Origin of the sequence: Alteromonas sp. KUL49 (assembly GCF_006538345.1) — a bacterium.
In the GTDB taxonomy this organism is placed as follows: Bacteria; Pseudomonadota; Gammaproteobacteria; order Enterobacterales; family Alteromonadaceae; genus Alteromonas.
In genome coordinates, this window is sequence record NZ_BJKL01000001.1 from 517,358 (window position 1) to 575,028 (window position 57,671).

A 57,671-nucleotide genomic window follows, 5' to 3' on the forward strand; every position below is an offset into this window, starting at 1 on the left:
ACGATTTTGTATTTGTTAGTATTGCACCAGAACAACTTACTGAGTCGCTTATTCTTGACGTCAAATGTATGTATCGCGAAGTTGAGGGTGTAACTTTGGTGATGACCGCGGATGCTTTACGTCGTCACAAAACTGAGGGGCTGGCTTGCGAGTCTGCCGCGCCATCGTATAAGTGTATCACTTGTAAGGTGCACTCAAGTCTTGAGGCTGTTGGGATGACAGCAGCGATTGCTAGCGTACTGGCTACCTCAGGTATTAGTGCCAATGTGGTAGCCGCTTACTACCACGACCATATTTTTGTACCCAGCGAGCGGGCAGAAGAAGCATGTCGTTTGCTAACATCTTTAGGGACGATGGAATTGCAGCTATAGGCCCCACGCCCTTGTGTAGTTATTGAGAAATCACATCAACCATTAAGCTGAACGATCCAGCCTGTTTATCTGAGAGAAGAAATCCAACACTGTTTACATCTTCATACTTTAAAGGCGGAGCGCCAACGACTGCTCTGCCCCTAAACACAGGTTCAAAGTCAGTAGGTGCGAAATCGATGGTTTGCCACGTGTTATTGGTCGTAAATTTCGCGCTGTACGCAATACCATTGGCCTTGTTTGTTTTAAGACGAAGTTGATAGGTTTTGCCATCGCCCTTAATACGAATTTGCAGTGGCCTTTTGTTGGTTAAACCCAGTATTTGACTGCATCTGGAAATACTTACAAAACCGCCGTTATTCTCTAATCGCATTGTACCGAAGAAATGCATCGCATTATTTTCTAGTATTGCGTCAGACTGCGAGACGCCACCCATTACTGTGTCGTTGGCAATTCGCCAACACTGAGTGTCATTTGCTAATGACAGCAAAAAATATTCTGATGATTTTGAAGGTGTGTGGGTTAGCACAAGAGCCAGCGCGAATAGTAACTTTTTCATGTTAGTTACTATGAAAAAAGAACAAAAATAGATCCTTCAGAGATAAAAAAAGCGGCCAACGGCCGCTTCTCTGCTATGCGTGAAGACTTACCAGATTTTTACCCGTTCTTCAGGCGCTAGGTATAGTGCGTCTTCGGTCGATACATTAAATGCATCGTAAAATTCAGGCACATTTCGCACCGAGCCATTGGCGCGGAATTTACCCGGAGAGTGGCTGTCAGTCTGAATTTGGCTGCGAAGTGCTTCATCGCGGTATTTACCTGCCCACACTTGGCCAAAACCAATAAATACTCGTTGATCACCCGTAAAACCATCCATGACTGGTGCTTCTTTGCCTTCTAGTGATAAGTGATATGCTTTAAGTGCAATACTGATACCGCCCAAATCACCAATGTTCTCACCCAGCGTGTACTCACCATTCACGTAGAGATCCGGCAGTGCTTCGAACTGATTGTACTGAGCAATAAGGTCGGCAGTACGGGCTTCAAATTCGGCACGATCTTCATCTTTCCACCAATTACGTAAAACGCCGTCACCGTCGAAAGTAGAGCCTGAATCATCAAAACCGTGACCAATTTCGTGGCCAATAACTGCGCCAATTCCACCGTAATTAACGGCGTCTTCTGCGTTCATATCGAAGAACGGAGGCTGCAAAATTGCCGCTGGGAATACAATTTCGTTCAAAGGTGGGTTGTAGTATGCGTTAACCGTTTGCGGTGTCATTGCCCACTCATGCGTCCACACAGGGCCACCTTGTTTCTTAAGTGACTCTTCGTAAAGCACATCAGCTGAACGTTTAAGGTTACCGAATAAATCAGATGCATCCACACTTAGCGCTGAATAATCACGCCATTGGTCTGGGTAACCAATTTTGACTTTAAATTTAGATAGCTTATCCAGCGCTTGAGCACGAGTTTCTTCTGTCATCCAATCGAGTTGCTCAATACTGTCTCGATACGCAAGAATGAGGTTATTCACCATCTCCATCATGCGAGCTTTGGCTTCCGGTGGGAAATGCTGCTTAACGTAGACTTTACCAATTAGCTCACCCACGTGTGCATTGGACAGGTTAACTGCACGGCGCCATTGAGGCTCTTGCTCCTCTACACCGCGAAGTACTTTACTGTAAAAGTTGAAGTTTGCTTGATCCAACTCCTCGGTAAGGCGAGAAGCCGTAGCATTTAATACGCCCCATTTAAGGAAGGTTTTCCAATCGTCTAGTGAAGTCGAAGCAATTACACCATCAATGTTACGCATAAAGTCGAGTTGTAGGATACCTAAGTTTGGTAACTCGCTCAGCTCGGCTTGTGCCAAGTATGCTGCCCAATCGAAGTTAGGCATTAACTCGGTAAGCTCCTCAATGGTTAGCTTGTTATAGTTTGCGGCAAAGTTACGCGTGAGTTCCTTAGGCATATGAAGCTCGGCAATTTGCGCTTCTAATGCATAAAGCATGGTCGCGCTTTCTGCAGGATTATCGAAGCCAGCAATGGTAAACATGGTTTCAATATGCTTCACGTATGCGTCACGAATGGTTTGCGACGCTTCATCGTCTTTGAAATAGTAATCGCGTTCTGGAAGACCCAGACCTCCTTGCCAAGTGTATAGTAAATACTCTTGGGGTGACTTTAAGTCAGGGTACTGAGTAAGAGAAAACGGAGAGCCAAACCCATAACGAGCAGAATATGCAAAGTAGGCAGCTAGTTCGCTGTAGCTAGAGATTGCATCAATGCGCTCTAGTTCCGGTGCCAAAGGTGTTACACCCAACGCATTGCGGGTTTCCATATCCATGTAGGCACGATAAAAATCACCTACTTTTTGCTCGTCACTTCCCGCAGCAAAATCACCCTCTGCAGAAGACTTAATAATGTCCATCACATGATCTTGAGCTTCATCGCGAAGCACAATAAACGAGCCATAGCTCGATTTGTCTGCGGGAATTTCAAAGTTATCGACCCAAGTACCATTCACGTACTGGAAGAAATCGTCTCCCGGCTTAACTGAAAGATCCATGTTGTCAGTCATGATACCTGACTTAAGCGCAACCTGTTCGGCGCTCGCTTCAGGTGCTGATTGAGTGCTAGACTCATTTGTTGTGCTTTGAGGGCTGCATGCTGTAAGCGCAAGCGCTACGCTTAGACCAAGTACACTTCGTAACATTGTTTGTCGTTCCTTTTCTAATTATGTAAGACAGAATCTCGTATCTTTTTTCTATCACGAGTCTAGTGGTAGAAAAAGTATTTATAGTGGAAATTCACAGGTTGTAACAACTTAAGCTCGAGCTTTAGATATAGTTGTCACAGCGAATTTAGTAAAACCCCTTTTTTGTAGCGAGGACCACATGCCAAATTACAGTGAAATTTCACCTTGTGACTACGCCGATGCACTACCGAGAGAGCAATTCATGGATTACGCTATCAAACCACTTTGGGACGGTATCCCACGGGTTAGTGGACCAGCATTCACTGTTAAATGTGAGCCAGGGGATCATTTAATGCTTCATGCTGCTATTTATCGCGCTAACCCAGGGGATATTATTGTGGTCGAAGCCGATGATAAATTTGCTGTAGCAGGCGGCAACGTTTGCGCAATTGCACAACAGCGAGGCATTAAAGCTTTTGTCGTTGATGGTGTAATTCGAGACTTAGCAGAAACCAGAGAAAATGCATTTCCAGTATTTGCTCGTGGTGTTGTACCCAAGCCTGGCGCAAAAAAGTGTATTGCACCTCTAAATCAACCTATTCGATGCGGCGGTGTGAAGGTCAATGCGGGTGATATTGTGGTTGCTGATGAGGAGGGCATTGCGGTCATTCCAAAAGCCGAGGCACGACAAGCCTATGAGGTTGCCAAAGCCAGAGCACAAAAAGATGCTTCAATGACGCTAGAACAGTGGCAAGCCAATCACTTCAACAATGTGGAAGGGATACTCGATAGACTCGGTTTTGAGGACTGAATTCTCGATCAATTAGGCGCTGATTGATAATTCAGCGCCTAGTTTCAACTTTAACTACTAATATAACCATGCGTAGCTGAATTTCATGAAGACTGTTTGTTCCGTACGAAGCAGTCCTGGGTTATTGTCGTCTGCAAATGCCGAGTCACCATACCCTATAAATAGACGAGAAAGTGGGTTTATCATGTATGAGTAAACCAACTGAGTTCCCAGGTTACGGTCGGTAGCATCAACGTCGATAAGATAGTTGCTGGTGTTTCTCTCAACATCAGAGTAAATCAGCGCAAGACGAATGAATTGTTTAGCGGAGAACTGATAACTCAAGCGCAGGTCTGTAAGGTTCGCGGTAAAAAGCTCTTCGTTGTCTACATCCATTCGAACATATTCGTGAGCCAGTGTAGCCTCAAGGTGGGTTCCCAAGTTTAAGGAAATGGCTGGCTCAACAACAATGCGGTCACCCAAGCGATTGTTAATGAGGTCGATTCGGTCACCAATATTAATGAAGTTTTCGAAGTAGATCGTTTTGTTTGGCTGAGCTTCGAAATAAAAAGATATCTGCTCTTCCACAAAGCGAGTTGTGTTTCCGTCGATAGCCAAAGAGGAGCGGTCTTGACGCAAACCTACCGTATCTCGTTTAACCCATTGTAAATTAAAGTAAGACTGATAGGCGGCACTAAGCTCAATTTGCGCCTGCACTTCTCGTTCAATAAGTTCACCGTCATCATTATGGGTAATATCCCAATCACCGCCAAACTCAAACCGATTCCACCATGAATTTTCATTCCACCAAACGTAACCGCCACCGATAACATCTTTATGTCGGTCAACTTGGCTTTCAAACCCAAGGTCGGCACGAAAATCAGCGTCTATACTCTCGCGTATTGCCGTAAAGTACCATTCACGCTCTTCGTGACGATAGTCTATGCGATACGTACCACCTGTGAATGCGTCATCTTGCTTGGTGCGTAACGCGATTTCATTGAAGTCATCAGCATTGCTACAGTCGTTATTACAAAAGTCGGTGAAAAGGGGTTCTGGATATTCGGTTTCAGAACCCAACACTTGTATACGCAATGTATCGCTGGGAGTGATTTGATAACGAGTATCTAAACCAGTAACTAGGTTGTGATAGTTGTCTGACTTACGGGCAGTAAGTACAGTACCAATAGATAAGTCGTCGGAAATGTCGTAGCGATACCTCGCTGCCATATTAGTACTTTCATCGTCAATGCGGGCAACGCTAGAGCGTAAGTTCCCAGGTACTAAAAACGTCGTACTTTCATCATTAGCGACCAACAATCCAAAAGTGTGGTTGTTGACTCGACCGGTAAGCTTGGTGCCTATGTCGGGGGCGCCGATGTTTCTGGTGTATACAAGATCATAGGGCGTACTAAAAAAGTCTGCATTTTCAAGGAAGAACGGACGTTGTTCGGGGAAAAATAACGCAAAGGGATTATTGACTGCCAATTGACCGCCATCGGCCTCCACTTGAGAGAAATCAGGGTTAATGGTGGCTTGGAGCATCATGTCTGAGGAAATCCCCCAATTAATATCAACACCTACCTCTTGGTTGTTCTGGTAGTCCCAATTTTCTGGAGTACTAGGGCTTCGCGTTCTAGCAACTGCGGCAACACCATAGGGTGTAATAGACAAGTTCTTACCTTGTTTTGCTGATGCAAAACCCTCAATGTCACCCATTTGGCAAAGCGTACATGCGTTGTTTCTGTCTACTGGCATATTGGAAATACGCAGATTGTTTTCTCTCGGGAAAAAACGAACAAATTCAGCACGCCATTGTTTCGGGCCATCGCTATCAACAAAGTTTAGAATGCGATAGGGAAGTACCATTTCCACTGTGTAGCCCGACTCGGTAATTTGCGCCGCTGAGTCCCAAATAGCATTCCAGCTCGTGCTTTCGCTGCGGGTCATTTCGTTCTCGATGGCGTCGATTTGAATACCGTTTGGGTTGACAAAAAACTGGTACGACAATCTGCTATCGCCAAAAGAGTCCAGCTTTAGACCCACAACATCATTGTCCCACACTCTGTCTCTGTCTCGGAACATGGCGCGGATGAGTTCTGGGTTGTTATCTTGTGCGTCAAAGGCAATGTAAATAGCTTCGCCGTTTTCGAAAATACGGGCTGTAGTTTTTACCGGTGGCGTAGTGTTCTCGAAGGGGCGAGTTACATAGCCCAAGGTGATTTCGTGAGCCTGTTGCCAAACGTCTTCATCGAGCACGCCATCTAGGGTAATCGATTCTTGTATGTTGGGGACGTGAATCTTTCCTGATTCTGGCGTGTGGCTATCCTCAGTTGATTGAGCAGCACTGGTAGACATAACACCCAATGAGAAAAGCGCGCTAATAAATAAACGTTTGATCACACTGACTTCCATGAAGATAAATTTGATTGATTTTTGAGCCGGCGCATTATGCAGCAATTCCCTACAGGTAAAAAGTATATTAGTCGCAGCCACTTGGGGACTTAACGAATAAATCTAGTGCTTACTCATATGCTTGTCATTTATTCGTGTAGAATATTGCCAAAATGCAGTTAAGCTCAGGCAACACGAGATATACATGTTTTCCTTTTTCGAAAAGCTCACCCAACCCTTTCCAGATAAAAAGCCAGCGCAACCACCCACGGGTATCGTTGCCTTCTGTAAGTATTACACAGAGGGCATGTGGGGAGTCATTCTGACTGTTTCGTTGCTTAGCGCAACGGTAGCCATTCTAGAAGTCGCGCTTTTCGGTTTTTTGGGTGAACTGGTGGATTTGTTCGCTCAATATAATCGAGAAGATTTTTTGAGTGAAAACAAGTGGACACTCATCGGCATGGGCCTAACGGTAGTCGTGTTTATTCCACTCTTTGTACTGCTGCGTTCGTTATTCTCCCGTCAGTCCCTCATGGGTAACTACCCAATGCGTATTCGTTGGCAGGCCCATCGCTATTTGCTAGGGCAAAGTCTAGCCTTCTTCCACAATGAATTCGCAGGTAGGGTCGCGACCAAGGTTATGCAAACCGCGCTATCTGTTCGAGAGACAGTCACTAAAGTACTAGACCTATTGGTATACGTGAGTGTGTACTTTATCTCTGTGGTTGTACTTGTCATGAGTACAGATTGGCGCTTGGCTATGCCATTAGTGATTTGGTTGTTTGTTTATTTAGGCATCCTGCGGGTGCTTGTGCCAAAGCTCAAAGAGGTATCGCAGAAGCAAGCCGATGCCAGATCATTGATGACGGGACGTATTGTCGATAGCTACACCAATATCACCACAGTAAAGCTATTCTCACATAGCAGACGGGAAGCCGATTATGCCAAAGAGAGCATGGACGGATTTTTAAAGACGGTTTACCCGCAAATGCGATTGGTGACTGTACTCGAATTTTGTGTAGAGATGGCGAATGCAATCTTAATATTTGCTGTGGGTGCTATGTCTATCTACCTATGGCTGCAAAACAGTATTTCTCCTGGCGATATCGCCATAGCAATTAGTCTTTGTTTGCGTTTAAACGGCATGTCTCATTGGATCATGTGGGAAGTGTCGGGGTTGTTCGAAAATCTGGGAACCGTGCAAGATGGTATGAACACACTAGCCAAGCCCATCTCGGTAAAAGATCGTCCTGAAGCGCCGTCCGTGAACGTATCTAAAGGTGCAATTTCCTTTGACAAGGTGGACTTTTCCTATGCAGGGGCGAACAATCTACCCATCAAGGTGTTTGATAAGCTGAATGTAAGTATCAAAGCGGGTGAAAAAGTCGGACTCGTGGGACGTTCAGGGGCGGGCAAATCAACCTTAGTTAATCTTTTAATGCGTTTTTACGACATTCAGCATGGAAGCATATCAATTGACGGGCGTAAGATTGATGAAGTTGCACAAGAAAGCCTAAGAGCGAATATCAGTATGGTTACGCAAGATACTGCGCTGATGCATCGCTCTGTGCGAGATAACATTCTTTACGGTAGAACGGACGCGTCAGAAGCAGATATGATTCGGGCGGCTAAACAAGCCGAAGCCCATGAATTCATTCAGTCATTGACAGATAGTAAGGGACGCACTGGGTACGATGCTCACGTGGGTGAGCGAGGGGTAAAACTTTCAGGTGGTCAGCGCCAACGCATAGCCATTGCTCGTGTGTTATTAAAAGATGCACCCGTACTGGTACTGGACGAAGCCACATCCGCTCTGGATTCTGAGGTAGAAGCTGCTATTCAAACTTGCCTTGATACTGTAATGCAAGGCAAAACCGTACTCGCCATTGCTCACAGGCTTTCAACAATTGCTCAGATGGATCGTTTGCTTGTGTTAGACAAAGGCCAAATCGTTGAAGAAGGTACGCATAGTGAACTCATTGCCTACAACGGGATTTATGCCAAGCTTTGGGCGCATCAAACCGGTGGGTTTATTGGGCTAGAGTAGCGGGACAGGCAGACGACGCGTGATAAATAAACCCCTTGTAACTTGTTAGTGGTTAAGTATAATACGCGTCCCTCCCTTGCGATACCGCACTTTCCAACGAAAAGCAGCAATATTCCCAAGGGTAGTGTAAATAAAATTTGTTGAAAAACGCCAAAGGGGTGTAGTTCGAATTGGTAGAACAGCGGTCTCCAAAACCGATGGTTGGGGGTTCGAGTCCCTCCACCCCTGCCAAATTACTAACTTACGTAGCAAGCGTGAGTTTTACTGACGTTGTAGTGCTAGGATCGTGACATGAGCGAAAAAACGGAAAATCAGTCCAACCCATTGGACATGTTGAAATGGGTAGTGGTTTTTGCATTGTTAGCAGGAATCGTTACTGCTAATTCAATGTACGGCAATGACGTATCAGTGCTTTACCGTGCTATTGCCGCGGTGGTTACTGTTGTAGTTGCGGGCTTTATTGCAGCCACTACTGAGAAAGGTGCTGCATTTTTAAGTTTTGCTAAAGAATCGCGTATCGAAGTACGTAAGGTTATTTGGCCAACACGTCAAGAAGCGAATCAAACAACGCTTATCGTATTAGCAGCTACACTAGTAATGGCACTGATCCTTTGGGGATTGGATGGCATTATTGTTCGCGTTGTTGGCTTTGTTATGAGTATAGGAGCATAAAAGCGTATGTCTGAAGAAAGCAAAAAAAGATGGTACGTGGTACAAGCCTACTCACAGTACGAGTCACGAGTAAAAAAGACCCTGCTTGAATACATCAAGATGCACAACATGGAAGAACATTTTGGTCAGGTACTAGTACCTACCGAAGAAGTCGTTGAAATGCGTGCGGGTCAAAAGCGTAAATCTGAGCGCAAGTTCTACCCAGGTTATGTTTTGGTAGAAATGGACATGAATGAAGACTCATGGCACTTAGTGAAGAGCGTTCCTCGTGTATTGGGCTTCATTGGCGGTACATCTGACCGTCCTATGCCAATTACGCAAAAAGAAGCTGATGCTATCTTGAATCGTCTTGAAGAGTCTGTAGACAAGCCTAAGCCGAAGACATTGTTCGAACCGGGCGAAGTGGTTCGCGTTATCGACGGTCCGTTTGCAGATTTCAACGGTGTGGTAGAAGAAGTCGATTACGAAAAGAGCCGCGTAAAAGTGTCGGTGCTTATCTTTGGTCGTTCTACACCAGTAGATCTAGAGTTCGGTCAAGTCGAGAAAGGCTAACAATCGATTCACCTTTTTTAAAAACCTGCTACGGCAGGTTTTTTTGTGCCTATTTATCTGTTCTATATCAATTTTTTAGATAGTAAAGAGAAGTATATTTAGCCGCAGAAAGCAGTGAACGTACTATAATGGACAATTAGGTAACGGGTAAGATAATCATTACTCGCTATACTGAGAGCTATTGCTGCGTGCAAAAGCAGTCATTATTGGAGTTGTTGTGCACAAATTGTTGTTTGCTGTCTTTGTGGTTTATTTGAATGTAGGTAGTGTATTTGCAGACCATGCAATACCCACACTTGCAGTTTCGAATGTTACCCAGGGGCCCGCACAAAAGCTGGGTCAAGATTTGAATAACGGTGCACAACTGTATTTTTCTCAGTCCACAACGAGTCATGTTAACTTTCAGTTTCAAAATGATGGTTATGAACCAGAGCAAGCTCTGTTAAATACCAAATATTTTGTGGAGCAGGGACATACACTGCTATTCAACTTTGTTGGCACACCAACTACTAAAGCTATTGCAAATCACATTCACCATTTACCGATTCTTCTCGTCACCCCTTTTACGGGAGCTGACTTTCTCAGAGAGCCAGAGGCACGACATGTGTTTAACCTACGTGCGAGCTATCAGCAAGAGGCTGAGGTTCACTCTCGTTACTTGATTAATCAGTTAGGGCTGCGAAAAATCGGAATAGTGTTACAAGCAGATGATTATGGGCTGAGTTTTACCAAATATTTTGAAAGGGAACTTGCGGCGAATAACTTAACGCCAGTTTTACTAACGCGGGTGAAGCGGAACAGTCAGTTCGTATCTACAGCCGTTGAGGCGTTAAAAACCGCGGATATTGAAGCTGTCGTATTTATCGGCACTTACGAGCCACTAATTGAGATAATCAATCAAACGTATTCAGACAACCCCGATCTTATATATACGAGCGTGTCCTTTGCTGCGAGTGATCACGTGTTACCGCATATTCCAGACTCAGCGAAAGTGGTTTTTTACTGAGGTAGTGCCCGATCCAAATTCTTGTGATTACGACGAGTGTCGATTGTTTAGAGCACTTGCGCAGAATAAGGAGTCAAAGCTCACGCGTGGACAGTTTGAAGGTTTTATTAATGCCTTGTGGCTAGATAGTGCTATTAGCGCATGTGATCAAGTGTCTCTAGGGTGTATCAGCGATAAATTAACCTACTCACCGATGACTTTGTTTGGCGAGTCTATGGTGTTTGACGAAAAATCGCGTCAGTTAGCCAACAGAGTATTTTACTCTAGTCAGAATTTAACGGCACCTTTGCTCCTGATACAGTAGAAAGCACACAATTAAAAAGATCGTTTTTTCACCATATTCAAACTTGCATAGCAATTAATCACCCTATATACTACGCGCCCTTTTATACGGAAACGGGAAGCCGTTCGAGCAGGTAAACTCATTACTTGCGAGGCGTTAGACCCAAAAGAGAGCATTAAAATGGCTAAAAAAGTAACTGGCTTAATTAAGCTACAGGTTGCAGCGGGTGCTGCAAACCCAAGTCCACCGGTTGGTCCTGCACTAGGTCAGCACGGTGTAAACATCATGGAATTCTGTAAGGCTTTCAACGCGAAAACTGATAGCCTTGAGAAAGGCGCTCCAGTACCAGTAGAAATCACTGTTTACGAAGATCGCTCTTTCACATTCGAAACCAAAACTCCTCCTGCATCTTACCTTCTTAAGAAAGCTGCTGGCATTAAGAGTGGTTCTGGCCGTCCTAACACTGAAAAAGTGGGTAAAGTTACTCGCGCTCAGTTGGAAGAGATTGCAAAAACTAAAGAGCCAGACCTTACTGCAGCTGACCTTGATGCAGCGGTACGCACTATCGCGGGTTCTGCTCGCTCAATGGGCTTGAACGTAGAGGACTAATCGAATGGCTAAACTAACTAAACGCGCTCGCGTAATCCGCGAAAAAGTTGATGCGACTAAAGAGTATGAAATCAACGAAGCAGTAGCACTCCTAAAAGAACTAGCAACTGCTAAGTTCGCTGAAAGTGTAGACGTTGCTGTAAACCTTGGTATCGACGCTAAGAAATCTGACCAAAACGTACGTGGTGCAACTGTACTACCAAACGGTACTGGTAAAGAAGTTCGCGTTGCTGTTTTCACTCAAGGTGCAAACGCTGAAGCTGCGAAAGAAGCAGGTGCTGACATCGTTGGTATGGAAGACCTAGCTGAGCAAGTTAAGAAAGGCGAAATGAACTTTGACGTAGTAGTTGCTAGCCCAGACGCGATGCGCGTTGTTGGTCAACTAGGTCAGATTCTTGGTCCACGTGGCCTTATGCCTAACCCTAAAACGGGTACTGTAACGCCAGACGTTGCTACTGCGGTTAAGAACGCAAAAGCTGGTCAGGTTCGCTACAGAAATGACAAGAACGGTATCATCCATGCAAGCATTGGTAAGATCGCGTTCGAAGCAAACCAAATTCAAGAAAACCTTCAAGCGCTACTTGACGCATTGAACAAGGCTAAGCCTTCTTCTGCTAAAGGTACTTATATCAAGAAGATCAGCCTAAGCACTACTATGGGTGCTGGTGTATCTCTAGATAAGGCTTCTGTAGGTCTTTAATTTACCCTGTCGGTATAACAACCGATTTCTCTGTAAAGGTTATGGGTTGGAGTTGTCGAAACAGCAGTGCTGATTGGCGACTCCCGTCCAAGACCGCAGGTGCGGTGTGGTGAAAGAGGTAAGAGAACTTTCACGTATAACACACTGCTTAATAGAACAACCTGCGCAGACGGTGGTTTGACTCAGACTCTCTGGGGTAACAAACACCGTAGAGCGGTACCTTCATACTGTTGGTATCAATCTGTGAACCCTGATGGCGTAAGCAGGTAACTGCCTACAAAGTCAGATACAAAGAGGTGAACTCAGTGGCACTAGGTTTAGCAGCAAAGAAAGAGATCGTAGCAGAAGTATCTGAAGTTGCGTCTCGCGCTCTATCCGTTGCCGTCGCTGAATACCGTGGGATGGAAGTTGCAGAACTGACTGACCTACGCGTTAAAGCTCGTGAACAAGGCGTATACCTTAAGGTTATCCGTAACACACTAGCTAAACGTGCATTGGCAGACAGCAAATTTGCAGACTTAGACAGCGCGCTAACTGGCCCGCTTATCTATGGCTTCTCGATCGATGCACCAGGCGGTGCAGCACGTCTTTTCAAAGACTTCGGAAAGCAAAACGATAAGTTGAACGTTACAGCATTGTCAATTGGTAGTGGTCTACTTGGTCCAGAGAAATTGGACGCAGTTGCTTCACTTCCTACTCGCGACGAAGCACTTGCAAAACTACTTGCAACCTTCAAAGCACCGGTGGGCAAATTCGTTCAAACAATCAACGAAGTACCTACCAAATTTGTGCGCGTATTGGCGGCGATCAAAGACGAGAAGTAATTCCCGTTTTTGGCATATTGATTTTTTTAACATTTTAAACCCAGGAGTTTAGAGAAAATGGCTCTAACTAAAGAAGATATCTTGAACGCGATTGCTGAAATGCCAGTTATGGAATTGGTTGAGCTAATCGAAGCAGCTGAAGAAAAATTCGGCGTTGAAGCGACTGCTGCTGTTGCAGTAGCTGCTGGTCCTGCTGCTGCTGGCGAAGCTGCAGAAGAAAAGACTGAATTCGACGTTGTTATGACTTCATTCGGTGGCAACAAAGTTGCAGTAATCAAAGCAGTTCGCGGCGCGACTGGCCTAGGTCTTAAAGAAGCTAAAGAAGTAGTTGAGTCTGCTCCTAAAGCTATCAAAGAAGGCGTAAGCAAAGAAGAAGCAGAAGAACTGAAGAAGCAGCTTGAAGAAGCTGGCGCTGAAGTTGAAATCAAGTAATCTGAACTAATCAGATTACCTGCCTTAAACGGCAAGGCTGGTGGTTTTTTAGACCACCAGCCTTTTTGCGCTGTATAGGTGTGTAGTTTTTAACCCTTTACTACACTCTCTCTAAGCGCTCTCCGGAGCACCAAAAAAGCATAAAACCAAGAAGTTAACTAATAATTGGTTAATTTTTGTTGTATGCTGGTGTAATTGCCCGGAAAAGGGTTGTGGAAGTTTGTTGTTTAAACTGGCAAATCGCCGGATTAGACAGCAGGTTGGGTCATAAATCAGCAGGCTGAGGAACCCATGGTTTACTCTTATAGCGAAAAGAAACGTATCCGTAAGGATTTTGGCAAACGCCCACAGGTATTGGAAATTCCATACCTTCTTTCAATTCAGCTTGATTCTTTCAAAAAGTTTATTGAGACCGATCCGGAAGCTCAATACGGTTTGGAAGCAGCATTTCGTTCCGTTTTTCCAATCAAAAGTTACTCAGGTAATTCAGAGCTTCAGTATGTAAGCTATCGCCTGGGTGAGCCGGTGTTTGACGTTAAAGAATGTCAAATTCGCGGTGTCACTTTCTCTGCTCCATTAAGAGTAAAACTACGGTTAGTGTTATTTGATAAAGACGCTGCCCCAGGTACCGTAAAAGACATTAAAGAACAAGAAGTGTACATGGGCGAAATCCCATTGATGACAGAGAACGGCACGTTCGTTATCAATGGTACCGAGCGTGTTATCGTATCTCAGTTGCACCGTTCACCTGGTGTGTTCTTTGATCATGACAAGGGTAAAACTCACTCTTCTGGTAAGGTACTTTATAACGCACGTGTTATTCCTTACCGTGGTTCATGGCTAGATTTTGAGTTCGATCCAAAAGATAACCTATTTGTACGTATTGACCGTCGCCGTAAATTACCTGCGACTATCATCTTACGTGCACTAGAAATGACTACCGAAGAAATCCTTGATACTTTCTTCGATAAAGTTAATGTGCGCATCGACAATGACCGTCTAATGATGGAAATGGTGCCAGATCGCCTACGTGGTGAAACGGCTCAGTTCGATATCTTAGATAACGAAGGTAACGTTGTTGTAGAAAGCGGTCGTCGTATTTCTGCACGTCATACTCGCTCTCTTGATAAAGCAGGAATGACAGAGCTAGAAGTTCCAGCTGACTATTTGATTGGTCGAGTATTTGGTGCGACCTACGTTAATGAAGACACTGGCGAAGTTATCGTAAGTGCAAACGACGAATTGACACTTGAAAACTTGGCGGCACTAAGCCAAGCAGGTATCAAAGAGTTTGCGACGCTATACATTAACGAATTAGATCACGGTTCATACATCTCTGACACTGTACGCATTGATTCATCAACTAACCGCCTTGAAGCGCTTGTTGAGATCTATCGTATGATGCGTCCTGGTGAGCCGCCAACAAAAGATGCAGCAGAAACTCTGTTCGACAACCTATTCTTCTCTGACGAGCGTTATGACTTGTCATCGGTAGGTCGTATGAAATTTAACCGTCGTCTTGGCCGTGAAGATCAGCTTGGTGCTGGTACACTAGACAAAGATGACATCATCGATGTAATGAAGCAGCTCATCCAAATCCGTGACGGTAAAGATGAAGTTGATGACATCGATCACTTGGGTAACCGTCGTATTCGCTCTGTGGGCGAAATGGCTGAAAACCAATTCCGCGTTGGTCTAGTACGTGTGGAACGTGCCGTTAAAGAGCGTCTTAGCCTTGGCGATCTAGACAACGTAATGCCTCAGGACCTTATTAACGCTAAGCCTATTTCGGCAGCTGTTAAAGAGTTCTTTGGTTCTTCTCAGCTGTCTCAGTTCATGGACCAAAACAACCCGCTTTCAGAAGTTACGCACAAGCGTCGTATTTCTGCATTAGGCCCGGGTGGTCTTACTCGTGAACGTGCAGGCTTTGAAGTTCGAGACGTACACCCGACTCACTACGGTCGTTTGTGTCCAATCGAAACTCCTGAAGGTCCAAACATCGGTTTGATCAACTCATTGGCTAGCTTCGCGCGCACCAATGATTTCGGTTTCCTTGAAACACCTTTCCGTCGTATCGTCGACGGTGTAGTGACTGACGAAATTGATTACCTATCGGCAATCGAAGAAGGTCAGTTTGCGATCGCACAGGCAAACGTAGCTCTTACTGAAACTAATGCATTGCTAGACGACCTTATTCCATGTCGTCACCGCGGTGAAACTACCTTGATGCCTAAAGAAGACATCAAGTACATGGACGTTTCACCACAGCAGATCGTTTCAATCGCTGCAAGCATCATCCCGTTCCTAGAACACGATGATGCAAACCGTGCATTGATGGGTGCGAACATGCAACGTCAGGCAGTACCAACGCTACGCGCTGATAAGCCGCTAGTAGGTACTGGTATGGAGAGAACCATCGCCGTTGACTCGGGTGTTACCGTAGTTGCTAAGCGTGGTGGTACCGTAGATTTCGTTGACGCTAGCCGCATCGTTATTAAGGTGAATGAAGATGAAATGCTTCCAGGTGAAGCAGGTATCGACATTTACAACCTGACTAAGTACACCCGTTCTAACCAAAACACGTGTATCAACCAACGTCCAACGTGTGATGTTGGCGATCCAATCGTTGCTGGTGACGTTCTTGCTGATGGCCCATCAACTGACTTGGGTGATCTAGCACTTGGTCAGAACATGCGTATCGCGTTCATGCCTTGGAATGGTTACAACTTTGAGGATTCAATCCTTATCTCTGAGCGTGTAGCTCAAGAAGACCGTTTCACTACTATCCACATTCAAGAACTAAGCTGTATCGCTCGTGATACTAAGCTTGGGCCAGAAGAAATTTCTTCTGATATCCCTAATGTGGGTGAATCTGCATTGAGCAAGCTTGATGAATCAGGCGTTGTTTACATTGGTGCAGAAGTTAAAGGTGGCGATATCTTAGTAGGTAAAGTGACACCTAAAGGTGAAACTCAGCTTACGCCTGAAGAAAAACTATTGAGAGCAATCTTTGGTGAGAAAGCGTCTGACGTTAAAGATACGTCTCTACGTGTACCTAACTCTGTTCACGGTACTGTAATCGACGTTCAAGTCTTTACTCGCGATGGTGTTGAGAAAGACAAGCGCGCGCTTGAAATCGAAGATATGCAACTTCGTCAGGTTAAGAAAGACCTTACTGACGAATTTGAAATCCTTGCAGATGGTATCTTTGCTCGTGCACAAAATGCTCTATTACGCGCAGGTGTTGACCAAGCTAAGCTTGATAGCCTGCCTCGTGAGAAATGGTTTGAAATTGCACTAAGCAGCGAAGATGCACAAATTGAGCTAGACCAGATTGCAGAGCAGCACGGTGAGATCAAAGACGACTTCGATAAGAAGTTCGAAGGTAAGCGTCGCAAGATCACACAAGGTGATGATCTAGCACCTGGCGTACTTAAGATTGTTAAGGTTTACCTAGCTGTTAAACGTCACATCCAACCGGGTGACAAAATGGCGGGACGTCACGGTAACAAAGGTGTTATCTCGACTATCCAGCCAGTAGAAGACATGCCATACGATGAAAACGGTACGCCGGTAGACATCGTTCTTAACCCACTAGGTGTACCGTCGCGTATGAACATCGGTCAGATCCTAGAAACGCACTTGGGTATGGCTGCACACGGTTTAGGTGTGAAGATTGATCGTATGCTTAAAGAGCACGAAGAAATGCAAAAACTTCGTAGCTTCTTGAAAGAAGTATACGAGCTAGGTGAAAACCACCAGGAAGTTGATATCGATAACTTCACTGATCACGAAGTGAAGCGCCTTGCAGAAAACCTGCGTAAAGGTGTACCGATTGCAACACCTGTATTCGACGGTGCTCGTGAATCTGAAATTAAAGAAATGCTTAAACTGGCTGATATTCCAGAAAGCGGTCAGATTACACTGTTCGACGGTCGTACCGGTCGCGCGTTTGAGCGTCCAGTTACGGTTGGTTACATGTACATGCTTAAACTTAACCACTTGGTTGATGACAAGATGCACGCCCGTTCTACCGGTTCGTACAGCTTGGTTACACAGCAGCCGCTGGGTGGTAAAGCACAATTCGGTGGTCAGCGCTTCGGTGAGATGGAAGTGTGGGCACTTGAAGCATACGGTGCAGCATATACCCTTCAGGAAATGCTTACTGTTAAGTCGGATGACGTTAACGGCCGTACTAAGATGTACAAGAACATCGTCGATGGCGACCACAGAATGGAGCCTGGCATGCCAGAATCCTTTAACGTATTACTTAAAGAAATTCGCTCGTTGGGTATCAACATCGAGCTTGAAGAAAAGTAACACGGCAATCGCCACGTATTGACTTGAGATGGCCCGGTGCTTGCGCCGGGTTCTAGAGACTGACTCCGCTGGGAGAGTAATGTGAAAGACTTATTAAAGTTTCTAAAGCAACAAAACAAGACTGAAGAATTCGACAATATTCGAATCGGTCTTGCTTCACCTGACATGATCCGTTCATGGTCTTATGGTGAAGTTAAAAAGCCTGAAACCATTAACTACCGTACGTTCAAACCAGAGCGTGACGGCTTGTTCTGTGCGCGTATCTTTGGACCAGTAAAAGACTACGAATGTCTTTGCGGTAAGTATAAGCGCCTGAAGCACCGTGGTGTTATTTGTGAAAAATGTGGTGTTGAAGTAACCCTAACTAAAGTACGTCGTGAGCGTATGGGTCACATCGAACTGGCGAGTCCAGTTGCCCACATTTGGTTCCTTAAATCACTGCCGTCTCGTATCGGTTTGATGCTAGACATGACGCTACGTGACATCGAGCGCGTATTGTACTTTGAATCTTACGTTGTAACTGAGCCGGGTATGACTACCCTTGAGCGCAGCCAACTTCTTACTGAAGAAGAATACCTAGATTCATTAGAAGAGCACGGTGACGAGTTCGAAGCAAAAATGGGTGCAGAGGCTGTATTCGATTTGCTTAAAGTACTAGACGTTGACGCTGATGTAGCGGCAATGCGTGAAGAGTTGCCTTCAATCAACTCTGAAACAAAGCGTAAGAAGATCACCAAGCGTCTTAAGTTGCTTGAGTCGTTCCAACAGTCTGGTAATAAGCCAGAGTGGATGATCATGACAGTTCTGCCGGTACTGCCACCAGATTTGCGTCCTCTAGTACCACTAGATGGCGGTCGTTTTGCAACGTCTGACCTCAACGATTTGTATCGTCGTGTAATCAACCGTAACAACCGTCTTAAGCGTCTTCTAGACCTTGCGGCTCCTGATATTATCGTACGCAACGAAAAGCGTATGCTTCAGGAAGCGGTAGATGCGTTACTTGATAACGGTCGTCGTGGTCGTGCGATCACTGGTTCTAACAAGCGTCCTCTGAAATCCCTTGCTGACATGATCAAAGGTAAGCAAGGTCGTTTCCGTCAAAACCTTCTTGGTAAGCGTGTTGACTACTCAGGCCGTTCTGTAATTACCGTTGGTCCTACATTGCGTTTGCACCAGTGCGGTCTTCCTAAGAAGATGGCTCTTGAGTTGTTCAAACCATTTATTTACGGCAAGCTTGAAGGTCGCGGCTTAGCGACAACAATCAAAGCTGCTAAGAAGCTTGTTGAGCGCGAAGCACCTGAGGTATGGGACGTACTAGACGACGTTATCCGCGAACACCCGGTAATGCTTAACCGTGCACCAACACTTCACCGTTTGGGTATCCAAGCGTTTGAACCAACACTTATCGAAGGTAAAGCAATTCAGCTTCACCCACTTGTGTGTGCGGCATACAACGCCGACTTCGATGGTGACCAAATGGCGGTTCATGTTCCGTTGACCATCGAAGCACAGCTAGAAGCTCGTGCACTAATGATGTCAACGAACAACATTCTTTCACCAGCGAACGGTGAACCAATTATCGTACCTTCACAGGACGTTGTATTGGGTCTTTACTACCTTACTCGTGACAAAGTTAACGGTGTAGGTGAAGGCATGATGTTTACCAGCCCGCACGAAGCTGAAAAAGCGTATCGTACAGGCGCTGCAGAACTACACTCACGTGTAAAAGTACGTATTACTGAATACGACGTTGCAGAAGACGGTACTAAAACTGAGAAAGTCACACTAACGGACACAACAGTCGGTCGTGCAATTTTCTCGTTGATCCTACCTAAGGGTCTACCGTTTGAAATCATCAACCAAGCAATGGGCAAGAAGCAAATCTCTAAATTGCTTAACGCTTGTTACCGTACACTTGGTTTGAAAGATACTGTTATCGCTGCTGACCAAATCATGTATACCGGTTTCCACTACGCGATGATCGCGGGTGCGTCTGTTGGTATCGATGACATGGTAATTCCTGCGGCTAAGAAAGACATTATCGAAGCAGCAGAAGCGGAAGTTATAGAGATTCAGGAACAGTTCCAAAATGGTCTTGTAACTGCCGGTGAGCGCTACAACAAAGTTATCGATATCTGGTCTAACGCAAACGAAAAAGTTGCGAAAGCTATGATGGACAACCTCAAGACTGACATCGTGATTAACCGCGATGGCGAAGAAGAAGAGCAGCAATCATTTAACTCTGTTTACATGATGGCCGACTCAGGTGCTCGTGGTAGTGCCGCACAGATTCGTCAGCTAGCAGGTATGCGTGGTCTGATGGCTAAGCCAGATGGCTCAATCATCGAAACGCCAATCACAGCGAACTTCCGTGAAGGTCTGAACGTACTACAGTACTTCATCTCAACTCACGGTGCTCGTAAAGGTCTAGCGGATACCGCACTTAAAACAGCCAACTCGGGTTATCTAACTCGTCGTCTTGTAGACGTTGCACAGGATCTGGTTATCACTAACGATGACTGTGGCACATTCGAAGGTGTTGTAATGACACCTCTAATCGAAGGTGGAGACGTTGTTGAGCCGCTACGTGAGCGTGTTCTAGGACGTGTAGTTGCTGAAGACGTACTTAAGCCAGGTACTGACGAAGTACTTGTTGAGCGTAACGTAATGCTAGATGAAGCATTAGTAGATATGCTTGAAGCTAACTCAGTTGACCAAGTTATGGTTCGCTCTGTTATCACTTGTGACAACGATTTCGGTGTTTGTGCTAAGTGTTACGGTCGTGACCTTGCACGTGGCCACATGGTGGGTAGCGGTGAATCGGTTGGTGTTATTGCAGCACAGTCAATCGGTGAACCAGGTACACAGCTTACCATGCGTACGTTCCACATCGGTGGTGCGGCTTCAAGAGCGTCAGCAGAAAATAGCGTACAAGTTAAAACTGCGGGTAGCTTGAAGCTACACAATGCTAAATTCGTACGTAACTCTGACGACAAAGTGGTTATTGTTTCTCGTTCAACTGAATTAACAGTTATCGATGAGCAAGGTCGTGAGAAAGAGCGTTATAAAGTACCTTACGGTGCAGTACTTAGCGTTGACGACGGTGCAACTATTGCAGCTGGCGACGTGGTTGCTAACTGGGATCCGCATAGTCACCCAATTATTACTGAGCGTGCAGCGAAAATTAGCTTTGCTGACATCGACGACTCTAACACTGAAATGCAACAAGACGAGCTTACTGGTCTAACGCGTATCGTTGTTAAAGATCTTGCTAAAGTTAATGCGAAAGAGCCTAAGCTAATTCTAGAGAGCGACGAGTTCGGTCTTCAGGAAATTCGCCTACCAAGCTTTACCACTATTGAAGCGGCTGAAGGTAAGGTAGCTAATGAAGGTGACGTACTAGCACGTATTCCTCAGGAAAGCTCGAAAACTCGTGATATTACCGGTGGTCTACCGCGCGTTGCGGACCTATTCGAAGCGCGTAAGCCTAAAGAGCCTGCAATTCTTGCAGAAATCTCAGGTACTATCGGCTTCGGTAAAGAGACCAAAGGTAAGAAGCGTCTAGTTATCACACCTGCAGAAGGTGATGCGTACGAAGAGATGATTCCTAAGTGGCGTCAGCTTAACGTGTTTGAAGGTGAGAAAGTGGAAAAAGGCGAAGTTATCGCCGATGGTCCAGAGTCACCACATGACATTCTTCGCCTACGTGGAATCTCAGCTGTTGCTAACTATATCGTGAACGAAGTTCAAGAAGTTTACCGCCTACAGGGTGTAAAAATTAACGATAAGCACATCGAAGTGGTTATTCGTCAGATGCTACGTAAGTGCATCATTACACATGCTGGTGATACCCAGTTCCTTGAAGGTGAGCAAGTTGAAGTGTCTAACGTTAAAGTGGCTAACCGTGAAATTGAAAAACACGGTAAGATCCCTGCCCAGTACGAAACACAGTTACTAGGTATCACTAAAGCGTCACTATCGACTGAGTCATTTATCTCTGCAGCGTCGTTCCAAGAAACAACGCGTGTACTTACCGAAGCGGCAGTACAAGGTAAAGAAGATGACTTACGTGGTCTGAAAGAAAACGTAATCGTTGGTCGATTGATTCCAGCGGGTACAGGTTTCGCTTACCACGAGCGTCGTGCACAGAAGCGTAAAGAAGAGATTGAAGAAATGTCTGTTTCAGCGGCTGAAGCTGAGCAAGCATTAACAGAAGCTCTTAACGCTGATATTGGTGAAGACACCGCAGAATAATAAGTTGGCGAGTGCGCATTCAGTGCACTCGCGCTTATTGGCAAGACAAGCTTACATTAAGCATAAATATTAACTGCTTAACCTTTGTACAGCTTGACATGCACAGCATTGATCATTACTATTCCGCGACCCAATTTTTGAGAGTATTAAATACTGTTGAAAATGGTGCGCGGATTTTTGTATCAATGCCACGTTATTCCTGACGAGCACAGGGATAACAAAACATGGCGATATTTGAAAATCCCATGAGAATGGACCCAATCACAGTGATTGGGTTTTTGTAGTTTTTAATCAGGAGCTAGTTAATGGCAACAGTTAACCAGTTAGTGCGTAAGCCGCGTAGAAAGCCCGTTGAAAAAAGCAACGTAGCTGCCCTACAAGCTTGCCCACAAAGACGTGGTGTATGTACTCGTGTATATACTACTACGCCTAAGAAACCAAACTCTGCACTACGTAAAGTATGTCGTGTGCGCCTTACTAACGGTTTTGAAGTTTCTTCATACATCGGTGGTGAAGGTCACAACCTACAAGAGCACAGTGTAGTTCTTATCCGTGGTGGTCGTGTTAAAGACCTTCCAGGTGTTCGTTATCACACAGTTCGCGGTACTCTTGACTGCGCTGGCGTAAACGATCGCAAACAAGCCCGTTCTAAGTACGGCGCGAAGAAGCCTAAGTCTTAACGGTTCTCCGTTAGTAAGGCCAAACTGAAGTTTAAGAGTTTTGGGTTATCCCTGAATTCATACGGAGAATAGAAGATGCCAAGAAGAAGAGTCGTAGGTCAACGTAAGATCCTACCAGAGCCAAAATTTGGTTCACAATTGCTTGCGAAATTCATGAATGTCGTAATGCTCGACGGCAAAAAGTCAGTCGCTGAAAAAATCGTTTACGGTGCGCTTGATATTGTTGCTGAAAAAACCGGCAAAGCACACCTGGATATGTTTGAAGAAGCTCTTGATAACATCCGTCCTACCGTTGAGGTTAAATCTCGCCGTGTAGGTGGTTCTACTTATCAGGTACCAGTAGAAGTACGTCCAGTACGTCGTAACGCTCTGGGTATGCGTTGGTTGGTGGAAGCTGCTCGTAAACGTGGTGAAAAGTCTATGGCACAGCGCCTGGCTGCAGAAATGATGGATGCAGCAGACAACAAAGGTTCTGCGGTTAAGAAACGTGAAGACGTTCACCGTATGGCCGAAGCAAACAAAGCGTTTGCTCACTACCGTTGGTAATCAACGTTATTTAACTGAGAGAGATGTATGCCTCGTAAGACCTCAATTGAGCGCTATCGTAATATCGGTATTGTTGCGCATGTTGACGCGGGTAAAACCACTACAACAGAGCGTGTTCTGTTTTATACAGGACTATCACACAAGATCGGTGAAGTGCACGATGGCGCGGCAACCATGGATTGGATGGAACAGGAACAAGAGCGTGGTATAACCATTACCTCTGCTGCTACCACCTGTTTCTGGTCTGGGATGCAACAACAGTTCGATCAACATCGTATCAATATTATTGATACTCCAGGACACGTAGACTTTACTATTGAAGTAGAGCGTTCTTTACGTGTGCTTGATGGCGCTGTGGTTGTATTTTGTGGGTCTTCTGGGGTTGAGCCTCAATCAGAAACAGTCTGGCGACAGGCTGATAAATATGAAGTGCCACGCCTTGTGTTCGTCAATAAGATGGACCGGGCTGGCGCTGATTTTGAGCGTGTTGTTGGTCAGATCCGCAAACGCTTAGGTGCTAACTGTGTTCCGATTCAATTGAACATAGGCGCTGAAGAAGAATTCCGTGGTGTCATCGATTTAATTAAGATGAAGGCCATTAACTGGAACCCTGAAGACCAAGGCATGACCTTTGAGTACGAAGAGATTCCAGCTGAGTATGTAGATAAAGCTGAGCAGTATCGTACCGAGATGATTGAAGCGGCTGCAGAAGCATCTGAAGAGCTCATGGATAAGTATTTAGAAGGCGAAGAGCTAACTGAAGCTGAAATCCGTGAAGGCTTGCGTACACGCACCCTAAATAACGAAATTGTACTTGCTACCTGTGGCAGTGCATTTAAAAACAAAGGGGTACAAGCGGTACTAGATTCTGTCATCGAGTATTTACCTTCGCCTACCGAAGTTAAGGCCATAAACGGTGTACTTGACGACAAAGATGAGACGGAAGCTGAGCGTCATGCCGACGACAACGAGCCGTTCTCTGCATTAGCATTTAAAATAGCTACAGACCCATTTGTGGGTACGCTGACGTTCTTCCGTTGTTACTCTGGTGTGGTTAACACAGGTGATACGGTTTACAACCCTGTTAAGGGCAAGCGTGAGCGATTTGGTCGTATCGTGCAAATGCACGCGAAAGACCGTGAAGAAATTAAAGAGGTTCGCGCTGGTGATATTGCAGCAGCGATTGGACTTAAAGATGTGACAACAGGCGATACTCTGTGTGATCCAAACAATGTGATCACCCTAGAGCGCATGGAATTTCCTGACCCGGTTATTTCAATTGCTGTTGAACCTAAGTCACAAGCAGATCAGGAAAAAATGGGCATTGCGCTGGGTAAACTAGCGGCAGAAGACCCATCCTTCCAAGTAAACACTGACGACGAAACAGGTCAAACAATCATTTCAGGTATGGGTGAGCTACACTTGGATATCATTGTTGACCGAATGAAACGCGAGTTCAAAGTAGAGTGTAACGTGGGTAAACCCCAGGTTGCTTATCGTGAGACCATTCGTAGTACGGTTGAAGTGGAAGGTAAATTTGTACGCCAGTCGGGCGGCCGTGGCCAGTTTGGTCATGTATGGCTGCGCCTTGAGCCTCAAGAGCCAGACGCTGGGTACGAATTTGTGAACGAAATCGTTGGTGGAGTAGTACCCAAAGAGTTTATTCCATCAGTCGATAAAGGAATTCAGGAGCAGATGCGTAGTGGTGTGGTTGCCGGCTACCCAGTACTTGACGTAAAAGTTACTTTGTACGATGGTTCATATCACGATGTTGACTCTTCTGAAATGGCGTTTAAGATCGCCGGTTCAATGGGTTTCAAAAAAGGCGCCGCAGAAGCAAATCCGGTGTTACTTGAACCCATGATGAAAGTTGAAGTGACTACTCCAGAAGACTGGATGGGTGATGTTGTTGGCGATCTAAACCGTCGTCGCGGCATGATCGAAGGCATGGAAGAAGGCGTTGCCGGAATTAAAATTATCCGTGCAAAAGTTCCCCTTTCAGAAATGTTTGGGTATGCGACCGACTTGCGTTCACAAACGCAAGGCCGTGCGTCATACTCTATGGAGTTCTTCAATTATTCTGAGGCGCCAAACAATGTGGCGCAGGCTATTATTGAGTCTAGAATTTAATCTTATTGAAGGTTCGGTCCGGTCTGTATTGGGTCGGACTTTTAACTTAGGAAACGAGAAAAATGGCAAAAGAAAAGTTTGAACGTACGAAACCCCACGTAAACGTGGGTACAATCGGCCACGTTGACCACGGTAAAACTACCCTAACTGCAGCAATCACTACTGTTCTTGCAAAGACTTACGGTGGTGACGCTCAAGCGTTCGATCAAATCGATAACGCTCCTGAAGAAAAAGCGCGTGGTATCACCATCTCTACTTCACACGTAGAATACGATACTCCAACTCGCCACTACGCACACGTAGACTGCCCAGGACACGCTGACTATGTTAAAAACATGATCACCGGTGCTGCACAGATGGACGGCGCGATCCTAGTAGTAGCAGCGACTGACGGCCCAATGCCTCAGACTCGTGAGCACATCCTACTTGGTCGTCAGGTTGGTGTACCTTACATCATCGTATTCATGAACAAGTGTGACATGGTTGACGATGAAGAGCTTCTAGAGCTAGTAGAAATGGAAGTTCGTGAACTTCTTTCTGAGTACGAATTCCCAGGTGACGACCTACCAGTTATCCAAGGTTCTGCACTTAAAGCCCTTGAAGGCGAAGCAGAATGGGAAGCGAAGATTGTTGAACTAGGTGAAGCTCTAGATTCATACATCCCAGAGCCAGAGCGTGCTATCGACAAGCCGTTCATCCTTCCAATCGAAGACGTATTCTCAATCTCAGGCCGTGGTACTGTTGTAACTGGTCGTGTTGAGCAAGGTATCATCACTGTAGGTGAAGAAGTAGAAATCGTAGGTATCAAAGAAACTACGAAGACTACTTGTACTGGTGTAGAGATGTTCCGTAAGCTTCTAGACGAAGGCCGTGCAGGTGAGAACGTTGGTGTTCTTCTACGTGGTACTAAGCGTGACGAAGTAGAGCGTGGTCAAGTACTAGCGAAGCCTGGTTCAATCAACCCGCACACTAAGTTCGAAGCAGAAGTATACGTACTATCTAAAGACGAAGGTGGCCGCCATACACCATTCTTCAAAGGCTACCGTCCACAGTTCTACTTCCGTACAACTGACGTAACTGGTGCAGTAGAGCTACCAGACGGCGTAGAAATGGTAATGCCTGGTGACAACCTTAAATTCAAAGTTGAGCTAATTGCTCCGATTGCGATGGACGAAGGTCTACGTTTCGCAATCCGTGAAGGTGGTCGTACAGTAGGTGCAGGTGTTGTAGCGAAGATTCTAGACTAATCTAGACTTTGCACACTAAGCATTGAAAAGAAAGGCGCTCATTGAGCGCCTTTTTTGTTGTTTTGAATAAATCTTCCTGTTCGTTTAACTTTTTTAAAAAATCCTATCAATTTTTCTAAACTTTCTTGCTACTTAATTGGTTTTTGATTAGCGTAACTCTAATCGTAAAAAAGTAAGTTGTCGTATGTGGGCACGTTTGAGTTTGGCAGTTCTACTATTGTCATCACCTTCTTTGGGTAGTGCTGCGTCTGCGTCGTCTGACGTTGATTTGTTTGAGCTCTCACTTGAGGAACTGCTCAACGTTGAAATCACGGTCGAAAGTGTTAAATCAAGGCGGTCTAGCGATACATTCTCTTCAATAGGTAAAGTCACACAGGGACAGTGGCGTACGTTCGATGCAGAGCGAGTTTTCGATACGCTAAAGTACGAACCCTCTATGGATTTATACATGTCAGTAGGGGGCTCTACAACGCTCAGTACGCGCGGATATACCGGTGATAGTTCAAGTTCTCGCGGCAAAGCTCTACTCTTTGATGGCATCCCCCTCAATGGCTTTGCTTTTGGTACCGCGCTGTACAGTAAAAGCTTTTTACCAACAGAATTATTGAGTGGGATAGAAGTCGTTCGTGGTCCCATATCAAGTATGCACGGTCCCGATGCTTTTCATGGGGCAATTTTAATGACTCCTAGTTTGTACGAAGAGCCCGGCCATAGTCTTGAGGCTTCTTCCGACAATTACGGGCAAAATGAAGTGGCCTTAAAATCAAGCGTTAACGTTGCGGAAGATATAAAGAGTATTTCACTGCTTCATACAACACACCTCGATGATAACTTCAGTCCATCAAATTTAACTACCCGGCTAAACTCTGAACAGAAAAGTTATACGCTATTCAACAAAATAGCGTGGCAGAGAAATTCACATCAACATGAGGCGGGATTGCTACTGAACAGAGCCAGTGCTGCAGGCTACTTTGATCTATTTTCGACTGACACGTCGAGTGGCGTTGATGGTGCAGAGACATCACTGCTTTATTACAAAGGTCAGTTCACTCTTACTGATTGGAATGTATCTGCTAAAACCTGGGTTCACGATAGTGTGTTTGATTTGCGTTTTCGCGATGAATCCTTTGTACAGTTTTGGAATGACCGACAATATGGCGCTCAGCTGATTGGAACCAACGACAGTCTCACTGACGCCTCGGTCAGTATAGGTACGGAATTTATCAAATCAAAGGTTGTTGAAGCGAGGAGTCATCTGGCGTCAGATCCCCCAAGATTCGCAAGTGGAGACGGGTTGAGTAAAAACGTGTTCGCGTTGTTTGGGCAATATACTCAATTGCTCACCGATAATTTAACGTTAGATGCCGGTCTGCGAGTGGATCGCTTCTCTAACAGCGGTGAGACTGAGGTGTCTCCAAAAATAGGTTTAATCTATCGTTCAAGCGATGTATCGAGCTGGAAACTGTCTGCAGCTCGAGGTTATCGCGCTCCCGCAGCTGGTGAATTGTCTTCCGGTAATTTTCTCGGTAACCCTGAACTAAAAGGTGAAACGCTAACTACTGTCGAAGCTACCTATCAATTTCAAAATGAGTTCGCCCAGATTAAAGTCACCCTATTTGATTCAATGTGGGAAGATGGGATTATCACCCAACTTACCGATGAAGCGACATCAATGGGCTTCGAAAGGCAGTTTGTCAATGCTGGTTCAAATTCGGCATATGGTTTAGAGCTGGAGCAACGATATTACTTTAGCGATCACGATATCTATGTTCAGTCGGGCTATAGCTACGTAAAATCAAAAAACGAAACCTCCAATACAGATTACACCGCGTTTCCCGAGCACAAGTTTTCTATTGGGATTGTTCATCAGCTAAACAGCTACCAATATGCATTACACTACTTGTTGAAAACTGATAGAACCGATACCTTGTTAAGCGAGGTAACATTGCCAAACTTTCATGACGTGCACTTCTCAATTCAGCGAGAATTTAAAAATTCTAGCGTTATTGCACGAGTGTCGAACTTACTCAATAGTACGCAAGTTGATCCCGCCATTTGGGGTGTTGATGGTGGTATTGAAGGGCGAGGTCGTAAATTTGAATTGAGTTTTCTGTATTCTTTCTAAGTGTCGAAGATATTGTCTAGATTGACTTTTTCTAATAACGGATGCTTGTCAACACCACACAACAATACAATGTCTACGTTAGGCAAAGGAGGAAGGCTATCGACAACTGTTACGTCGCCACTTACACTAATCTGCCCGATAGCACCAACTGCTAAACCAGCGGCAACAAGCGCGCGCTGAGCCGATGATGTGTCGCAACAGGCGAGCAGGTGATAGGGTACTTTTTTCTTACTTAAAGTTTCGATGGCCGCTGCGTGGTATTTACAATCTTTTTGGAATAGAGCTAAAGGAATGGACGGCCTATTGTGAATATCGTAGTCCGGGCTACTAATCCACACACCTTTATCGGCACATAACCAATAGCCTTCTTCACTGTTGGGGGAGCGAGTAACGATGGCGGCATCGATTTTTCCTTCATCTAGCCATTCTCTCAAGATAATACTTGGACGGCTAAACACTTGGATTGAACAAGTGGGTTCGACCGCATAAATGCGCTCTATAATCAAGGGAAGAAGGTTGTCATTGTAGTCTTCTGGGCAACCCAAACGCAGCGGTTGTTTGTCTTGATAGCGTTTTATCTTAGTTACAGTGTTACCGTGCAAAGTAACAATTTTTTCAGCTTCTACCCGCAGAGATGTACCTGCTTCGGTAAGAATAAGATTGCGTCCGTGTTTTTCAAATAGTTTGACGGATAGCTCTTCTTCCAGCTTTTTCATTTGTGCACTAAAAGCTGATTGAGTTCGGTTAATCTGTTTAGCCGCCCGAGTAAAACTCCCGGTTTCAGTGAAGGCGAGAAAGCTGCGAAGCGAGTCAATATCCATTGTTCATTCAATCCATCAGAAAAATTAATAGGTGGTATAAAAACTATACGTTAGTGGTTTCTACTGCAATCCCTTAACCTTGAAATACATTCAATGCACTGAGGGAACATAATGAAGCTATACATTGCAAACCAAAACTATTCTACATGGTCACTACGGGCGTGGATTATTTTTGAACGCTTTAATTTGAATGCGCAAGTGACCAAGCTATCTCTGTTTACTCCTGAGTTTTACCAAACGCTTTCAGCCATTAATCCTGCCGCGAAAGTCCCCGCACTTGTTGATGGAGAAATTAAGGTATGGGACTCATTGGCTATTCTTGAGTATATCAATGACAACTACTTAGAGGGTATAGCATGGCCTGCGGATAAAGCGCTAAAAGCGAAAGCGCGTGCAATTTCTTGTGAAATGCACTCCGGGTTCATGAATGTGCGTAATGAACTACCGATGAATTGTAGAGCGCGTAGGAAGGTCATAATGAGTGACGGTGCTAAAAAAGAGTGGAGTAGAATAGATGACATATGGTCAGAACAAATGGCGGCGTTTCCCGACGGGTGGCTGTTTGGTGAATGGTCTATCGCTGACGCTATGTTCGCGCCTGTAGTCATGAGAGCCAAAACCTACAATTTGCCACTGTCTGAATTAGCAACTCAATACATGGAGCGCGTCTTAGCGAGCCAAGAAATTTCGACATGGTTAGCGCAGGCGAGTGAAGAGGCGGATATTGTGCAAGAAGATGAGGCTGGGGAGCCCATTTAATCGGTGAAAACAAAAAACGGTGGTGTCGAAGCACGACAACCACCGTTGATACTGAATGACAGTTGAGAACTAGATTCTAAAACTCGTCAAAGCTGTAGGTGAAGCGAACACCAACAGTTCTTGGTCTTAGTACGTTTACTACAAAGCTTCTTACCGTTGCGCCTTCAACAGTTTGACTAATTCGCGGTGTAGACTGAACACCGGTTTCGGCAAACTTGTCAAACAGGTTGTTAACGTAACCAGTAACTGTCCAGTTGTCTGTCTCGTACATTACACGAGCATTGGCAACACCAAAGCTCGGTAAGGTGTAACCACCACCTAGTGCAGCAGTACGAGAGAGAATATCGCCCTGATATGCGTAATCCGCGCTGTAAGTTAGCTCAGCACCATCCGATAGCTCTTGGTAGTAGGTTGCAGAAATCGCAAACTGAGTTTCTGGTGAACCAGGAAGTCTGTCACCTTCGCTACCGTCTTCAAATGCAGTTGCAAAACCTGGAGGTGTGATAGTACGAACCAGTGATGGTACGTCTGCAGACAATTCACTTTTCGTTTTACTGAATGAACCTGTAATACGCAAATCATCTGTAGCCAACCAATCGAAGGTTCCTTCAAAACCACGAGATTCAGCACCGTTCGCATTGATGGTAATTGGTACAGATGCATTTACCGTCGCAGACGACAATTGGTTGTCTTCCCATTCGATGTAGTACACAGCTGTGTTGAATGTAAGCGTTCCATCTAACCAGCGGCTCTTAACACCTAACTCGTGGTTGCGGGTTGTATCTGGGCCGTACGCACGTTCATCAAACTGGGCAAAGTCATTCGGACCTGGACCATATTGTTGACCTGGTGCCAACAAACAGTTTCCTTGTGAACCATTCGGGTCGTACTCGTCACATTCACCACCGCCATTTACGCCACCAATACGGAAACCTTCACTTACCGTCAGGTAAACATTAAGGTCGCTATTGAACGCATATGAAGTATTAAATTTAAAGAGGTTACCGTCATCTTCCTGACCCAAGCTAGGATCAAATGGACGCGCTTGAATTTCATCTAGGCCTGCGGCAATAAAGCCTCGGTCAAATAGTGGGAAATCAACTTCAGACTGGCTTTCAATCTTGTACTCGTAGTAACGGGCACCAAGAGTGACTTGCCACTTATCAGTAATTTCATAACCAAATTCACCGTAAACTGCTTTTTCAGTGATGTCAGTTGATGAGGCAGAGAAATACTCTAGGTTATCTGGACGATCGAAACCGGCAAACTGTGCATAACCTGGCGTGTATTCCGCTGAGTAACCTACATCTTCGCTTCTATTGTAGAAGGCACCTACAATCCAGTTGAACGCTGAGTCAGTGGTTGATACAAGGCGAATCTCTTGGTTAAGCGTGTCGATACGCTCGTTTTCTTCAGTGAACGCGGTAAACGTAGGGAAGGTTTCGTAAGAGTACTCTAAGCTGATAAGTAGGTCAGTTTGGTCACGCTGACCAATCTCTTCGTACTCAGATATACCTGTTGCTGAGGTTAGCTCTGCAAAACCTAGGTCCGCGATGATTTCAAGCGCTAGTAGGCTCGTGCTTTCTTCATTAGGTTCTTCAACTCGCTGAGCATTTTCATATTTACCTGTAGGTAACGCGCCCATATGACTTGAAATAGTACGCCCTTCGTTATCTTCCTCTTGGAAGTAATAAGTTAGGGTTGCGTCTAGTACTTCGCTGGGTTGCCAACGTAGCGATAATTTACCTGTTAGTGATTCCTGACCGTTAATGTCTTCTTGCGGTGCAAGTTCATCACTGCCTCGGGGAGAGTCTGGCTCAGACACACCAATTTCACGCACGATAAACGGCTGGTCGATAAAACCAGGGTCTTCGAAACGGTCTAGAGCTACACGGACTGCAAAAGTGTCTGACAGTGGAAGGTTAAAGGTAACCCCTAGATCGGTGCCAAGGTTGTCACTTTCACTGGTTTGGAATAGGTCACCGCGGAGATCTATTTGTGTACCATCAAACTTAGGTTTAGTTGGGATATAACGAATAGCACCACTTAGCGTACCTGCACCATACAGTGTCCCTTGAGGTCCTAAAAGTACCTCTACACGCTCTAAGTCAGTGATACGAAGGTCAATAGCTAGAGGAATTTCACCTAGGTAGGTAGCTACCGTTCCACCTTGTGTGTTACCGCTTCCTTGGCCTAACGGGTCAGCGTTGATACCACGAACGATGATTGGGTTACCGTTACGACCACCTTGGTCGATGGCAACAATACCCGGAACAAACCTTAGTACTTCGGAAATATCGCCAATACCTTTTTCTTCCAACGCAGCACCGTCAAGGGCAGCGATGTTAATAGGTACGTCTTGGATAGAACCAGCACGACGGGTTGCTGTTACTTCAATCTTTTCTATTGCAGCAAGGCCTTGCTCTTCTTGAGCTATAACAGGCACTGTAACTGAACCACTCACAGCAGCTATTGCCACAGCACGAGCAATAAGGTTGTGTTTAAATTTTACGGTCTTCATGTGTCGTCTCTTTCAATTTTATTGAACGAATTAAATGTGTGTATGTGTTAATTGCGTTCAGCGCGGTTTTATTCTTGTGAAGTGCTGATGGACAAACCCATCTTAACAAACTGGACGATTTGCACGTTTTTAGTTTGCCCTTGTAATGGTTCCGCTGTCAAATCGGCGTGTGTAACCTTTTGTGTTGAAAATTACTAATGATTTGATAGCCTTTTTACGCCACGTCTCAACTAGCAGGTAGTATGTCTAATCTTGTAAGTACAATTATAGAGAGAAATTTTTCTCTTATGGCTCAGGGAAAGTATCCGGAGGTGCACGCTGCTGCGCTGTCGATGATTAAACAAAATGTCAACGACCCTGTGCCTTATCTACTGCTCGCTAAGCTTTGCTTTGACCACGAGAACTATAAAAAATCAGATGAACTATTTTCTAAAGCTATAACGTTGGGCCCAGAGAATGTTTATGTTTTGACGTTCTACGCTCAGTGTCTCACTTTCTTTGGTAAACATGTCTACGCTAAAAACCTCGCTGACAAAGCTGCTGGACTAGGCCCTAAAGAAGCCTATCTGTTGGATACCCTGGGAGTAATCTACAGCCGATTGGGCTTCCATGAAAAAGCGATACATTGGTTTGAGAAAGCTGTTGGATTAAATAGTGAGGTTGCAAACTACCACTATAATCTAGCGGCATCGCAGCAGTTTTTAGGGAATTTTGAAGCTGCACAGGTAAGTTACGAGGCGTCTTTACAGCGCTCGCCTGATGATTATCGCGCGTTATCTTCCTTAGTGAGCTTGAAGAAACAGCGAGAAGATGACAATCGATTGAGTGAGCTGTTACGAGTTTTCGATAAACTGCAAACAAATGAAGATGCGACTTTGTATCTAGGACACGCCTTAGCTAAAACCTATGAAGACATGGGAAATCACAAAGAAAGTTTTCATTGGTTGCAAAAGGCAAAGGCGGCTAAGAACGCAAAGCCTGCAAGTGTTGACTACAGAAAGATATTTGCTGCCGCTAAGTCGAAAATAATGAAGGTGGCAACAAATGCAGAGGTTAGTACTGCATCGCCGATCTTTGTTGTAGGTTTACCTAGAACCGGTACCACACTGGTAGATAGAATTATATCAAGTCACAGAGATGTAGCCTCTGGCGGAGAATTAAATACCTTTGCAGAGCTTGTTAAAAGAGCCACGTCATCAAAATCGCAGTATGTTTTAGACGAAACTACTCTGCTTCAAGCAAATGATTTGGATTTAGCTAAGGTGGGTCAAGATTATGTCACAGCAACTCAGGCGCTGTATCGAAACGCCAAACGCTGTACCGACAAAATGCCGCTAAACTTTTTCTATGTTGGGTTAATTCTTAAAGCCTTGCCAAATGCTCGCGTCATTGCTTTGCGCCGCGGTGCGATGGACAGCTGCCTGAGTAATTACCGGCAGTTACTTACCACGCAGCATGCCTATTATGATTACACCTATGGGCTCGAAAGTACCGCTGCTTTTTACACAATGTTTGATGATCTTATGAGCCATTGGCGTGAGACTTTACCCTCGGACAGGTTTCTAGAGATAAATTACGAAGATATTGTGTATCACCAAGAGGAAAAAACGCGAGAGATACTGTCTTTTTGTAACCTGGATTGGGACGAAGCCTGTATGCGTTTTCACGAGAATGATGCACCAGTCTCTACCGCGAGCTCGGTTCAAGTGCGACAGCCTCTGTACTCAGGTTCAATTGGACGCTGGAAAAAGTACGGAGATTTGTTGGATGGCCTAAAACAGGCGCTTGGTGAGTTGCATGAAACAGGTGAAGACCACTAAAAACAAAAAGCGCTTTTGAACCGGCCAACGGTGTCAAAAGCGCTTTCTAGATGCATGTCAATGCAATCGATTTTACGCTTCAGGCATACCTGAAGAATGATGGCTCACGATTAACCACTCACCGTCGATTAACTGATATGTGAAGCTGTAACGAGCTTTAACTTCTTGGCCTGTTGTACCGAAAGTGAAAGTGTAAACCCCAGAGTCAACGGCTAGTGTGTCAGCAATAGTGATTTGACGTAGGTTGATAACGCCTGATGGCTTGTTTGCTAAAAAGTGAACAAAATAATCTTTCTTCTCTTCAGCAGTCAAACGTGGTTGGTTCGAAACTGTAGGAAGCAAGATTGAGCGTTCCGCGTAGTTTGCAACTACATTGTCAGGCTCGCCAGTCTGTAGTGATTCATTCCATCTATCAAATAGTGCTGCAATATCAGTTTCAGTAGTCATCGTAATTAATCTTCTCTTAAATAAAAGTAACATGAATTGATACGTTAAACGCGTCTAACAGATCACTGCGTTTTGTACCGTTAAATATTTTATAACATGAGGAAAACAAAGCTTTATATACCAGTCTTCATGCTATTGCTGATAGTAAAAAGCTATCAGGTTTTGTGATGATCAGCTGAAATGTTTATCAAAAGAGTTAAATGAATGCTGTACTACTCGACGGGAAAGTCGAAATATGTGTCTGGGTAAGGTTGAGGCTGATAGCTAAAATGCCACCACTCCATATCGTAATCAGCAAAGCCATGATCAGCCATTACCCGCTTTAATAATTGCCGGTTGGAATATGCATGCTTAGACAATGGAGAATGTTCAGTATTAGACAAAGGGTCAAACAAATCATACGGGCCCCCCATATCGAGTTCTTGCCACTCACCGTGTTCATCAAGTGCTACTAGCGTTAAATCTATTGTGGCACCACGACTATGGCCCGATTGTTCAGCGATATAGCCTCCAACAAGCTGATGTTTATCTAGGTTGGGGTAATATTCGCTTTTTGTCCTAATGTCACTTGTGTCTTGTACCCAGCGCATGAAGTGTGAAACCGCCCGTTGAGGGCGATAACAATCAAACACTTTTAAATTCAAGCCCTGCGCCGCTAACGACGTATATACGTTAACTAATGCTTCTGCGGCATCTTTCTGTAAGAGACACTTGGCGGACCTGTAACCGGTAATTGGTGTTCCTACAAAGTTGTTGGCAGTCGCATAGCGAATGTCCATGACTATATTGGGCAGTATGAGATTAACGTCAATAAAGTCATCGGGTCTCTCGGCATTCGCTGAACTCAAAGACACAAATCCTACGAAAGGCAGAATGATTAGTAGGTTGAAGGCGAATTTCATCGCTATTTGTCCCTAAACGTCAGTAGGTTGGGTTAGTTAAGGGTGAACGAAATTGAAGCGAGTGACAATAGTGATATCCACTAGATTCGGGATAGGTGAATTTAAGTGTACTGCGAAAGAGTGAATGTCGCACTGGCAAGGTTTTTGATTGTTCTCAATACATTCGTTTGATAATTCAAAAATTTGACGCTGATTATGCTACCCACAAAAACACTGATATCAAAAATAGAGACACTTTCTAAAGATCTAACGCCAGAGCAATTGACCGGCTTTTTAGATATATTAGATGCCATGGCGGTAATGGTGGAGGAAGCAAGAGCGCTTCCCCCAGTAAATGACGACTGTTCCTCTGAACTCCCTTTGAGTAAAGCGATGCACTAAGGTGCGTTTAATCGTTCAAGAAGGGGAGCGTGTCTAACGCAACGTTCTTTCCTAGATTAAGTACGAATATCGACCCTAAGGCGACTTGCTGCTTTGCCCCAGCGAGTTGGATACCGAGTTGTGAGGCACCCGGTTGAAAATCTTGTTTTGCAGTGCCAGCTAATGCATAGGGCTGCCATTCAGTGGCGATACTGAATCGTCTGCTGAAACTTGGAGTATAGGGCGCACTACCTAATTGAAGCGCCACTTGATCAAAGCGTGCATTGCTCTGAGAGAGTGATTTAGCGAAAAAGAAAACGTAGATCATATCTCCTTTTTCGATATTACTGGCAATGGGTAAAAAACGCGCCTGCGTCATAAGGGTGACGACCTTTTTCGGCTATCGTAATTTCATAAGCTGAGCCTCCCAGCGCATCGCTGTTTGAATTTAACGAGCCTGAAGCTAATGCGCCATAGTGTCCTATGGATTCGGCATACGGCATCGTTAAAATTTGCCCTTCAACGGGAAGTACACTCGATAAGCGAGAATATACAACGTCTATTTCTTGGGGTTTACTCGGCGTTTGTTGTGCTAAAGCGCTTACATTACAACTTAAAAGAAACCCTATTACTAACCACTTTTTCATTTGCATACGTGTTTTCATCATTTTTGATAAAGATGATTACTTCTAGCATTGTGTTAATTTTGTGTAAATGCGGTCGAATTACATCGCCGAATTCCTGCTACAAAACACAAGAATTCGCCGATTTTGTTTCATCTCGAATGATGCTCTCTGAGGTTAACTTTATTGCTTTGTGAGGAGGCTTTATCAGAAGAGAAGGAAGTAGATTGATGATCCTCACCCCATCGTACCTAACGCGGGGTGAGGAAAAGCCACGTTATTCCGGCTGTCTAATGGCAGGTTGCAGAATTTTGTTGTGTAGCAAAATATTACGTTTCAGTTCGCTTGGTTGAGTAATACTGATGAGCCCTTCAGTACTTGACGTTGCTACTGGTTGTGTAGGTGTTGCGCTGATTGTTGCAGGGCAGGTGCCAGAGCTAATGTGCTCGAGTGCTGCAGCAAGCATTCCTTCACTTGGATCGCCTAATGCTGAGGTAAAGTCATCAGCAACGACACAGCCAGGTAGTTCATAGTCGAAATTTGGCGAGGCTGTTGGGATAAAGCCGTCAGAATAGGCTCCAAAACCTTTCTCATTAATGCCTTGGAACTGAATAGTGAAGTAGGTTTCACCACAGTTATCGGTTGGATAAAAACCATAGGGCTTTCCGCACGTGGTAGTACCAATTTGCACCACTTCAACATCGATGCCTCGTAATGCATTCATCACCGATTCACTCGCAGAACAGGTGCCTCCCGTGGTGATAACATATACCCGAGTGAGTTCAGGGCTAGGTAATCGAGTATTTAAAAATACTCCCGCATCGTAATCTATTTCTAAATCGTAAAATGGGGTAGGGCTTATTGTACGTCCCGTGACAGGGTTAGTAGTTGGGTGTTGGTCGTTGAACTCTAAGGTTTCGAAAATCATCCCGTTCGTCTGATTTGCACCAGCAACCATGTAAGATACTTGCGATGCCAATGCAAGTAGACCGCCGCCGTTATATCTCAAATCAATAACCAACTCAGATACATTCTCGTCAACAAAAAGGTTAAATGCATCGATAAGATCCGACTGGGCGGTACGAATGAATGTATTAAATTGGAAGTAGCCAACTCTGTCGCCACCAGACTCTATAACGGCAACATTTTGCACTGGTGACACTTCGATATCTGCGGAAGTGACGTCTACAGCAACTTCGGTGCCATCGAGTAGCTCAAACTCTAAACTTGCTGTTTGTCCATTTTCGCTAGGGAATAAACCATTGTTTATTACATCTACACCCGCTTGGGTGTTGTTGTTAACAAAGTCTATACCATCGACTGAAATAAGCTTTGCACCACGAGGGATGCCGGCAAGGGCAGCAGGAGAATTTGGCTCTGTATATCTCACTATCAGTTCTCTTGGCGGTGCTGAGCTGACAAATTCCCACTCAAAACCGTAACCAGAGGACACTCCAGTTTGTGCCAACGCATTGTACTCTTCAGTCGACTGTGAAAAGTGGAAGTTATCTTTTGATGAACCACTTGGAGTTAATGCGTTAGTTTTAAGCTGTGCGAAATAGGCGTCGACCGTGAAGTTGTTGGGATCATTGTCGTCGACTTCGTCGTACCAAAGATAGGTATTATTGGTCCATGAGCGAAGAAACAGTTTTTCCTCGAGTGCAGAACCTTGTTGGTCTGGGTAAGCTTCACCTGAGAACGGATCTATACCTGTTCGAGGTACTTCGCACTGAGCGAAAAACTCAGCTTCTGGTTCGAACTGCCCTGCTACCCAGGTAGGTTCCGTTGGCGCTGGGTCAGGTGTAGGTGTAGGTGTTGAGGTCGTTGAATTGCCACCGCCTCCCCCGCCACATGCACTGAGTGATAGCACGCACGCTACCATTGAAAGTTTGACTAATCCATTAATGCTCATCGTAAAATTCCTTTTAATAAACGTGAAAGACAACAATACATACTCAACTACCTATTCGTACTTGTTGATCTATATATGACCATACAAGTGTGAAAAGTTCACCCTCAATATTACGGATAAGACCATTGTTAATCGTATTTTCTTTCGATATTTTAGGGTATTACCTTTTTATTAAAAATTGTAAGGATTCACTTAACATGAGGTTTCCTAGTAAATTTTTGTACCTAATTTGTCTGTTAAGTATGAATTCATGGGGTAGCGACATTGACTGCGGCAACAACGAGCAAGCCAGAGCATTAGCTAGCTTGATTTTGACTGACGATAATCAGCAACGAAAAGAGCTCCGTTGTAATCGACTCTTAAGCCAAATCGCGGTTGAAAAAGCACAACTCATGGCGCAGAGTGAGCTTGTAATGCATAACCTCGGGGGGAGTCCCAATAATAGACTGAGAGAGGCAGGATATAAACTTCCCTCGTATTACGGCGCCTCATTTTCAAATCAAGTTGAGGCTATCGCCGGCGGTTACACTGATGCTGAATCGGTGTGGCGAGCCTTTAAACGTTCTAATGACCATCGGCAGCATTTGCTCGGAGAATTACCCTTTTACTTGGAGCAGGATGAACTAGGTGTCGCTTTCTTAAAAGATCGAGAAACTGCTTATGTCGAGTATTGGGTCGTGTACTTAACAAAAGGTTATAGCCCCGACCAAACCGTTGTATTTACTGCTGAGCAAATTCCAAATAAGAGTGAGTTGATTCTTCAACCTTATGATAATCATCAGGAACAGTAGCGATTAATCAATCACATTTGATACCTGCTAACTGAAACTATTTACGCTCATTCCAATGTGGAAACAATTGCTTGCAAATGTGTTGAACTAAAGTCTAACGCTGAGCTAAAAATCGAGTAGAATATCACCAATTGATATTTTGGAGCCGTTATGTTCGCATTGATGCAGTCTGTTAGAAGCCGTCTTCACAAACAACCATTTTGGATTGCCATCGTGATTGTTGTTGCAATAATCGCATGGGTGGCTTCTGGTTCTAATGCTACTGAAGCTAGTAGTCAAAACTCAACCACTGCGACACAGCAAGACTCTGTCGCTAAAGTTCGTATTGAAGCTATGCAGGCTTACCCAGTCAATCGTGACGTTTCTCTATACGGGCGCACTGAGCCTGACCGTATGACAACTCTGCGGGCGGAAGTTAAGGGCACTGTGGTAGAAGTGCTTGCTCTAGAAGGCCAATTCGTCAAAGCCGGGCAACCACTGGTAAAACTAGACGGCAACGATCTCTCTCAGAGGCTGCGTTCAGCGAGAGCGTTACTCGCACAAAGAGAGATTGAGTTAGAGGCCGCGACGTCTCTTGATCAACAAGGGTTTCAATCAAAAGCTAATTTAGCAGGCGCTAAAGCTAACGTTGAATCAGCAAAAGCAACCGTTGAAGGGTTGATACTTGCCATCGAAAACTTAGTAATTTCGGCGCCTTACGACGGCGTACTAAATGAGCGTTTTGTCGAGGTCGGCGATTTATTGAAAGATGGTGACCAAGTTGCCACTGTGGTTGATCTTGATCCGCTAGTCGTGGTTGCTGATGTTACCGAAAGCTACATTCACCAGTTGTCTATCGGTCAGATGGCCAGTGGCAGGATGGTCTCGGGTGATGTGCTTAAAGGTACAATTCGCTACATATCAAGTACTTCAAACGTCGGTACCAATACGTTCAAAATCGAAGTCAGTGTGCCAAACTCAGACTTATCTTACATGGCCGGTATGAGCACTGAGCTATCCATTCCTTTAGAGCAGACATGGGCTGTGAAAATTACGCCAGCAGTGATGGCGCTAGACGAACAAGGCAACCTAGGTGTTAAAACTGTTGTCGACTCACGAGTACGTTTTGTACCTATTGACGTAGTTAAAAGCGATAGCGAGGGAGTATGGCTTGGTGGTCTTGGAGAGCGAGCAGATATAATAACGCTAGGTCATGGTTACGTTAGAGACGGTGATATTGTTGAAGCCAGTTACGCCGATGGCAGCGAGTAAGGTGTTAATCAATGAGTAATATGATTGCTTCAGCATTAGCTCGCTCAAGAACCATTATGATGGTTTTTGTATTACTGCTCATCTCTGGAACGGTGACTTACGTTAACATTCCGAAAGAATCTAATCCCGACGTACCTATTCCAGTTATCTACGTTTCTATTATACATGACGGTATATCGCCGGAAGACGCTGAGCGCATGTTAGTAAAACCTATGGAGCGAGAGTTGCGCTCCATTGAAGGGATTAAGGAAATGCGTGCCACCGCAGCTGAAGGGCACGCTAACATAACCTTAGAGTTCATAGCAGGCTTTGATTCAAAAGCCGCACTTGCTGATGTCAGAGATAAAGTTACCGTTGCTCGCGCTAAGTTGCCGGAAGATACCGAAGAGCCGACCATTCATGAGGTTACGATGGCTGGTGAGCAAGCTGTAATTACTGTAGTGCTCTCAGGGCCAGTATCTGAGCGAGCCTTGCTAACCTTGAGTCGCGAGCTTAAGAACCGCTTAGAAGGTATGAAAGAAGTCCTTGAAGTGTCAGTGGGTGGCGACAGAGAGGACATGGTTGAGATCATTGTAGATCCCCTACTGATGGAGTCTTATGGCCTTGATCAGAACGACATTTTTAACTTGTTGTCTCGCAATAACAGGCTCGTACCCGCAGGAACTATGGATACTGGAAAAGGGAGCTTTGCGGTAAAAGTTCCTTCCGTATTTGAATCTGTGAAAGACGTGTACGAGCAGCCTATCAAGGTGGACGGTGATCGCGTTATTACCTTCCAAGATGTCGCTACCGTTCGACGTGCCTACAAGGACCCAAGTAGTTTTGCCCGCTTAAATGGTAATGCTTCTATTTCACTTGAGGTGAAGAAGCGCCCCGGTGAAAACATTATCGATACTGTTGCTCAGGTGAAAGCTTTAGTCGCAGCGGCACAAGAATCTGCCCTTTGGCCCGAATTAGTGCAAGTGACTTACACCGGCGATCAAAGTAAAGACATAGAAACCATGTTGGCCGATTTGCAAAACAATGTATCAAGTGCCGTGATATTAGTGGCCATTGTGATTGTTGCCATATTGGGTGTACGCACTGCTACTTTGGTCGGTATTTCCATTCCAGGATCGTTCCTTACTGGCATTCTTCTGCTCTCCATGTTTGGGTATACCATGAATATGGTGGTGCTATTTTCCTTAATCATGGCTGTGGGCATGCTGGTGGATGGCGCCATTGTGGTGACTGAATATGCCGATCGCTGCATGAGCGAGGGTATGGATAGAAAGCAAGCGTATGCTAAAGCGGCTCAACGTATGGCGTGGCCCATTATTGCTTCTACTGCGACCACGCTAGCGGCATTTGCCCCCTTAATGTTTTGGCCTGGCATGATGGGTGAGTTCATGAAGTACTTGCCCTTCACCTTGATAGCGGTATTGTCTGCCTCGTTGTTAATGGCCCTCATTTTTGTACCTACTCTTGGTTCGCTTATCGGTAAGCCTCGCTACGTGACACCTCAAGCACGCAAAGAAATGATGCAAGCTGAGGAAGGCGAAGTAACTTCGCTCTCGGGGTTTACTGGCAAATACGTTCGCACTCTCGCTGTCGCCATTAGACACCCATGGAAAGTACTCGCAGGGGCTATTGTGATTTCCGTATTGTCATATTCTGCATATATCGCCTCAGGTTTGGGTAGCGAATTCTTCCCTCATGTGGACAGCACGGGTGTGAATATAACAGTGCGTACTACAGGTGACCTATCGATCTACGAGAAAGACCAATACGTTCGTGAAGTGGAAAGCCGATTGATGGACATGGAAGAGGTTGAAACACTCTATGCTCGGACGGGCGGTGACAATCAAATTGGTTATATTCGACTTAACTTAGTGGATTGGCAATTGCGCAGACACTCCGATGATGTAATGGAGGAGGTACGCAACAGGCTATCGAATTTGCCGGGGTTAGATCTGGAAATAGCACCTGATGAAAACGGACCTCAACAAGGGAAAGACTTACAAGTAGAATTGTCATCCCGATATCCAGAACTACTCAGTGAGACCGCGCTAACTATTCGCGCGGCGCTTGAGCAAGATGGTCGATTTACCGCAATAGGTGACACGGCGAATAAGCCGGGTATTGAATGGCAACTTAAGGTAGATCGCAGCGATGCAGCACGTTTTGGTGCCGACGCTTCGTTAGTGGGTAATACTGTTCAGTTTGTCACAACTGGACTCAGAATTGGTGAATACCGACCAGATGATGTAGACGACGAACTGGATATTCGCGTGCGATATCCAGTAGACAACCGTTATATCGGTAAACTCGATGATTTGCGGGTAAAAACTCCAACGGGAATGGTGCCTATTTCAAACTTTGTTGAGCGTTCAGCCCAGCCTAAAACCGACGTTATTCGGCATATTGACAGCAAACGAGTTATTAGCGTTGAAGCGAACATGGTTCCGGGTGAACTACTCAGTCTTGCTCTGCCAGAGTTGATGGAAAAACTACCCACATTGGGTTTAGACCCGCGAGTAGACATTACTATTGCGGGTCAAAACGAACAGCAAGAAGAGTCGCAAGCATTCTTGCTCAATGCATTTCTAGTCGCGCTTTTCGTAATGGCAATCATCTTGGTCACTCAATTTAATAGCTTCTATCAAGCGTTCTTGATATTGAGTGCCGTACTGTTCTCTACCGTAGGTGTATTTCTACTGCTCGCTATTGTGCAAAAGCCCTTTGGCGTCGTTATGTCTGGTATTGGTGTGATTTCACTCGCGGGAATTGTGGTAAATAACAATATTGTGCTTATCGATACGTACAATATCCTGCGAAAAGAAGGCTTTCCTGCCATGGAGGCTATCTTGCGAACGGGAGCACAACGTTTGCGTCCGGTGTTAATGACAACGGTCACTACTATACTTGGGTTGATGCCCATGGTGCTCGGAGTCAATATCGACTTTATTGGTCGTAATGTTGAAATCGGTGGGCCTTCTACTCAATGGTGGACACAGTTGGCGATGGCAATTGCAGGTGGATTGACCTTTGCGACTCTGCTCACTCTTGTACTGACACCTTGTATGCTAGCGTTGAAAGTAAATCGAGACAGTAAAAAAGCCATCAAATTGAGTCGTGCTAAAGTAACGCTAGAAGCGGCTTAATTAAGTCGATATGCCATAAAAAAAAGCGGTATTGCATCATGCACACCGCTTTTTTAGTGAGTAATAAATGAGTCACCAAATATTGAGTGACTCAATTACACTTACGCTTTAGACGCTACCCACTCGTTTACTAGTCCTTCAAGCACGTTCAAAGGTACTGGGCCGCTCTTAAGTACAACATCGTGGAATTCAGGTAGGTTAAACTTGTCACCTAGCTTTGCTTTTGCAGCTTCCCGAAGCTCAAGAATTTTCAACATACCAATTTTATACGCCGTGGCCTGAGATGGCATTACGATATGACGTTCTACCATTTTAACTGCATCAGGCTGTGGGTTTGGCGTATTAGTCACGTAATAATCTATACCCTGTTCTCGAGTCCATTGCTTGGCGTGAATACCCGTGTCAACCACTAGGCGGCATGCTCTCCAGAGCTCCATCGCTAGACGGCCAAAGTCTGAATATGGGTCTTCATATAAGCCAATCTCTTTTGGAATTAGTTCAGAATACAATCCCCAACCCTCTGTGTAAGCGGTATATCGACCAAACTTACGGAACATTGGAATACCCTCTAACTCCATGGCGATGGCAATTTGCATGTGGTGGCCAGGAATACCCTCGTGATACGCGAGCGCTTCCATTTGGTAAGTTGGCATATCGCTCATACGGTACAGGTTCGCATAGTAGGTTCCCGGACGTGAACCGTCTGGCGCAGGCTGTTGATAAAAAGCCTTACCTGCCGACTTTTCACGGAAGGCTTCTACCTGTTTAACGATCATATCTGCTTTCGGCTTGACGATAAACAATTCGTCTAGGCGAGACTTCATGTTGTCGATGAGGGCAACTGCCTCACTGATATAGCGCGCTTTACCTTCGTCGGTTTCTTCATAGTAAAACTGCGGATCAACTCGCATAAATTCGAAGAATTCTTGCAGTGTGCCGTCAAACTCTACTTTCTTCATGATTTCACGCATTTCATCATGAATACGAGCCACTTCAGCAAGACCAACTTCGTGAATTTCGTCAGCCGTCATAGATGTTGTGGTTGTGTTGGCCAGTGCGGTGTTGAAGAACTCCTCACCATTAGGGAATTTCCATGCACCATCTCGTGTATCAGCACGCTCTTCAAGTGATTGAAGTGTGGCGATAAGTGACTCGTAAGCAGATTTAAAGCTACCCGCTAGCGCTGTGTTAGCTTCACTAATGAGACGATCTTTTTCAGCTTGCTCGATATCCAGTGCATTGACTTTGCGAGTAAAGTCGGCGAGTAACGTGCTCTCACCGTTATCGTCAAACGGGGCACCGGTGAGAAGGTTTTGGCTGTCAGAAATTACATAAGGATAGACAAATTTAGGCGCAATAATGCCCAATTCGGCCCGCTTCTCTAAGCCAAGGATAAGATCCGTAAATAGTTGCTCTACACCATTCAAACGACTGATGTAAGCTTCTGCATCAGACACATCTGTAATTTGATGTTGGTTGATCAGCAATGAAGGTACCATCGAATGAGTACCAAACATTTGGTTCACAGGATAGTTGTGATAGCGCCATTTGTGGTTAGCAATTTGGTTCTCGAGCTGTTGAACAAACAACTGGTGAGACATGGCGGTTTGTGCATCGAGTTTACTTACATCAATGGTTTTGATTCGGGCTAAGTTATCAAGCGTAAACTGATAGTTTTCTTCTGCGCGAGCTTCGGAAGTATCATCCCACTTATCGTAATCTTGCTTAATTGCCATGTACGTCTGATAAATAGGAGAGCGCATTACGCCTGCCATGAAAATCTCATCAAACATCTGGTTGGCTTTTTGAGATTCGGTAAGCTCTTGAACCTCTTGGGGGGCTGTGGTCTCCGCTGTCGTTTCGGTAACCATAGCAGTTCTCTCTGCACACGCAGACAGGCCAAAGCTGAGTGCAATGGCAATCAGTGAAGGTTTAAATTTCATTTATTATCCCTGGGCATTATTCTAATTTTCAATGACTAACGTGACATTCAAGTAATTGGTATTTTTCTGAGTGGGCTATGTCGAACTATAACGATTTGCCCGCCACGTAGGTCAATTCAATTGTAGCACTATGGACGATAATAGGGAGTGACTTAAGGCTAACTACTGAGACGTGCGACTATTTGCTGATTGCACGGAAATGACATATCGAGTTTGCCTTTAGCCTTTGAGGCTAATTTTCCGTAAACTACGCCACGAGCAAAACAGTATTTAGGAAATTCAATGAAAGAGGTTATTTCGCCGTATTCACCCTCATTTGTGGATGAGATGTGTCGATGGTTGTACTCTTTTGTGTTGGTTCTGTTGATTCCAATTGCTTTCTTTGCGTTGATTCGTCGTGGTGCACTTAGAAATCAGAATCACAACAAACGCCGTTTCGAGCGATTTGGCAGAGTCGCACACCCACAGAAATACAATGGGTATCTGTTCCACTGTGTTTCCGTTGGAGAAGTCGTGGCTGCTTCGTGTGTTATCAAACGTATTATGGAAAGCGAACCCGACACCCAAATAACCATAACTACAACAACGCCAACGGGATCTGCTCGGGTGCGATCTATTTTTGGCGACAAAGTACATCACTTCTATCTGCCATTTGATTTACCTATGGCTATGGCTGGAATGATTAAACGCATTAAGCCCAAAGCAGTGATGATCACTGAAGTCGAGTTGTGGCCAAACCTTATTCACACCTGTTGGAAAAAAGCGATACCTGTTGTAGTAGTAAATGCGAGGATGACCGACCGTTCAGCGAAGAGTTACAGAAAAATTAGTCGATTATTTAGGCCTATGCTGCACAAAGTCACTCACGTTTGTGCTCAGGGGGAGAGAGATTATAAAAACTATCTTTCATTGGGGATAGATGAGAAAAAACTGACGCTGACTAACAATATAAAGTTTGACCAGGTAGGCGCCACGGCCACAGCGAGATCATCATTTATGGGGCTTAACTACGGCGAGCAAAATGTGTTTGTTGCTGGCAGTACCCATGATATCGAGGAGGAAGCTGTTGTTTTAGCTGCTCAAGGGATTCGTGAAAAGGGTAGTCAACTTATTACTGTCATAGTGCCAAGACATCCTGAACGATTTGAAGCAGTGGCCAAGTTACTTAAAAAGATGGGTGAAGATTTCGTACGAACCAGTGAGAGCACATCGTTGACTGATGGAGCAAAAACCATCCTACTCGATGAAATGGGCAAGCTAAATCAGGCATATCAAGTTGCGAATTACGCATTTGTTGGTGGGTCATTAGCGGATAAAGGGGGGCACAATGCGTTGGAGCCTGCGGCGTGGTCGGCACCCATGTTAATGGGACCAAACACCTACAACAACCCTGTTATCTGTGACTTCTTAAGCGAGCGTGGTGCGCTCACGATTGTGTCCTCATGGCAAGAAATGCGAGATAGAATTTTATTGTGGATAGAGGCGCCAGAGAGTGCAATCCGAGCAGGGGGAGCAGGGCGACAGGTACTAGACGAAAATCAAGGCGCGGTTAATCTAACGCTGGAGCAAATAGCAAAAGTAGTGTGATTAGGAAGCATCGAACTAGTGCAACCTTGCACCAAAGTATGGCTTTTCATTTTTAGATCTAAGCAATAATTTCAGGTTATATCTATTAAGCTTTTGAATAATGGTGTTTTTTATTTTTGGCTTGGTGATTGCTATCTAACGACCGACGGCGTAACTCTGGTAAAAATCTAATAAACTAAGTTTCTCTCAAGTGAAACACCAGATTACAACGTTTTCCAGGGAGAGGCACCCTGCCCTATGGTGGGGTGTCGTTCTGCTTTCATTTGCTTCCCCCCTTGTTGAACACACGCTTAACGTGTATTTTGCACAGAATAATAATAATAACTACCTGGTGCTAAACGAAATGAATTTAGGCAAGCAATCCCTCGTTTTTGCTTTGGTTCTCTCTACCGCAGCTTGTTCATCGTTCAACTACAGCAGTGATACGTCACTAACTGTGAGGTCTACTCAACAACTTCCAGCCGTACTCTCTGAATCGTCAGGGCTGTTGTGCGAAGCTGATGGCATAGTGAGTCTCAATGACTCAGGAAATAACCCAGAGCTATTTTGGGTGAACTATGACGGAGCGGTCAGTAATACCGTATCTATACCTGTGACAAACAAAGACTGGGAAGCACTTGCAGCTGATAATCGCTATATGTACGTGGCAGATGTTGGCAACAATCACGGCAAGCGAGATTCAGTACAAATCTACAAAGTATTGAAGTCCGATCCACAGCAAGTGTCGACCATTGAGGTCAGTTATCGCGGCAATAATCCAACGCGCAATACTTCGTACGCACATGATTATGACGCCGAGGCTATGGTGGTTGCAAAAGACCGTCTTCTTCTTTTTTCAAAAAGTTGGAAGACTAAAGTTGCCCACGTATATGAAGTAAATACGCAGCAAAAGAGCCAGACGTTGGTGCCTATTAGCCATATTGAGGGCTTGCCAGGGGTTATTACTGGCGCTGATTTTGATAGCACTGAAGACCGCTTCGTCGTCGTTGGGTATCTTTCCGACCCCTTTGGTAACTTTGATACTTTTATGGCTCACGTCAGCAGTACTTTTGAGGTAATTGAAGTGTGGCCTCTAGAAGGTTTTAAGCAGGTAGAAGGGGTGTGCATTAGCCCATCAGGTAACTACTATTTCTCGCAAGAAGCTATCGATGAACAGCCCGCAACGTTGACCGAAGCCAACGTTACATTGGTGGGCGTTTAAAGTTTAAAGCGCTTCACTTCTGACGATAGTTCATTGGCCAATGAGTCAAGTTGCTCACTGACTGAAACTAGGTTTTTGGTGATGTGCAGTGTGTTCTCACTTGACGCGCTGATGTCGTTGATGTTTCTGCTGATATCCTCAACCACTATACTCTGCTCTTCTGTCGCCGTAGCAACTTGTGTGTTCATGTCGTTGATTACCGAAATTTCATCGAAAATCTTTTGTAATACAACATCAATATCATTCGTTGCTGATACCACAGTATCGGTTTGGGCACGACTCTCAGTCATTTGCGCAATAGCTTGCTGTGAGTCTAATTGAAACTTATCAATTTTAATCTGAATCTCATCTGTGGCAGAAGCGGCTCTTTGTGCCAAACTTCTTACTTCGTCTGCAACAACAGAAAACCCTCTTCCTTGATCACCAGCACGTGCTGCTTCAATGGCAGCGTTAAGCGCCAGTAGATTGGTTTGTTCAGATATGCCTCGTATTGTGTCCAAAATACTACCGATAGCGGCAGTGTGCTCTCCTAACGAATTAATGACATCAGAAACCTCGTTTATCTGTACAGACAGATTCTGAATAGCGCCCACGGCAGTTTCAGTAGCCCTTCGTCCTTCTGTGGTTCTATTGGTAGCTGCAGTTGCATTCTGTGCCGCCTGTGTGGCGGATTGAGCCACTTCGCTTATCGTACTTCCCATTTGAGTCAGTGCCGTTGCAGCTTGAATTGTCTCGTCGCGCTGATGTCTTGTGGTCTCTTCCGTCTGATGAGATTCTGCAGCAACGTGCTTTGCTGAATCTCTCACTGATTCGCTGGTTTTAGCCACAGACGAAATAGTCTCGTGCAAATGTGCTATGAATCGATTGAATCCCTCAACAAGTCTTGCACTTTCCTCTTGTTTGGGTAAATCGATGCGTGTTCTAAGATCTCCTTGTCCTCTTCCCAGTTGCTGAAACATCTCAGCTAGTGATGAAAGAGGCTTTGTCATTGATGCCGCGAGAAATCTTCCCAAAAAGGCAAAGCCAACAGCAATAAGCAACGTCCAGATAATCATTTGGACAGTACTTGAGTTGAGTGCTTCGTAGAGTTCTGCTTCGGGAACTTGAGCGACGACGTACCATCCTGCAGTGTCGACATAGGTACTAGCAAATAGTAATGCTTCACCCTCTGTGGCACTGGTAGTCATTGCAAAAGACTGTTGGTTGAGTAATGTACCTGCAGCTCTTGATCCCATGAGTGAGCTTAACGTAGCGTTGCCCACGACTGAACTATCTGGGTGCGCTATGATATTACCCTTGCCATCAACAAGAAAAACAAATCCAGAGGTTGCGATCTTTACTCTGTTGAGAATAGAGACCAATTCATCAACAGATTTTGCGACGCCAGACATGCCTCTGCCATTTAACTGCTGATAATTGGCGAACAATCTATAGCCCGAATCTGACTCCTTATAAAGGCTCAGGGAAATTGCTTCACCGCTGTCTTTATAAGCGAAGAACCAACCATCATAATTATCGTTCTGTAATGTGCGGAGAAAGCCTTCTTGATTCCAATAGTTGTGAGTTTGACGATCGACAAATGAGGCTACGGTCAAATCATTGAATGCGGTAAGTTCACCAAGATAATCAGTGAGTTGTTGCGAGTCGTTTGGGTTGGTGGTGGCGCTCGACCATGCGAGAATATCTGGGTTTGAAGCAATACTGTGAGCGACGGTAAGCATAACACTTGCTTCTTTATCTACACGATTACCGATTTGTTTGAGTGTAGCGGGGAGTTGTTGAGACTCCACATTTTCTTTAACTAGACTACGAGAGATCAATTGGCTCACTGAACCCACAGAAATCGAAGCAGCTAAAACTGCGATGATCAGAGATAGCGTAATTTGCTTCTTTATACTTAACGCGCTAAATGCCATGACGTATAACCATTTTCAAAATTAAACCGGATAAAACATTGAGCTATTTGTTGGTATAGCTCAAGAATTTACAAAAAGAAAATATATTGTTTACGTTATTGTAATATAACGCTTTTTTGATTTAGAGAGGTATACTGTACGGACATTGACCAGTAGGTCAAGAAAAAGCCACTTACTCTTTGTGAGTAAATGGCTTTGTAGTGATCTTACTACTCGCTATCAGTAGTAGATTCAGGGATCGGGAAGCCCCGATCACGCATTAACGCATCTACACCAGCATCACGGCCTCTGAATAAACGATAAGCTTCAGCAGGATCCATGGCGTTGCGAACTGCAAATAAGTGCTTCACTAACTTGTCGCTCATTTCTTCATCATAGAATCCACCTGGTGCTTCCATAAAGGCTTCAGCAGCGTCAGCGGTAAGTACTTCAGCCCACATGTAGCCGTAGTAGGCAGCGGCATAGCCTTCACCAGAGAATACATGACCAAAGTGAGGTGAGCGGTGACGCATAACGATCTCTTCTGGCATACCGAGCTTCGTTAATTCTTCTCGTTCGAACGTGTCTGGATCGATAACTGCTGGATCGGTGGTATGGTATTTTAGATCCATAATTGCCGATGCCATATATTCAGTGGTTTTAAAACCTTCGTTGAAGGTTGCCGCTGTTTTGATCTTAGCAACGAGATCGGCGGGGATCGGCTCTCCGGTTTTATAGTGAACCAAGTACTGGTTTATGACTTCATCTGTTGTCAACCATCGTTCTAGCAGTTGAGACTGAAATTCAGTGTAATCGCGCACACCAGAATGTGAGGTTGGATATTCAACGTCTGCAGCTAAGAAGTGAAGTGCGTGACCAAACTCATGGAAGTAGGTTTCAGCGTCATCCCAAGAAATAAGTGTAGGTTCACCGTCAGCACCCTTAACGAAGTTAGAGTTATTCGATGATAACACCGTTTGCTTACCGTCAAACGTTGTGTAGGAGCGATAGGTTGTTGCCCAAGCACCAGAGCGCTTGCCTTGACGTGCAAATGGGTCTAAGTACCAAAGGCCAATGTGTTCGCCTGAATCTTTGTCGGTGACTTCCCATACCTGCACATCTTCATGGAATACAGGGACTTTACCTTCCTCTACAGGAGAAAAACTAAAGTTGAACAGTCTTCCTGCTACATAGAACATTGCGTCGCGCAGCTTATCAAGCTGAAGATATTCTTTTACTTCGTTTGAATCTAAGTCGTATTTTGCCTGTCTTACTTTTTCGGCATAGAAACGATAGTCCCAAGGAGCAATAGTAATTTCAGCACCTTCTGCATCTGCGACTGCTTGCATATCGGCGACTTCTTCCTCAACACGAGCTATAGCGGCTGGCCACACTTTCATCATCAGATCCATGGCATTTTCTGGATTTTTAGCCATGCGATCTTCTAAACGCCATTGCGCATAGTTTTCGTAACCGAGTAGCTTAACTCGCTCATCACGAAGCGTAAGGATTTGTTTGATAATGTCGTTATTGTCACGAGCATCACCATTGTCACCACGGTTGTAATAGGTGCGCCATACTTTTTCGCGAAGTTCTCGGTTTGTCGAGTAAGTTAAGAAGGGATCCATTGAAGATCGCGTATTAGTAATAGCATATTTGTCGGGCTCGCCTCGGGTCTCAGCCGCTGCTTTAGCGCCGTTGACAAATGATTCTGGCAGTCCATCCAATTGGTCCGCAGTAATGTAAGTAACGTAACCTTCTTCATCCTCAAGAACGTTGCTTGAAAATTGATTATGTAAGGTCGCTAGCTCTTGGTTGATTGCCGCGTAACGCGCCTTAGCTTCACCTTCCAATGTAGCGCCATTGCGGGCAAAGCTGTTGTAGGTTAGCCATGTAATGCGTTGTTCTTCAGGTGTTAACGTAGCGAGTTCTTCTGATTCGTATACTGCTTTGACACGCTGGAACAATTTCTCATTCTGAGTGATTTCAGAGAAGAATGCTGATAGTGCTGGTGACATTTCTGCGCGAATTGCGCGGAATTCAGGGCTGGATTTGTTTGAGCTCCAAATCCCATAATACGTGAATACACGACCTAGTGCGTCTCCGGCACGCTCCATTTCAACGATCACGTTTTGAAAAGTTGGCGCATCGGGATTGTTGGCAATAGCTTCTATTTCTTCCATATTAAGAGCCATTGCTTGCTCTAGTGCTGGCTTGAGATCTTCAAGATCCATTTGATCAAAAGCGGGGACTCCGCCAAAAGGACCTGCGAACTCTTGTAGCAATACATTTTCAGTTTGCTCAGCAGGTACTGCAACTGGAGTTTCCTCTACAGCAGTTGTGGTTGATTCAGGTGTTGATTGACCTGTGCATCCGCCCAGTGCAACAGCAAGCGCTATTGCGGACAGAGAAGTGTTAATTTTTCCCATGGAATTTCCTGTTGTTTTAGTAACTTAACTATGAGGTCTATTTTTAATGTAATTGCTCACAGTTGAATATATTAGTGCATGCATTGCTCAAGTAAAATGCTTTTGACCTTGATATACATGCACCTAGTCACTAAACGACAATGGCGAAATGGGACGCTACCCAAAAACAACCGTTTTATTCTTATGAATTATCACGCGATCTTCTAGGTGAAAGCGAACACCATGAGCCAATGCGTTCACCTCACAGTCTTTACCTTTTCGCACCATATCACTTGCTGAGTCACTATGACTAATGCGCTTCACATTTTGCTCAATGATTGGTCCTTCATCGAGGTCTTTAGTCACGTAGTGACAGGTCGCACCGATGAGCTTTACACCGCGATCATAGGCTTGTTGATAGGGTTTTGCTCCCGCAAAACTGGGTAGAAAACTGTGGTGAATATTGATCGCTTTTCCTTGAAGCTTTTGGCAAAGATTATCTGGTAGAATTTGCATAAAACGGGCTAGTACTGTCAAATCGATTTTGTACGAATCCAGTAACGTAGCTATTTGATTAAATGCTACTTCTTTGCCCAATGATTTAAAGTCTACCCAGTGGAAAGGAACCTTATACCAATCAGCAAACTGCTTCATTTGGGGGTGATTTGCGATAATACATGGGATATCGCACTGGAGTTCGCCTGTGTGCCAACGATGGAGAATATCAACCAAACAATGAGATTCTAAACTGGCGAGTAAAGCGACGCGCTGTTTCACATTCGAGTCAGTAAGCTTCCAATTCATTTGGAACTCGTTTGCCACTGGGGTAAATTCTTCGAGAAAACTCGAGTAGTCAAGCTTAATTGAGTCTGCTCCAATTTCGTGACGCATAAAAAAGCGGCCGGTTTGCAGATCGGTATGATGGCTAGCTTCTACTATTGTCGCACCATGGTCAGCTAAAAATTGAGATACCCGCGCCACCAGCCCTATTTGATCCGGGCAATCTATTACTAATCGATATGTTTGTTGCATTTACTTTTGGTTAAAGAATGTTGATGACACTCTTTTTAACCATCGCGCACTAGGAAGTAAAGGTTTTGTCGTTAATACACTAGCTCTTTTTGCAATATCAAATAATGTGATAGCGATTTTTAGCCTTCATCGACCATACCGCGCTTAAGTTGTTCTCGAATTGAAAGTGACGAGGTGAGAGACCAAGACTGACGAATGGGGTAGTGAACACCTTGCTTGTCAGAGAAAGATTCAAAGAGATGAAATTTAGTTACCGAACAGGTGATATTTGGCTGGAATAAAGGCAGTGACACGGTGGGTGTAGCTTTTCTCACAAGTGTAACGTGTGGGCGATATTCTCGTTTTTCCACTGCTATTCCCACTTGAGATGCAGCACTAGAGCAAGCAGTAGCCAACGATATCAGTTCATGAGGCAATTCGGATGGTGCCGCAAAAATTATTTTTGGCTTGGCCCAAAATCCGGTGGAATCTAACGTTAAATCAAAACAGCGTTGTTGGATGTTACCAAGAGCGATACATAGCGCTTCATGCTGTTGAGGGCTGATGTTGCCAGTAAAACAAAGGGTAATGTGAAAATTCGCTGTAGGTACCGCATAAGGCATATATGAGGTGTTTTGATCTTTGCGCCTTTTATCTTGCTTAGTCCAGTTATTACGCAGTTTATGGGAGGCTACTTCGGGCAGTGCCTTTTGTCTCCATGCGTCAAGATTCAATTTTTCATGGGGCAATAAATCTATGCCAATAAAACTGCGCATGTGTCTCCCTCCAAACGTTGGCTTTACCTTAAAATAGAAGAAAGCATTGAGCAACACTCAATGGTCTCAATATTGTGGACATAGTTTTCAATAGATTAACGAGTTAGGTAACCGAGTGTGTATGTGGTTAATGACGTGCTTAAGAACAGTGTTATTGAAGACGAACCTGCTCAGTATGCAAACCTTTGTTCTATCCAATAAAAAAGCCAGTGCATATGCACTGGCTTTGGACTTGGTTTTGTATCGTAGTCTAACGGATGTTGTGCGTCGTTTAAGACTTCACTTTGCGGCTTACAGCGAAGCCGATAAGCAACAAACCGAATGCTGCCAGAGAAGTAGGCGCAGAAACAGTCACCGCTGGAGCGGTAGAGTAGGTGTATTCAACTGTAATTTCACCCCACGCAGCTGTTGTGAACGAGTTTGTAAACAAGCCTGTTCCACCGTCAACGTCGTTTGTAAATGCTGTGTTAGCAAGAGCAGTGAAAACGAAGTCTATAGTTCCAGCAGTAACGAATGAGGCAAGGCTAGTCGCTGTCAATGAACCATCAATTTGGCCAGTTGAAAGACCGTAAGAGAAGGTATCATCTGCAGTTGCAGGGATTAGGTCAAACGTACCAGTTGGCGCACTTTCGTCATTCAGAAACGAATTGATTGGGTCAGCAGCAACAAACGTGAAGGCGTTCGTGAATGCAGAGCTAACTTCGAATGGCAAAATCATCGTAACGTCGATCTCAGCACGACCGTTTGACACACTAATGTTTTGCGACGAGCCTGTACTATTCAGCTGAGCTGAAACGCTGATTGCAACGTTCGTTAGCGTACCAAGAGCAGAATCAAACCCTTGGATTTGTAGAGTTTCAGAGAATAAACCGCTCAAAGTTACGTCAGTTGAACTACCCTGAGTACCGAACGAATCTGTGAAACTAATTACGGCAGCCGAAGCATTGAATGTGGTCACAAGTAAGCTTGTAATTAGTAATTTTTTGAACAAGTTTTTCATAACTATTTCTCTAAAAGTTCCGTTGGAGGAATACGATAAAAATGATACATAAACTAATAGTTACTTAGCAATTACCGATCCAACTTTTTAAATTGTTGATTTAAAAAGAGTTTGATTATTTTCATGAAACGCGACAAACCATAGCGTAAAATATTCTGACAATAAAAACATGTCTAGCGCCGCTCTTTGTTGATAATGTGGTTTAAAATGACGCTAATAACCCATGAGTTTATGCATAAAATGAAATCACAATCGATAGTTTCACAATGAATACTAGCCTTTCCCATCTTCCTGCGTATTCTCTAGTTGATCCGATCGCAAGTGCGATCCCTTCGACTAATGTTGTGATCAGTGCACCGCCCGGGGTAGGTAAATCAACAGTGCTCCCTTTATCGTTATTGGATCTAGAGATCAAGGGAAAGATCTTGCTTCTTCAACCGCGTAAAGTGGTGGTTAGAAATCTTGCCAGTTACCTTGCAAATCTCCATGGAGATAAGATCGGAGAGACGATCGGTTACCGGATGAGGGGGGAATCAAAGTCGGGATCAACCACTCGTTTAGAAGTTGTCACAGAGGGTATTCTTGTCAATATGATCCAGCGGGATCCGGAGTTGTCTGGTATCGGAGCAATCATTTTTGACGAGTTTCACGAGCGCAGCCTCAACAATGATTTCAGTTTAGCTTTATCAATAGACGTACAGAACGCTTTTCGGCCTGATTTGAGGCTCGTGGTTATGTCGGCGACATTAGACGTAGACCCTTTGAGTTCGCTTTTGGCATCACACTGCGATTTACCAATAACACAATTGCATATAGAAGGTAGGGCTTTTCCAGTTGCCGTTTACTATCAGAAAGATACTCCTCCTCAAGAAACCATAAAGAGCGTAACTAAAGTCGTGGTTCAAGCACACGATAAACACGAAGGGGATGTGCTAGTATTTTTGCCCGGTCGGGGAGCCATCGAACGGGTTCAACGAGAGTTGAAATCAACGTCGATTAAAGCTGAAATTCATACGCTGTACGGTGCACTGTCAAAAGATAAGCAACAGCTGGCGATAGTACCGAGCGAGAATGGACTTCGAAAAATTATTCTTGCCACTAATATTGCTGAGACCAGTCTGACAATAGAGGGTATAAAAGTGGTAGTTGATAGCCTCCTCGAGAATAAAGCGTCATATTCTCATAGCAGTGGGTTTACCCAGCTTACCATGCAACGGATTTCACAAGCTTCCGCTATACAAAGAATGGGGCGAGCAGGTCGGTTGAGCGAAGGCCACTGCTATCGACTGTGCAGCCAGAGTACGTTTGAGCGTTTGGACAAATTCACTGCGCCAGAAATAGAAACGAGCGATCTGGCCTCATTTGTATTAAATACCTTAAGTTGGGGAACGACACCAAGCGAACTAGCATTGCTGTCTCAACCTAGTCAGGGATCGCTATCTTCGGCTTATACTGTACTTGAAAGCATAGGTGCGATTAATGATGAGGGACACATAACTCGTTGGGGGCGAGCAATCGCCAAGTTACCATGTCATCCAAAGCTCGCGAATATGATTCTTATCTGTGGACAGGGGGCCGATGGCCTTTCCGCTGAACAGGTAAGTTCAATGAAAGTCGCTGCTGCGTTTGTTGTTGCAATGGCTGAGGAAATAGTTTCTGACTCAGATCATCTTTTTGCTATGGATGCTCTGCTATCGTTGCCACAGCACTCGATTAAAAGATTGACTACACAGGCGAGAAGATATGCTCGGTATCTGGGTATATCTGCCGAGTCAATCGACCGCCATTCCCTTGATGATTATGCTCTTGCCGCATGTATTGCC

At 44.8% G+C, this 57,671-nt stretch carries 43 protein-coding genes and 1 tRNA gene (2 of these 44 running past the window's edge); 28 read left to right on the plus strand and 16 right to left on the minus strand.

Annotated features, from left to right (window positions below; all coding sequences use genetic code 11):
* A protein-coding gene (locus EYS00_RS02165) for an ACT domain-containing protein (protein WP_130634926.1) crosses the window boundary here: on the plus strand, positions 1-371 show its 3' portion. The gene continues 61 nt to the left of window position 1, outside the view; 371 of the gene's 432 nt are visible here — the last part of the coding sequence; its start codon lies off the left edge, out of view; its stop codon occupies positions 369-371.
* Between the two features lie 19 nt (positions 372-390).
* Here EYS00_RS02165 and EYS00_RS02170 read toward each other — a convergent pair whose 3' ends face one another.
* Together EYS00_RS02170 and EYS00_RS02175 are read right to left on the minus strand one after the other, a co-directional pair.
* Complete coding sequence (locus tag EYS00_RS02170) at positions 391-927, minus strand: CIA30 family protein (RefSeq protein ID WP_130634927.1); 537 nt, start codon at positions 925-927, stop codon at positions 391-393.
* Between the two features lie 87 nt (positions 928-1,014).
* Positions 1,015-3,084 (minus strand): M13 family metallopeptidase, encoded by a 2,070-nt coding sequence (locus EYS00_RS02175; RefSeq protein ID WP_130634928.1) that lies wholly within the window; start codon positions 3,082-3,084, stop codon positions 1,015-1,017.
* A gap of 181 nt (positions 3,085-3,265) precedes the next feature.
* Between EYS00_RS02175 and EYS00_RS02180 the strand changes: the two genes are divergently transcribed.
* The gene (locus EYS00_RS02180) at positions 3,266-3,877 is read left to right on the plus strand and encodes an RraA family protein (protein ID WP_130634929.1); all 612 of its coding nucleotides are present in this window, start codon (positions 3,266-3,268) and stop codon (positions 3,875-3,877) included.
* 57 nt (positions 3,878-3,934) lie between these two features.
* Here EYS00_RS02180 and EYS00_RS02185 read toward each other — a convergent pair whose 3' ends face one another.
* Complete coding sequence (locus tag EYS00_RS02185; protein WP_242618618.1) at positions 3,935-6,259, minus strand: carbohydrate binding family 9 domain-containing protein; 2,325 nt, start codon at positions 6,257-6,259, stop codon at positions 3,935-3,937.
* A 196-nt stretch (positions 6,260-6,455) separates the two neighbouring features.
* On the opposite strand from EYS00_RS02185, the gene EYS00_RS02190 reads away from it, so the two are divergent.
* The 17 genes from EYS00_RS02190 to EYS00_RS02270 all read left to right on the plus strand — a co-directional run bounded on the left by EYS00_RS02190 (position 6,456) and on the right by EYS00_RS02270 (position 28,677).
* On the plus strand, positions 6,456-8,297 hold the full coding sequence (locus EYS00_RS02190) for an ABC transporter ATP-binding protein (RefSeq protein ID WP_130634931.1): 1,842 nt from the start codon (positions 6,456-6,458) through the stop codon (positions 8,295-8,297).
* A 154-nt stretch (positions 8,298-8,451) separates the two neighbouring features.
* Positions 8,452-8,528 (plus strand) — tRNA-Trp (locus EYS00_RS02195).
* A gap of 60 nt (positions 8,529-8,588) precedes the next feature.
* Complete coding sequence (gene secE, locus EYS00_RS02200) at positions 8,589-8,969, plus strand: preprotein translocase subunit SecE (protein WP_130634932.1); 381 nt, start codon at positions 8,589-8,591, stop codon at positions 8,967-8,969.
* Positions 8,970-8,975: 6 nt separating this feature from the next.
* Positions 8,976-9,521: a transcription termination/antitermination protein NusG gene (nusG, locus tag EYS00_RS02205; RefSeq protein WP_130634933.1), complete on the plus strand. Its 546-nt coding sequence runs from the start codon at positions 8,976-8,978 to the stop codon at positions 9,519-9,521.
* A 217-nt stretch (positions 9,522-9,738) separates the two neighbouring features.
* A complete protein-coding gene (locus EYS00_RS02210; protein ID WP_165399285.1) occupies positions 9,739-10,527 on the plus strand; it encodes an ABC transporter substrate-binding protein in 789 nt (262 codons plus the stop codon).
* Positions 10,528-10,531: 4 nt separating this feature from the next.
* Positions 10,532-10,831: a hypothetical protein gene (locus EYS00_RS02215; protein ID WP_130634935.1), complete on the plus strand. Its 300-nt coding sequence runs from the start codon at positions 10,532-10,534 to the stop codon at positions 10,829-10,831.
* Between the two features lie 159 nt (positions 10,832-10,990).
* Positions 10,991-11,419, plus strand: a complete 429-nt coding sequence (gene rplK / locus EYS00_RS02220; protein ID WP_130634936.1) for a 50S ribosomal protein L11 — start codon at positions 10,991-10,993, stop codon at positions 11,417-11,419.
* 4 nt (positions 11,420-11,423) lie between these two features.
* A complete protein-coding gene (rplA, locus tag EYS00_RS02225; protein WP_130634937.1) occupies positions 11,424-12,119 on the plus strand; it encodes a 50S ribosomal protein L1 in 696 nt (231 codons plus the stop codon).
* 305 nt (positions 12,120-12,424) lie between these two features.
* Positions 12,425-12,943, plus strand: coding sequence for a 50S ribosomal protein L10 (rplJ, locus tag EYS00_RS02230; RefSeq protein WP_130634938.1), 519 nt, complete (start codon positions 12,425-12,427; stop codon positions 12,941-12,943).
* Positions 12,944-13,000: 57 nt separating this feature from the next.
* On the plus strand, positions 13,001-13,375 hold the full coding sequence (gene rplL / locus EYS00_RS02235) for a 50S ribosomal protein L7/L12 (protein ID WP_130634939.1): 375 nt from the start codon (positions 13,001-13,003) through the stop codon (positions 13,373-13,375).
* Positions 13,376-13,666: 291 nt separating this feature from the next.
* A complete protein-coding gene (gene rpoB, locus EYS00_RS02240) occupies positions 13,667-17,695 on the plus strand; it encodes a DNA-directed RNA polymerase subunit beta (protein WP_130634940.1) in 4,029 nt (1,342 codons plus the stop codon).
* A gap of 81 nt (positions 17,696-17,776) precedes the next feature.
* On the plus strand, positions 17,777-21,949 hold the full coding sequence (rpoC, locus tag EYS00_RS02245; RefSeq protein ID WP_130634941.1) for a DNA-directed RNA polymerase subunit beta': 4,173 nt from the start codon (positions 17,777-17,779) through the stop codon (positions 21,947-21,949).
* A gap of 305 nt (positions 21,950-22,254) precedes the next feature.
* Positions 22,255-22,629, plus strand: a complete 375-nt coding sequence (gene rpsL, locus EYS00_RS02250) for a 30S ribosomal protein S12 (RefSeq protein ID WP_014951037.1) — start codon at positions 22,255-22,257, stop codon at positions 22,627-22,629.
* A 75-nt stretch (positions 22,630-22,704) separates the two neighbouring features.
* A complete protein-coding gene (gene rpsG / locus EYS00_RS02255) occupies positions 22,705-23,175 on the plus strand; it encodes a 30S ribosomal protein S7 (protein ID WP_130634942.1) in 471 nt (156 codons plus the stop codon).
* 27 nt (positions 23,176-23,202) lie between these two features.
* Positions 23,203-25,305, plus strand: coding sequence for an elongation factor G (gene fusA, locus EYS00_RS02260; protein WP_130634943.1), 2,103 nt, complete (start codon positions 23,203-23,205; stop codon positions 25,303-25,305).
* A gap of 62 nt (positions 25,306-25,367) precedes the next feature.
* Positions 25,368-26,552 (plus strand): elongation factor Tu, encoded by a 1,185-nt coding sequence (gene tuf, locus EYS00_RS02265; protein WP_130634944.1) that lies wholly within the window; start codon positions 25,368-25,370, stop codon positions 26,550-26,552.
* Positions 26,553-26,736: 184 nt separating this feature from the next.
* Entirely contained in the window at positions 26,737-28,677 is a 1,941-nt protein-coding gene (locus EYS00_RS02270) for a TonB-dependent siderophore receptor (protein ID WP_130634945.1), read from the plus strand.
* On the opposite strand, the gene EYS00_RS02275 is transcribed toward EYS00_RS02270, so the two are convergent.
* The gene (locus EYS00_RS02275; RefSeq protein ID WP_130634946.1) at positions 28,674-29,498 is read right to left on the minus strand and encodes a LysR family transcriptional regulator; all 825 of its coding nucleotides are present in this window, start codon (positions 29,496-29,498) and stop codon (positions 28,674-28,676) included. The two genes, EYS00_RS02270 and EYS00_RS02275, sit on opposite strands and share 4 nt — an antisense overlap.
* Before the next feature lie 111 nt (positions 29,499-29,609).
* Between EYS00_RS02275 and EYS00_RS02280 the strand changes: the two genes are divergently transcribed.
* Positions 29,610-30,257, plus strand: coding sequence for a glutathione S-transferase family protein (locus EYS00_RS02280; RefSeq protein ID WP_130634947.1), 648 nt, complete (start codon positions 29,610-29,612; stop codon positions 30,255-30,257).
* Positions 30,258-30,333: 76 nt separating this feature from the next.
* Here the strand turns inward: EYS00_RS02280 and EYS00_RS02285 are convergent, their stop codons facing one another.
* Positions 30,334-32,778, minus strand: coding sequence for a TonB-dependent receptor (locus EYS00_RS02285; protein WP_130634948.1), 2,445 nt, complete (start codon positions 32,776-32,778; stop codon positions 30,334-30,336).
* 242 nt (positions 32,779-33,020) lie between these two features.
* Between EYS00_RS02285 and EYS00_RS02290 the strand changes: the two genes are divergently transcribed.
* Positions 33,021-34,598, plus strand: coding sequence for a sulfotransferase (locus EYS00_RS02290; protein ID WP_130634949.1), 1,578 nt, complete (start codon positions 33,021-33,023; stop codon positions 34,596-34,598).
* A 72-nt stretch (positions 34,599-34,670) separates the two neighbouring features.
* On the opposite strand, the gene EYS00_RS02295 is transcribed toward EYS00_RS02290, so the two are convergent.
* Together EYS00_RS02295 and EYS00_RS02300 are read right to left on the minus strand one after the other, a co-directional pair.
* The gene (locus tag EYS00_RS02295; RefSeq protein WP_207301674.1) at positions 34,671-35,045 is read right to left on the minus strand and encodes an SgcJ/EcaC family oxidoreductase; all 375 of its coding nucleotides are present in this window, start codon (positions 35,043-35,045) and stop codon (positions 34,671-34,673) included.
* 212 nt (positions 35,046-35,257) lie between these two features.
* Positions 35,258-35,947 carry a M15 family metallopeptidase gene (locus EYS00_RS02300; protein WP_130634951.1) on the minus strand — a complete coding sequence of 230 codons (690 nt, stop codon included), beginning with the start codon at positions 35,945-35,947 and terminating at the stop codon, positions 35,258-35,260.
* Positions 35,948-36,142: 195 nt separating this feature from the next.
* Here EYS00_RS02300 and EYS00_RS02305 point away from each other — a divergent pair, with 195 nt between their 5' ends.
* Positions 36,143-36,328 (plus strand): hypothetical protein, encoded by a 186-nt coding sequence (locus tag EYS00_RS02305; protein WP_242618619.1) that lies wholly within the window; start codon positions 36,143-36,145, stop codon positions 36,326-36,328.
* A gap of 7 nt (positions 36,329-36,335) precedes the next feature.
* On the opposite strand, the gene EYS00_RS02310 is transcribed toward EYS00_RS02305, so the two are convergent.
* From EYS00_RS02310 to EYS00_RS02320, 3 genes are all read right to left on the minus strand, one after another.
* Positions 36,336-36,686 carry a hypothetical protein gene (locus tag EYS00_RS02310; protein WP_130634952.1) on the minus strand — a complete coding sequence of 117 codons (351 nt, stop codon included), beginning with the start codon at positions 36,684-36,686 and terminating at the stop codon, positions 36,336-36,338.
* On the minus strand, positions 36,652-36,954 hold the full coding sequence (locus EYS00_RS02315) for a hypothetical protein (protein WP_130634953.1): 303 nt from the start codon (positions 36,952-36,954) through the stop codon (positions 36,652-36,654). Before EYS00_RS02315 ends, EYS00_RS02310 begins: the two co-directional genes overlap by 35 nt.
* 253 nt (positions 36,955-37,207) lie before the next feature.
* Positions 37,208-38,842: a S41 family peptidase gene (locus EYS00_RS02320; protein WP_130634954.1), complete on the minus strand. Its 1,635-nt coding sequence runs from the start codon at positions 38,840-38,842 to the stop codon at positions 37,208-37,210.
* 242 nt (positions 38,843-39,084) lie between these two features.
* On the opposite strand from EYS00_RS02320, the gene EYS00_RS02325 reads away from it, so the two are divergent.
* From EYS00_RS02325 to EYS00_RS02335, 3 genes are all read left to right on the plus strand, one after another.
* A complete protein-coding gene (locus tag EYS00_RS02325) occupies positions 39,085-39,633 on the plus strand; it encodes a CAP domain-containing protein (RefSeq protein WP_130634955.1) in 549 nt (182 codons plus the stop codon).
* A gap of 150 nt (positions 39,634-39,783) precedes the next feature.
* Entirely contained in the window at positions 39,784-40,884 is a 1,101-nt protein-coding gene (locus EYS00_RS02330; protein ID WP_130634956.1) for an efflux RND transporter periplasmic adaptor subunit, read from the plus strand.
* A gap of 11 nt (positions 40,885-40,895) precedes the next feature.
* Complete coding sequence (locus tag EYS00_RS02335; RefSeq protein ID WP_130634957.1) at positions 40,896-44,027, plus strand: efflux RND transporter permease subunit; 3,132 nt, start codon at positions 40,896-40,898, stop codon at positions 44,025-44,027.
* 101 nt (positions 44,028-44,128) lie between these two features.
* Here EYS00_RS02335 and EYS00_RS02340 read toward each other — a convergent pair whose 3' ends face one another.
* Entirely contained in the window at positions 44,129-45,970 is a 1,842-nt protein-coding gene (locus EYS00_RS02340; protein ID WP_130634958.1) for a DUF885 family protein, read from the minus strand.
* Positions 45,971-46,252: 282 nt separating this feature from the next.
* Here EYS00_RS02340 and EYS00_RS02345 point away from each other — a divergent pair, with 282 nt between their 5' ends.
* Together EYS00_RS02345 and EYS00_RS02350 are read left to right on the plus strand one after the other, a co-directional pair.
* A complete protein-coding gene (locus EYS00_RS02345; protein ID WP_130634959.1) occupies positions 46,253-47,557 on the plus strand; it encodes a 3-deoxy-D-manno-octulosonic acid transferase in 1,305 nt (434 codons plus the stop codon).
* A gap of 343 nt (positions 47,558-47,900) precedes the next feature.
* Entirely contained in the window at positions 47,901-48,758 is an 858-nt protein-coding gene (locus tag EYS00_RS02350; protein ID WP_130634960.1) for a hypothetical protein, read from the plus strand.
* Here the strand turns inward: EYS00_RS02350 and EYS00_RS02355 are convergent.
* The 5 genes from EYS00_RS02355 to EYS00_RS02375 form a co-directional block, all read right to left on the minus strand.
* Positions 48,755-50,674, minus strand: coding sequence for a methyl-accepting chemotaxis protein (locus EYS00_RS02355; RefSeq protein ID WP_130634961.1), 1,920 nt, complete (start codon positions 50,672-50,674; stop codon positions 48,755-48,757). The two genes, EYS00_RS02350 and EYS00_RS02355, sit on opposite strands and share 4 nt — an antisense overlap.
* A gap of 209 nt (positions 50,675-50,883) precedes the next feature.
* Positions 50,884-53,082: a M3 family metallopeptidase gene (locus EYS00_RS02360; protein WP_130634962.1), complete on the minus strand. Its 2,199-nt coding sequence runs from the start codon at positions 53,080-53,082 to the stop codon at positions 50,884-50,886.
* Positions 53,083-53,238: 156 nt separating this feature from the next.
* The gene (purU, locus tag EYS00_RS02365; protein WP_130634963.1) at positions 53,239-54,093 is read right to left on the minus strand and encodes a formyltetrahydrofolate deformylase; all 855 of its coding nucleotides are present in this window, start codon (positions 54,091-54,093) and stop codon (positions 53,239-53,241) included.
* A 119-nt stretch (positions 54,094-54,212) separates the two neighbouring features.
* Positions 54,213-54,848 carry an RNA 2',3'-cyclic phosphodiesterase gene (gene thpR / locus EYS00_RS02370; protein WP_130634964.1) on the minus strand — a complete coding sequence of 212 codons (636 nt, stop codon included), beginning with the start codon at positions 54,846-54,848 and terminating at the stop codon, positions 54,213-54,215.
* Positions 54,849-55,119: 271 nt separating this feature from the next.
* Positions 55,120-55,848, minus strand: a complete 729-nt coding sequence (locus tag EYS00_RS02375; RefSeq protein ID WP_130634965.1) for a choice-of-anchor E domain-containing protein — start codon at positions 55,846-55,848, stop codon at positions 55,120-55,122.
* A gap of 266 nt (positions 55,849-56,114) precedes the next feature.
* Between EYS00_RS02375 and hrpB the strand changes: the two genes are divergently transcribed.
* On the plus strand, positions 56,115-57,671 hold the 5' portion of the coding sequence (gene hrpB, locus EYS00_RS02380; protein WP_130634966.1) for an ATP-dependent helicase HrpB. It continues 960 nt past the right edge of the window; 1,557 of the gene's 2,517 nt are visible here — the first part of the coding sequence; the start codon lies at positions 56,115-56,117; the stop codon falls past the right edge of the window.

Bases quoted from the DNA above. Each gene is read 5' to 3' on its own strand.
- EYS00_RS02270 (WP_130634945.1), top strand. From the start codon at position 26,737: ATGTGGGCACGTTTGAGTTTGGCAGTTCTACTATTGTCATCACCTTCT.
- rplA (WP_130634937.1), top strand. From the start codon at position 11,424: ATGGCTAAACTAACTAAACGCGCTCGCGTAATCCGCGAAAAAGTTGAT.
- EYS00_RS02315 (WP_130634953.1), bottom strand. From the start codon at position 36,954: ATGAAAAAGTGGTTAGTAATAGGGTTTCTTTTAAGTTGTAATGTAAGC.
- EYS00_RS02310 (WP_130634952.1), bottom strand. From the start codon at position 36,686: ATGACGCAGGCGCGTTTTTTACCCATTGCCAGTAATATCGAAAAAGGA.
- EYS00_RS02275 (WP_130634946.1), bottom strand. From the start codon at position 29,498: ATGGATATTGACTCGCTTCGCAGCTTTCTCGCCTTCACTGAAACCGGG.
- EYS00_RS02295 (WP_207301674.1), bottom strand. From the start codon at position 35,045: ATGACTACTGAAACTGATATTGCAGCACTATTTGATAGATGGAATGAA.
- EYS00_RS02190 (WP_130634931.1), top strand. From the start codon at position 6,456: ATGTTTTCCTTTTTCGAAAAGCTCACCCAACCCTTTCCAGATAAAAAG.
- thpR (WP_130634964.1), bottom strand. From the start codon at position 54,848: ATGCGCAGTTTTATTGGCATAGATTTATTGCCCCATGAAAAATTGAAT.
- EYS00_RS02355 (WP_130634961.1), bottom strand. From the start codon at position 50,674: ATGGCATTTAGCGCGTTAAGTATAAAGAAGCAAATTACGCTATCTCTG.
- EYS00_RS02335 (WP_130634957.1), top strand. From the start codon at position 40,896: ATGAGTAATATGATTGCTTCAGCATTAGCTCGCTCAAGAACCATTATG.
- EYS00_RS02320 (WP_130634954.1), bottom strand. From the start codon at position 38,842: ATGAGCATTAATGGATTAGTCAAACTTTCAATGGTAGCGTGCGTGCTA.
- rpsL (WP_014951037.1), top strand. From the start codon at position 22,255: ATGGCAACAGTTAACCAGTTAGTGCGTAAGCCGCGTAGAAAGCCCGTT.
- EYS00_RS02175 (WP_130634928.1), bottom strand. From the start codon at position 3,084: ATGTTACGAAGTGTACTTGGTCTAAGCGTAGCGCTTGCGCTTACAGCA.
- EYS00_RS02300 (WP_130634951.1), bottom strand. From the start codon at position 35,947: ATGAAATTCGCCTTCAACCTACTAATCATTCTGCCTTTCGTAGGATTT.
- rplL (WP_130634939.1), top strand. From the start codon at position 13,001: ATGGCTCTAACTAAAGAAGATATCTTGAACGCGATTGCTGAAATGCCA.
- EYS00_RS02375 (WP_130634965.1), bottom strand. From the start codon at position 55,848: ATGAAAAACTTGTTCAAAAAATTACTAATTACAAGCTTACTTGTGACC.
- rpoB (WP_130634940.1), top strand. From the start codon at position 13,667: ATGGTTTACTCTTATAGCGAAAAGAAACGTATCCGTAAGGATTTTGGC.
- EYS00_RS02360 (WP_130634962.1), bottom strand. From the start codon at position 53,082: ATGGGAAAAATTAACACTTCTCTGTCCGCAATAGCGCTTGCTGTTGCA.
- EYS00_RS02180 (WP_130634929.1), top strand. From the start codon at position 3,266: ATGCCAAATTACAGTGAAATTTCACCTTGTGACTACGCCGATGCACTA.
- fusA (WP_130634943.1), top strand. From the start codon at position 23,203: ATGCCTCGTAAGACCTCAATTGAGCGCTATCGTAATATCGGTATTGTT.
- EYS00_RS02280 (WP_130634947.1), top strand. From the start codon at position 29,610: ATGAAGCTATACATTGCAAACCAAAACTATTCTACATGGTCACTACGG.
- EYS00_RS02170 (WP_130634927.1), bottom strand. From the start codon at position 927: ATGAAAAAGTTACTATTCGCGCTGGCTCTTGTGCTAACCCACACACCT.
- EYS00_RS02345 (WP_130634959.1), top strand. From the start codon at position 46,253: ATGAAAGAGGTTATTTCGCCGTATTCACCCTCATTTGTGGATGAGATG.
- EYS00_RS02290 (WP_130634949.1), top strand. From the start codon at position 33,021: ATGTCTAATCTTGTAAGTACAATTATAGAGAGAAATTTTTCTCTTATG.
- EYS00_RS02340 (WP_130634958.1), bottom strand. From the start codon at position 45,970: ATGAAATTTAAACCTTCACTGATTGCCATTGCACTCAGCTTTGGCCTG.
- purU (WP_130634963.1), bottom strand. From the start codon at position 54,093: ATGCAACAAACATATCGATTAGTAATAGATTGCCCGGATCAAATAGGG.
- EYS00_RS02305 (WP_242618619.1), top strand. From the start codon at position 36,143: ATGCTACCCACAAAAACACTGATATCAAAAATAGAGACACTTTCTAAA.
- EYS00_RS02325 (WP_130634955.1), top strand. From the start codon at position 39,085: ATGAATTCATGGGGTAGCGACATTGACTGCGGCAACAACGAGCAAGCC.
- EYS00_RS02330 (WP_130634956.1), top strand. From the start codon at position 39,784: ATGTTCGCATTGATGCAGTCTGTTAGAAGCCGTCTTCACAAACAACCA.
- EYS00_RS02350 (WP_130634960.1), top strand. From the start codon at position 47,901: ATGAATTTAGGCAAGCAATCCCTCGTTTTTGCTTTGGTTCTCTCTACC.
- secE (WP_130634932.1), top strand. From the start codon at position 8,589: ATGAGCGAAAAAACGGAAAATCAGTCCAACCCATTGGACATGTTGAAA.
- nusG (WP_130634933.1), top strand. From the start codon at position 8,976: ATGTCTGAAGAAAGCAAAAAAAGATGGTACGTGGTACAAGCCTACTCA.
- EYS00_RS02285 (WP_130634948.1), bottom strand. From the start codon at position 32,778: ATGAAGACCGTAAAATTTAAACACAACCTTATTGCTCGTGCTGTGGCA.
- rpsG (WP_130634942.1), top strand. From the start codon at position 22,705: ATGCCAAGAAGAAGAGTCGTAGGTCAACGTAAGATCCTACCAGAGCCA.
- tuf (WP_130634944.1), top strand. From the start codon at position 25,368: ATGGCAAAAGAAAAGTTTGAACGTACGAAACCCCACGTAAACGTGGGT.
- rplK (WP_130634936.1), top strand. From the start codon at position 10,991: ATGGCTAAAAAAGTAACTGGCTTAATTAAGCTACAGGTTGCAGCGGGT.